The sequence below is a fragment of the Bradyrhizobium sp. WU425 genome, assembly GCF_021052305.1.
Taxonomy (GTDB): domain Bacteria; phylum Pseudomonadota; class Alphaproteobacteria; order Rhizobiales; family Xanthobacteraceae; genus Bradyrhizobium; species Bradyrhizobium canariense_D.
The window spans coordinates 2,471,317-2,528,987 of record NZ_CP088089.1 but is presented as its reverse complement, the minus strand read 5'-3'; the positions used below and the strand labels follow the sequence as shown (position 1 = coordinate 2,528,987).

Here is a 57,671-nt window from a genome sequence, read left to right as displayed (position 1 = left end):
GCGTGGAGGAGCGTGGGACGCCGATAACGTACTTCCCCATATCGGCGTTACTGTTGATCGGCGTTGCCTGGGCAGCGACAAGTGTAATCTCATTGGCAACATAGGGTTTGGAATATTGTACCACCTTCGCACGCTCGGGCAGCATGGCCATGGTCGCGAACAGAATGTCTACGCGGCCTGTGGTCAGCGCCGGAATACGATTGGCCACCGCCAGCGGGACGAACTCGGCCTTCACGCCGAGATATTCAGCGAAGGCACGCCCCATGTCGGCATCGATCCCATCCTGCTTTCCTGAGCTATCGACATAGCCCCAGGGCGGATTATCGCCCTGAATGCCGATGACGACGACGCCCTTCTTCTTCACGTCCTCCAGAGTGCCCGCCTGCGAGCCGCCTGCGACAACGATGGCCGACAGCGTCAGCAGCGTAACGCCGAGTTGGCGGCGATTGAGCGAAAACAACATGAGTATCTCCTCCTGGTGATGGCTGTGTTTGATTGAGTAGGTGCGCCGAACCTACCTTTGACCGGCCAGGGCGAGCCTGGCCTCCATCCGACTGCCCCACCACGAGAGTGGCCAGCAGAGGATGAAATACATCGCGCCGACCACACCGAAGACGAGCAACGGCTGGTAGGTCTGGTTCGACACGATTTGACCGGCGCGGGCGAGTTCGATGAAGCCGACGATGGCAGCGAGCGAGGTACCCTTGATGAGCTGCACGAGATAGCCAATGGTCGCCGGCAGCGCGATGCGAATGGCTTGCGGCAGCACGATGTCGCGCATGCGCGCGGAATAGTGTAGACCGAGCGCCATCGCGGCCTCGGTCTGACCGCGAGGCACGGCCTGGATTGCGCCGCGCCAGATCTCGCCCAGAAAAGCCGAGGCGTTGACGGTGAACCCAATCGCGACCGCAACGAATGCTGACAGCTTCAATCCGAGGAGCGCCAAGCCGTAATACACCACGAACAGTTGCAGCAGCAGCGGTGTCCCCTGGAAGATTCCGATATAGATCCGAACTATCCATTCCACGGTCGTGCGACCGCAGGTGCGCAACAATGCGACGACCAGGCCGGCGGTACAGCCACCGACGAATGCAACCAGCGTCAGGAGTACCGTCCATTGCAGACCACGCAGGAGGAAGCCGAACTCGGGAACGCCGAAATGCGGTGTCATGATCTGTGCTCCTCAGCGCGTCGGATATGAGAAGAAGCGGTGAGAGATGATTGCGAAGCCCGCCATCAGCAGCCAGGAGATCGCGAGGTAGAGGAAAGTGACGAAAAAATAGACCTCGAAGCTGCGGAATGTGTCGCTTTCGATTCGCTGCGCGACCGACGTCAATTCGTAAGCCGACACAGCCGAACAGATCGACGAGGTCAGCGTCAGCATGATGAACTGTCCCGTGAGCGAGGGATAGATCGCGCGAAGCGCGGGCTTGAGTACGATGGAACGGAATACCTGCCCTTTGTGCAGTCCGAGCGCGTAGCCAGCCTCGATTTGCCCTTTGTGAATCGATTGCACGCCGCCGCGGATGATCTCGATGGCGTACGCGCCTCCGTTGACGCCGAGTGCGATAATGGCCGTGGCGGTCGGATTGAGCTTTACCCCGACGAGCGGCAGTGCAAAGAACAGAAAGAAGATCTGCACCAGGAACGGCGTGTTGCGCACGATTTCGACGAAGCCGATCACGATGGCTCGCAACCAGGCCGCCTTCGCATCGCGGGCCGCGACGCCCGCGACGCCGATGATCATCGCGAGCGTCATGCCAGCAAGCGCCAAACCCAACGTCCCCACGCAACCCCACAGCAACGCGGGCATTGCGTGCCAAACCACCGAGAAATCGAGCGTGTAGCCCATCTTGCGTTTCCTCTCGGGCGTTGTGCGTACGGCTCGCCCATCGGCCGGATGTCATCCTCCCAGGGATGCGAAAGTTGCGACGAAGATGTCTGGATCAGGCGAGACGCCCGTGAACAGGCGGAATGCTTCGGTGCCCTGGAAGATCGCCATTCCGCCACCATCGACCGTGCGGCAGCCGAGGGTACGCGCCGCGCGCAGCAGCGCGGTCTCGAGGGGGAAGTAGATGATCTCAGCGACCCAGAGCCTGGAACACAGTATCGCCAGCGGCAGCGGCGTTCCCGGATACTTGTCCATGCCGATCGGCGTCGCGTTTACAATTCCGTCTGCGGCAGCCACGGCCGCTGCGACATCCCGGCCGACCCTCAAGCGCCCTTCTTCAAATCGAGAGGACAAGCCGTCGACCACGCTCTGCGCCTTGGCCGAGTCAACGTCTATGATGGTCAGTTCCTGCACGCCAAGCTTCATGAGCGCGAAAGCAACCGCCGCGCCCGCGCCACCTGCGCCCAATTGCACGACGCGACCGAGTGGTGCACCTTGCATGTTGCGGCGAAAATTCTCGGCAAAGCCGAACCAGTCGGTGTTGTGGCCGGTCATTCGGCCCTTCTTGACGACCACGGTGTTCACGGCGCCAAGCGCCTCGGCGTCGGGCGAAAGCTCGTCCAGCAGCGGAAGGATCGCCTGCTTGCAGGGATGGGTCACGTTCAATCCGTCAAAGCCCATCCGCCTTGCGGCCGTGAGCAGTTCCGGCAACGCTTCGACGCCGAGTTTCAACTCGGTCAAATCGATCTTCTTGTAGAGATAGCGGATGCCAGCGGCGTCGGCGGCCGCTTCGTGCATGGGCGGCGTGCGAGAGGCCGCGATGCCGCTGCCGATCAGGCCGACGAGAAAGCTGGGTTTTGGATGCATTATCGGCGTCGCCCGTCAGCTCAATGGGACAGTCAATTCGGCGATGACCTGGGCCGTGCTCGGTCGGACGCCACGCCACCAGACAAAGGCTTCCGCCGCCTGCTCCACCAGCATGCCGACGCCGTCAGCCAGCTTGGCCACGCCTTCGGCGCGGGCCGCTTGCAGAAAGGGAGTCAATCCTTTGCCATAGGCAAGTTCGTACGCCAGCTCCGCGCCATGCAAGACATTCCCCGGAAGCGGCGGCATTTCACCTCGCAGGCTGGCAGAAGTCGCGTTGACCACGACGTCATAGCCCTCGGCAAGGTCGGCCAGTTCAGCGTAGCCGCTGACGATCAGGGGACCACAGCCGGCAAACTCTTCGGCCAATGCCACAGCTTTCGACAGCGTTCGATTGACGAGAACCAGCTCGGACGGTTGCTGGTGCAGGAAAGGCAGCAACGCGCCGCGTGCCGCTCCCCCAGCGCCGAGCATCAGGACGCGCCGACCGACCATTTTGACGCCGAGGTTGGCAGTGATGTCACGCACCAGGCCGATTCCATCGAAATTCTCGGCGATGATCCGACCGCCGTCGAATTTCAGGCAGTTTGCGGCACCTGCCCGTCTGGCGCTCTCTGAAAGCTCATTTGCATAAGCGAGGGCATCGAGTTTGAACGGGGCGGTGATGTTCAGCCCCTTGGCGCCCTCTGTCCGGAATTGATCAACCCGTCCGCTGAAGCCATCGGTGGGCCCCTCGATGGCCTCATAGACGAGATCCTGTCCCGTCATTTTGGCGAAAGTGCCGTGGATGAGGGGTGATTTGCTGAAGCCGATCGGATTTCCGATCACCGCATAACGATCGCTCATCGCTCACTCCTGCACTGCAACTTCGTTGTAAAGCACGCCGTCGCGAACCATCGCGTCGACGGCTTCGGCCGACAGCCCCAGCGATGCGGCAATGCTGCGATTGTCCTGTCCAAGCAGCGGGGCCGGAGTGCGCACCGTGGTGTCGCAATCGGAGAACCGGAACGGCAGGTTCGGCAGCGTTACCTTGCCGAGCACGGGATGCTCCTGCTCCACCAGCATGCCGCGCGCATGGATCTGCGGATCCCTCACGACCTCTTCGATGGTCTGCACGGGAGCGGACGGCACACCTGCTTCCTCGAGTGCCGCAAGACACGCATCCCGAGACGGCTGTGATAGCGTCCAGTTGCGCACAATCTCCATGGCTTCAGCATAATGGGCGTTCCGCGCGGCGGGCTTGGCGAAACGCTCGTCCAATGCCAGCGTGTCTCCTCCAATCAGGCTCGCCAATCGTCGCCACGCATCATCGACTTGCGCAGCGATGACAAGATTGCCGTCCTTGGCCGGAAAGACCCCGTAAACGGTCGAGTCCGGCTGTCCGCTGCCGGTCTGCTTCGGCAGGTCAGCGCCGCCCGAGAGGAAGTAACGCTGAACCGCATAGTCGTGCATCGAGACCATGCAATCGTACAGCGCCAGATCGATATGTTGGCCGCGCCCGGACGACGCACGGCCAACCAGCGCCGCATTGATAGCAGCGACGCCATGAATGCCAGTGTACATATCGGCCAGCGGCATCCGCAGTAGCGGCGGCGGTTCGCCGGGATCGCCCAATTGCGCCAGCGCACCCGACATCGCCTCAGCGATCAAGCCGAAGCCCGGACGATCGGCATAGGGACCGGTATGGCCATAGGCGGAGACCGAGCAATAGATCAGCCTCGGATTCCGCGCCGATAGCGCTTTGTAGCCGAGCCCGAGACGTTCGAGTGCGCCGGGTCGGTAATTCTCGATGAAGACATCGGCCGTTTCGACCAGCTTCATCATCATATCGAGACCACGCTCGTCGCGCAGGTCGATGCAAAGTCCCTGCTTCCCCATATTCTGCTGCAGGAAATAGCCGGATTGTCCGTCCTTGAAATATCCATGGGCCCGGCCTGCGTCGCCGCCCTTTGGACGCTCCACCTTGATGACCTCCGCGCCCATCGCGGCGAGGCAACGGCCCATGAACGGACCCGCCAGGAAATGGCTATAGTCGATGACGCGAATGCCCTTGAGCGGCAGATCTCGCGCGGTCATCCCCGCTCTCCTCCGGCGCTGGTCTTCGGGCGCATCGGAATCATCAGTCGATGCTCACCTAGCTGAACGACCTCGCCGCGCTGATTGACGAGTTCCGAAGGCAGCACAACGATGCCCCACCCATCCCTCTTTGTGCCGCGCATTGAACCAACGCGGAACTTCACATGCACGGTGTCCCCGAGCTTGATCGGCAGCTTGAAATCCCACGTCCAGCCCAGCGACATTCCCGGAAGGAAGCGGTAGTCGGCACGGGTCTTCAAACCGTCAGCCAGCGACAGACCAAACAGCCCGTGCGCGACGCGCGTGCCGAACGGTGTGGTTTTGGCGTATTCCTCGTCGACATGGACCGGCGTGAAATCGCCCGTCAGTTCGGCGTAGGCATTTACCATTCCTTCTGTGACCGTCACCGGTGGCGTAACGCATTCATCGCCGACCTTGGCATCGTCCCAGTAGCGCTCATCTGTCATATCGCGTCTTCCTCTAGGCACGGGGATTGATCGCCAGGGCGGCTTCCACGGCGCCTGCGCTGGCTTGCAAGATTTCGACGTTGAGCCCGCCCGGCAGCTCGAGCCAGTTCGGCCCGGCGGGCAACGCCTTGGCGCCCCAGGCGGCGGCACGGGTGAGTACACCTTCGTAATCGTCGACCATGATGCCGAGATGGGCGAGACGCCCCTCTGGTCCGACGAAATTCGGATCTTCAATGAGTTGCACGCTTCCGAGCACCCAAACCTGACGCGGGCGCGTACCATCGGCGGGTTGCTCATCGCGATTGGCGAGACCAAGCACCTCACGAAAGAAGTCGACGTGACGATCAACGTCCGGCACACGAATCGCGACGTGTTCGACATAAGCGCGGGGCAATGACATTGTCTCAAGACCTTCCAGGATAGTCGCTGCGGGCGTATTCGATGCCTTTGACCAGCGCGACGAGGGTGGAATTGACGGGGGTCGGCACGTTGAGCCTGGCGCCCCAACGCACGACGGAGCCGTGGATGTAGTCAACCTCGGTCAGATTGCCGGACTGCAAGCTCTGCAGCATCGACGTCTTGAACTCGGGCGGAAGTCCGGCGGACGCCATCGTCCAGGCGCGTCGCGGATCGGTAATCGAGATCTTCACGCCGGCAGCTTGCGCGACCGAGATGCCCTCCGAGATTGCGGCCAGCGCGCAATCTTCCAGAACCGGTAGCGAATACAGGCCGCCATAAGTCAGCCCGGTAACTGCGGTAATTCCTCCTCCGGCGACGTTGATGAACAACTTGTCCCACATCGTGCCCAAGATATTGTCGCTGAGCAGCGTGAGAATGCCGGCACGATTAAAGGTCTCGGAGATTCGCTGCGCACGTTCTGTCAAGCGCCCATCAAGCTCGCCGATGATGGTCTCCTTGCCGACGACCCCGGAACGAACATGCCCAGGGCCGAGCAGCACACCGCCGACGTAGGTCTTGCCCGCCATGACCCGGTCACGACCAACCTCCTCCGACAGGATGTCCTCGTGACCAAGACCGTTCTGAAGCGACATCACGACCGTCCGGGGCCCGATGATCGGCGCCGCGGCACGGATGGCATCCCGCGTGTGGTAGGATTTGACGAGGATAATGACGAGGTCCGCTTCTACGCCGACCTGAGCCGCGGAGGTGCAAGCAGTGACCTTCACGACGGTCTCGGCGCCATCTTCGAGTATCCGCAGGCCACCTGCATTGATTGCGCCGACATGGGCCTGGAACGGATCGATCAGCCAGACCTCGGCCCCGCCGCACGCCAGCGTACCGCCGATGGTCGAGCCCAAGGCTCCCGCTCCGATAAAGCAGATCCTCATCCGAACGCTTCTCCCGCGCCATTCTCGGAGTCGGGAGCGTGCTAGCAGGCTGCCCTGTATTTGGATATGCTATGATCCTTATATCCATTATTGTAGCTCGCAATGAAGCATCAGGACCTTTCCGAGACGAGCCTGCTGGAGCCGCGCCTCCTCCGGCTCTTTGACGCACTGTTCGCCACGGGCAGCGTCACCAAAGCAGCCGAGAGGCTCGGTCAAAGCCAGCCGACCATTTCAATCTGGTTGGCGCGCCTGCGAAAGGAGTTGGACGATCCGCTCTTCATTCGGTCAGCGAAGGGCATGCTGCCGACGCCGCGCGCCGAGGCTCTCATCGGCACCGCGAGGCAGGCGCTGGAAATGTTGCGTCGCCTTGCCGAGCTTCGCACCGACTTCGATCCGACAACCGCAAAGCGCCGTTTTGCCATCTGCATGACGGACGGAAGCCACGTCACGCTGCTTCCGTCCATTCTCGCCCACGTCCGCCGTGTTGCCCCAGGCGTTCGTATCGAGGCGACACAGATCGGCGCCGACACCCCACGCATGCTGCAATCCGGTGAAGCCGATGTGGCGCTCGGCTACATCTCGGATCTCGATGCTGGACACTTCCAACAGGCGCTGTTTCCGCAGGATTGGGTATGCCTTGCGAACGCAAAACATGCCCGGATCCGCGACCGCATCACGGCAAAGGATTTCAGGCGTGAGGCACACGTCCTCATTCGCTCCGGCACCGGGCATCAGTTGCTCGCCGCTGCGCTGCAGGAGCAGAAATTAGTCCTAGACGTTGGGCTGGAGCTACCCGGCTTTTTGGGGTTGCCTGCAATCGTCGGGACGACTGACCTGATCGCCACCCTTCCAAGGCACATTGGTGAAACGCTGGCTCACTATTACGGACTGCGCGTGCTCGACTGCCCGCTGGCAATCGCCGGATTTACGGTGAAGCAATACTGGCACGCCCGCTTCCATCATGACCCGGCAAGCCAATGGCTGCGTGGCGTCTGCGCGGAGCTCTTTCAACAGCAGGAAGTGCGGGGTCTATATCGTTCCGGTCGGCCAAGGAAACGAAAGCCACGCGATTTGCAGTCGTAATGGTCCCCGGTAGCGGGGCAACGACCGCGCCCGAGGCCACCGGCCGGGCCGACTGCGGCACGGCTGCAATTCCGCACATGCGCATCTGGACCGGTTGTCCGCTTCGTTCGCCGTAGCCCCCTATTCTACGATGAGGGCAAAACAGGCCTGCCCGACCAGCTTCCGCGGTATATGTTCGGATGGAAGCCTCGGAGATAAGCCAGCATGGCCACGCCGTTTAGTTCGATTCTGGACCGAGCCTTAAAATCTGTGTTTCCAAACGCGCCCAAAGTGAAACTGCTTACCGAATGAACTCAACAGCTTGACATCTGGCTGGGGCGGGAGGGATCGAACCTCCGAAGCACTCCTACGTAACCCTATGAAAAATCGTGCTTTTCACGCTGCCTTGCTGAGGCTGTAATACACGTCCGTGAGACAATGCGCAAGACGCGCCGCCAATCGATTGTCTTGGTCCGTTGCACCCACCTTGTCGTCCCTAATGCCGTCGGCTGTTCAATCTGGCATGGCGAACTCCGATCCGAATTCGTGGCCGAGAACAGTAATCGGCACCGCGCGTACGAACTGTGTGTTGTGGCTGAGACAAACGAGGACCTAGAACGACAACCCGCGCAAATTCTAGATGCGAATTTATCGCACGCTAAGTTACACCTCACGCATCCTGCGCTCCTCGCCGTGCCTGCCGGCCGCCCGGGCGTTTCGCTCTTGCCCAACACAACGATACAAGTTGGGGGTAGTAACGGGGGGCGTCGGCGAGCACCCGCCTACGGCGACACCGATTCAAGAGTATGAGGAGTGACCTTTGGCTGGATCGCGGACCCATCATTTGCCGGTGCGCAGGGGGCGCCCGCCCCCGCGTGATCCTAGGTGGATTCGGGGCCAACTCGCAGACGGCTCCGCCGCACGGCGGCTGAAGGGGCCGCTCGCTGCGGACGCGCCCTCAGAGGTCCTGGATGGCAGCCCAATCATGTTGGGGACGACGGACCTGTGGGGATGCCTGACCCTCAACGCCTGCGGCAGTTGCTCATCCAAAAGGCACGGCGGCTGACGGCATAGCCAACCCGCTCCCGAGAAGTTTCTGCAGGCAAACTCCTCAGGCTTCGGAAATCTTGTGGAGTAATGAGGCTTGGTGTCCTTCTTGAAATTCCTTGGCTGCTCACTAGTTGCTTGTCGCCCTTCGCCGGCGTTTGGCTCAGACACCCAGCGGCGCAACGCCATTGGAGGTGTATTGGGACTGATACCATTTGACCCCTGCTCCCGCTGTATCGGGAGGATTCTATGCCGAACAAGATCCCAAATGTCAGACAATCCGGCAGTGGGTGTGGCGACCGGCAAGACGCGCTACGCGCTTCGGCGAGTGCCGTCGCCAGAAAGCCACCTCAACCTGCGGCCGCAAAAGGCCTAGCGGCCGAGGAGAGCGTGCAGGTCGAACTTGCGATCGCTATACGCGACCGAGCGAGGTTCTGCGCGACCCGACATTATGCGAGGAGCAGAAGCGAGATCTGCTCCGCCGGTGGGCGTTAGACGCATACCGCCTCGTAGCGTCCGCGAAGCAAGGCATGCAGTCGGATGCGGCCTCGGAGCTCAATGAGGCCATTGATGCGCTGATCGATCTCGACGGCGGCACGGCTCCCTTGTCCAAGCTTCCGACCGTATGCTCTGCAAGACCCGGAGAAAGTGCACGGGCTGCGTGATGCGGAAGCCCGTCCGCCGTCCGATCCGCGCAGTTCACTGAGCTCCGCGCGCCTGAACCGGTTCCAATTTCGAGCACCTTGTCCGTGGACTTCAGTGCGGCCGCTTCGGTCATCAGCGCGACAATGTAGGGCTGGGAGACAGTCTGGGCGTGCGCGATCGGCGGCGCGCCGTCCTCATCGCGCCGGCGAGGCCGATGCCGCTCGTGCCGCGAGCAAGAGATCGAGGAGTTCCAGCACAGGGGCGTCAAGCGCATTATCGATTACCTCGCAGATGAATTCAGGAAAGAAAGTGGCATCGAGCTGCGGAACGACCGCCTGGCGTTACAGCGTCTCAAGGACGCTGCGGAGAAGGCCAAAATCGAGCTGTCGAGTAGCACAGAGACAGATGTCAATCTCCCGTTCATCACCGCGGACCAGCACGGACCCAAGCACCTCAACATCAGGCTGACGCGAGCCAAGCTGGAGGCGATCGTCGACGACCTCATCCAGAAAACCATTCCACCATGCCGGGCTGCCCTGAAGGACGCCGGTCTGGAGCCTGGTCAGATCGATGAAGTCGTGCTGGTTGGCGGCCAGACCCGCATGCCCAAGGTGCAGGAGACCGTCCAGGCCTTGTTCGGGCGCGAGCCGCATAAGGGCGTCAACCCCGACGAGGTCGTGGCCATCGGGGCCGCCATTCAAGCCGGCGTGCTGCAGGGTGACGTGAAGGACGTGCTGCTGCTCGACGTCACTCCCCTGTCCCTGGGTATCGAGACGCTCGGCGGCGTGATGACGAAGCTGATCAACCGCAACACCACAATTCCCGCAAAACGCAGCCAGGTGTTCTCGACGGCAGAGGACAATCAGAATGCCGTCACGGTACGTGTGTTCCAGGGCGAACGCGAGCTGGCGGCCGACAACAAGCTGTTGGGGCAATTCGACCTCGTAGGAATTCCACCCGAGATGCTGTGGCCCTCGAAGACGTCCAGCAGGGTGGTAGGGCCATGTTGACGATGAGCGCATCATACCAATGCGCCGTCCATCGAGCAGGATGCCAGTCTCGAAATTCTTCCGCGGCGACCAGCGCATCTGCTACGCGAACAAGGAATTCGAAACGCTCTTCGGCCAGGACGCGAAAGACTGCGCCGGCAAGGGCTGGTCGATCCTGGCCGGGTTCACGGACGAAAGCGATCCGAACGTCTCGCTGGATCTGGCCGTGCCGAAGGACGGAGGAGAGTTTCTCGGCACCTTCCGGGCGGAGCGGCCTAGACCGCTCCTGGTCGAGGCCTTCTCCGGTCTCATTCAAAACGAGGACGGGACCGAGAACTATCGCATCGCGGCGCTGATCGACATCACCGACAGGGCGCGTGCCGAGCGTGAGGAGTATGCGCGCCGGATCCGCGACAAGGACATCCTGCTGCGCGAGCTGCAGCACCGCGTGAAGAACAATCTTCAGTTGATCGTCGCCCTCATACGGCTCGAAGCACGCAACGAAAGACGGGGCGAGAGGGTCGACTTGCACACGCTGGCCGGCCGCATCGAATCCCTGCATCTGCTCTATCAGGCCCTGTCGAACGAGGCCGCCGGCGACGAGGTCGATCTGGGCCATTACCTCAGCCAGATCGCCGCCGCGGTCATGAACACCTGCGCCGTCCAGGGAATTCGGCTCGAGCAGAAGACGGAGTATGCCCCGGTTTCGGTCAACACCGCGCGGTCGGTGGGGCTCGTTGTGAACGAGGTGCTGACCAACTCCTTCAAATATGCCTTCGAAGGCCGCGGCCACGGCGTGATCACGATCGAATGTCTGCGCCAGAGCGAAGACCGGTATCGCGTGGTCATCGCGGACGACGGAGTCGGGTTGCCTGAGGGCATTACATGGCCGATCCCGGGAAAGATCGGCGCGCTGATCGTGCAGACCTTGAGGGAAAACGCGAAACCGGACTTCAAGGTCGAGTCCGCGCCGAACAAGGGCGTTCAAGTGACGATGAACGTCGCTCGACGGGCGATTGCGTGATAACGAGCTGTCGGCCCGCTTGCGGGCAATTTCCCGGGTGATCAGGCGCTTCGGCGCGAGCGACTCCGCGACGGGTCTTCGCGGCCTGCCGAGCGACTCCCGGAAGCGAGCAGCATCAGAAAGAGCGCCCGATTGGCCTGGTACCGGGCAGCCGGCCGGTTGGCTTCCGAGCCTTGCATGATGGTTTGCCCATCAGTCGTGCAGAGACACCATCTGCATGCCCGGCGGCGCCGCCTGAGGTGGATTTCGAAGAGCGGCAATTCGTGCGGCATTCACGGCGTCCCCTACTGCATTGTCTTTGCAGCAGGCTCCTGGTTCAACTGTTCATGAAAAAGGATTTGAAAGCTCGAATTCTTGGATATAGCCTTGCTCCGTCGGAGCTCACGTTCTTGCCGCAACGCAGAATGCGAGTGAGCGGCGGGCCAAGGCCGCCCCGTGCCCAAACTCCATCTTTGAGCAAACCATCCGCCAAGCGGGAGCGGTGCTTCCGCCGGGATCATTCGGGCCTGCCAACATGTCGTCCTCGCCCAGCAAGATTGCCCTGTTCATCGATGGCGCCAATCTTCATGCCACCTCCCGAAGCCTTGGCTTCGACATCGACTACAAGCGCCTTCTGCAGGAATTCCAGAGCCGAGGTATTCTGCTCCGCGCCTTCTACTACTCGGCTGTCATCGAGGATCAGGAATTCTCCTCGATCCGGCCGTTGCTCGATTGGCTTGACTACAACGGCTACACCGTCGTGACCAAACCGACAAAGGAGTTCGTCGACTCGTTCGGACGGCGCAAGGTCAAAGGCAATATGGACGTCGAACTCGCGGTGCATGCCATGGAGATGGCCGGCGACGTCGACGAAATGGTTCTGTTTTCGGGCGACGGCACTTTCCGTTCGCTGGTGGAGGCGGTGCAGCGCCGAGGCGTACGGGTGAGCGTGGTGTCGACCATGGCGACCCAGCCGCCGATGATCGCGGACGAACTCCGGCGGCAGGCGGACGTGTTCACCGACCTGATGGAGCTGCGAGCCGCGATCGGCCGGGACCTGTCCACGCGCCCACCACCCCGCGAGCGCGGCGATGTTCGTGGCCCGCCGCTGCGCCGCGCCGACACGGCGGCGCCGCGTCCAGAGCCCGACGAACTCATCCCGTAACATCGAGCGCACCTGCTCGGGGCGCGGGTTCGGCCTGCCGGTACGATCATGAGCTCCGCCGAAGGCCCGGTGCTCCTGTCGGGAGACCGACGCGCAAGTGGAATATCCTGGTGCAGACGTAGCGCGACCACCCGGTTTCGTCGGATTTGGCCTCCTCGACCTGCCGCGCTGGCGAGGCCGTCAAGCGGCCTCCGCGGAACGGAACGAATCAGCGCGACGGCGTTGAATCGCCATGTGTGCCGTGGCGTTGCGTCAGTCTCGTTGGGGAGTATCGCGTGTCCATGGCGCCACCAAAGTTGCGATTCCTGGTTACATCGAGCCGTGTGATCCCACGCTGCGCGAGAATCCGCCGCGCGGCAAGGACTGGGTCTACGAGATCAAGGCCGACGGCTACCGCGCTCAACTGCACCGGGGAGATGAGGACGCCAAGGTCTATTCGAAGACCGGCCTGGACTGGACGGAACAGTTCTCCTCGATCGCGGTGGGCGCGGCCAAACTCAAAGCAAACAGCTTGGTCATCGACGGCGAGGCCGTGGTGTACGGCAGTGGCGGCCTGCCGGATTTCCAGCAGCTCAGGCGAGAGCTCGGCCCGAAGCAAAGCGAGCGCGTGCGCTATCACGCCTTCGATCTCTTGTACCTCGACGGCTATGACCTGCGTGGCGTCGTGTACGAAGAGCGCAAGCGGTTGCTGCAGCGGCTTCTGAAGGACGCGCCCGAGACGTTCATGTACGTCGAGGCGCTTGCGGGCGACGGCAACGTAATCTTCGAAAAAGGGTGCCAGCTGGGGCTGGAAGGCCTGATCGGCAAGCGGCTCGGCGAGCCCTATCGCTCGGGCCGACAGGAGAGCTGGATCAAGCTCAAGTGCAAGAAGAGCGACGCCTTTCCGATCGTCGCGTTCGTGGAGAAGTTAGCGGCGCGCCCCCGGAAAGTGGCCTCGCTTTACGTCGGCCGGCGCGAGAACGGCAAGCTGCTCTATGCCGGCAAGGTGCGGACCGGCTACACCGAGACGACCGCGCGCGAATTGCGCGAGCGGCTCGATCCGTTGATCCGCAAGACGTCTCCCCTGGACGTGCCAGTCAAAAAGCCGAAGGCGACGTGGGTCGATCCGATCCTCGAAATCGAGGTCCGGTATGGCGCGCTGACCGATGATGGCCTGCTTCGCGAGGCCGTGTTCAAAGGCTTTCGCGATGATCTTGCGGTGCGCAAGGTCAAGGCGCCGCGCCTCGTGCCCTGCGCGGCCGGCCGCCCGAAGCTCGGCGTCCCCAGAGAGAACATCCTGCAGCTTCTGCCCGAAGCCGTTGCACCGTCCAAAGAAGAACTCGCCGACTACTGGCGCAGGGTGTGGAAGAAGGCCCTCCCGCACCTCGGCCATCGCCCGCTCAAGCTGGTGCGCCACGTGCAAGGCACCACCTTCTACCACAAGGGGCCGCTGCCGAAGGACATTCCGGCGGCCGTGCACCAGCTTCGTATTCAGAAGCGGGAGGGCGGCCAGGGAACGCGCCTGTGGGTCGACAGCCTCGATGGCCTCTTTGGTCTCGTCGAGATCGGCGCTGTCGAGCTGCACCCGTGGAATGCGACCGTCGAGGACTTCGAACATGCCGACCGTATCGTGATCGATCTCGATCCCGGCGAGGGCGTCGGCTGGGAGGCCGTCGTGGAGACCGCGCTCGATCTGCGCACGCTGATGAAGTGCGAGGGTTTCGAGACCTGGCCCAAGCTCACGGGCGGCAAAGGAATTCATCTGATGGCGCCACTGGCTCAGCCGATGCTGCACGACAAGGCGCATCGGATCGCGCATCAGCTCGTCTCCGCGCTCGCAGCGCGTCATCCAGACCGCTACCTTCTGTCTGCGCAATCAAAACGTCGCGGCCGCATCTTCCTCGATTATCTGCGCAATGGCCGCGGGACGACGGCGATCGGCACCTATTCCCCGCGAGCGCGCGAGGGATTTCCGATCGCAGCGCCCGTGACCTGGAAGCGCATCGAGAGCGGGATCGCGCCGGACGCCTTCTCCATCGACAGTCCATTTCGCGTCAAGCCAAGGAGGTGAGCCGTATGTCGGATGCATTCGATCTATGGGTGGAATGGCGCCACAAAACTCCCAAGTTCACTCCCTTCAGGTAGGTGGCTGCCGTCCGCGTTGCATGAGTCGCTTGACCGCAGCAATGGTGCGAGCGAGCTGTCTAGGCCAGAGCGACCTACGTGGCGGAGTGACTATGAGAATGTAGAGCAGGTTCAGCAGCAGCCAGCAGCCGACCGCGATGAATATGTATTTCATACAAAAATCCCGGAACACCCGGCGACGACGGCAAAGTCCAAAGCATAAACTTGCGGAGCAGCTTTCTTATGATCGCCGGCAGTCGGTGATGTAAAAACCGGGAACGAAACCATATAGCGAACTGCGTTACGGCGTCGCTCGAAATAAACAGCCAACAGTGCTGACAGTTTTCTGCAGTAGACCCCAGCCAGGTTGGGAGAAACAGCCGGGGCCGGTGTCCCATTGCACGTGCCGCAATCGGCCGTAATCGGCACGCCCCAAGTTTCACATGCACAAGCTCAAACTATTTCGCCGGCGCCGTACTAGGGCACGTACTCATGAAGCGGCGGCCGCCTGATGTCCGGTTTGCCGCCAACATCGGCCAAAGAGCGGGTGGGCTCCGAGGTCGGAGATGGGCCAACACCGGAAGTCGAGGAACGACGCCCTGCCCGGCATAGCACCGGCTCACGTCGGAAAACGACGTCGCCACGCCGGACCAGCCGCTGATACACTTCACTTCTGCCGAGGCGGTGGTGAGCGCGGCGTCACGCGTGCCGCTGGCTACGAAGCCGCCGTCGGCCAACGCGTGGAAGAATGCTGTCCTCATACTCGGTCGGCTTGCAACGAATGTTGCTCTCACTCAGTGGTAAAGTTATTCGCGCTGTGGTTGGATTTTCGTTGGCGTTCGGCGCCCTGGAGTTGTTTGACGAAGTTTTCCTGAAACAATGAGCTGCTATAGTCTGTGTTAGCGTGACTTTGTTTTTTCGGGCAGACAATCAGGTCAACCAATCGGCTGTTGAGCTTGGAACTGGTGCAGTCTGCGAACGGGCTCACATCGAAGAGCCGTCTGAAGTGGCTACAATCACGCGAAGATCGCGGTGGAAAGATCTGACACTGACACTCAAACGGTGGGGGTGACGATGCCCGCCATATTCGACCTGCTCTATCGTGAATATTGCCGCGCCTGCCTCGCTGAAATGCGAAAGCAGCTTCTGATCCCAGCTGAACGCCCTGAAGCTCCAGACATGTGGGATTACAATCCTGCGGATCACAGCAGCGACGACAGGACCAACACACCGCACCGAACCGGTCACAGGCGTGCCGAACAGCGGCCCCGAGACAGGCGGCCTCTCCCGGCGCAGCAGTGACAGGCAACAGCTCGGGAGGCAACTATGAACACCCCAGAATGCTACACTGTAACGGTGGCTTGCGTCTCGTGTTTGACCATTATCGGTCTAATGCTTGTCGGGGCGTGGTGAACGTGAGCTACTTACCGCTAGACCGCGACCGTCGGCCGTTACTGAGCCGCAGGCAAGCACGAAGGTCCAGTCAAACAAGGAGCGGCGGCTCACTTTCGCGGATCAGGCGGCCACCAGCTCCTTGTCATACATGCGCTTGATTCTGTGTCGCATCACGGCGTAGCACTCGCAAGCGATCTTCTCGAGCCGCCTTCGGTCGATGTCTAGCATTCCGCGTCGGTCCGATAAGACGCCGCCCGCGGCCTGAAGTCTGCCCATCGTTAGCGTCACGGTCGTTCGGCGGACCCCGAGAAGTTGTGCGAGCGCCTCATGCGTTAGCTGGATTCCGCTCTCTGCGGTGTGGTCGTGAATCTCAAGCAACCATCGAGCCATGCGGCACTCCACCGGATGCACCGCGTTGCAAGCTGCCGCGTTGTTAAGCTGCAACAATTGTGTGCGGAGATGGAGCCGTAGAACACGCCTGATCGTGTCGCTTTGCTCAGAGCAAGCTGCAATTGCGAAACAGGGACCTGGAGCGCGGCTCCAAGGACGTAGGCAGTTGCTGTGACTGGGGAGCGTGAGGGACTTAGGACGGAGAGAGCGCCGACCGCCCCTTCCGAGCCCATGAGAGTTGACGCGACAATGCGTCCGTCCGACATTTCAACTAGGAACGCTATGGCCCCGCTGAGGGGGAAATAGACCAGCTTGAACTCATCTCCCGTTCGCACCAGTACAGTATCAAGGTCGAACGACGTTTTCTGGGTGTAGGGCGCGAGCAAGTTAAGGTCCGCTGGCGGCGTTGCCGCCAGCAGCCTATTCCCAAGGCCATTCTGGAGCGAAATCGCCGGTATTCCTCTCAAGCACGCAGAAACAACGCGGCTCAAACCCTCGCCCAGGAGGCAGGTTCCAATTTACTGACCATTTGTTTTCCGCGTGCCTCGGCTCGAACTTCCGCTAATGGAATGGTCCGGCCGTGCTGCGGCCCTGGCGGTACGAGAAGCTGGCAAGGGCGCCCAAGACAAGGAGCACGCCATGTCTCAGAAACTCGACGCTTCGCCCGCCGTCATCGGCATCGATATCGGCAAGAACTCGTTCCACATCATTGGCCAGAATCAGCGCGGCGGCATCGTGCTGCGGCAGAAGTGGTCGCGCGGCCAGGTGGAAACCCGGCTCGCCAACCTGCCGCCGTGCTTGATCGGCATGGAGGCCTGCGTCGGCGCGCATCACCTCAGTCGCAAGCTGCAAACGCTTGGCCACGACGCCCGCTTGATGCCGGCGAAATACGTGCGCCCCTATTCGAAGGGACAGAAGAACGACTTCCGAGATGCGGAAGCCATCGCCGAGGCGGTCCAACGCCCGACCATGAAGTTCGCCGCAACCAAGACCGCCGACCAGCTCGACCTGCATGCGCTGCACCGCGTGCGCGAGCGATTAGTCGGTCAGCGCACCGGCGTCATCAATCAGATCCGTGCGTTCCTGCTGGAGCGGGGCATCGCCGTGCGGCAAGGCCTGCGCTCCCTGCGGTCCGAGTTGCCGAGTATCCTCGCGACGCGCACCGATGTGCTCTCGCCTCGCATGTTGCGCATCATTGAGGATCTGGCGGGCGACTGGCGCCGGCTGGATGAGCGTATCGAGGACCTCTCCAGCGAGATCGAAGCATTGCCCCGTCAAGACAAAAGCTGCGAGCGACTGATGACGGTGCCCGGCATTGGCCCGATCATCTCGAGCGCGATGGTGGCTGCCATCGGCACTGGAGACGTGTTCTCGAAAGGCCGCGACTTCGGCGCCTGGCGCCTTAGCGCGAAGGGCTTTCCGGTACCTTCGCTTGGCGCTTTTCGAGCTGCTCCTCGACGTAGAGAAGGATCATTCGCCGGGTGTCCTGGTCAGTTATTTTCTGGAATGCCTTGATCAGGCGCAGCATCTCCAGATCATCTTCGATTATTCTGTTCGACATTGCAAAAGCCTCAAGGGAAAAGCAGCAGTCTCAAATCGGGAAAAGTATGCAATATCTCACGTACTACGGGAACATGGAAAATCAGCAGAAAGCTAATCCGTGCCGGCCCGCCGCCGAGCCGGCGGAGACGGCTCCGGCCATCCGCCTCAGAGCCAAGCTGAAGCCGGGGCACTCTCCGCCATCGCGCAGGAGCCCGGCAACTGAGGTGGCGTTACTCTCTGCGGCGTACCTTCGGCACTCTGCCATTCGTCCGCGCCCTCTCGGCAACATCCCAAATGTTGTCGCCCTTCGGCGGAGCGCGACGAATATAACCCGAAATATCCAGTTCGTTTCACCCCTCGGGTGGAGGTTGGAAACGCCCTTGTCAGCTCTAGGCAACCCAGCAGCGGTCGTCGCGTTGCTCCGCGGAGGCCGTTCTATTTGCGAGGCACCATGGACGAGAGCCTGCTCGTAACAATGATGCGCCGTCCCCTCTGCAAACCGGCGCTGCTGCTTGCGCGTCAAGATTGATTGTCCAGGCAAAGCCCATCGCCCGTTGAAAGAAGTTTGACGAATGTCGTTCGACTGACAACGAATGGTTGATTCTGGAAGCCTCTGTTCACCATCCGGCAAGCCGGTCCTCCTTCGTTACCTAAAATCCACCACTTCCCCGCTCTGGTGATCGCAGGCCTTGGGGGATGCTGATGTATCAAGTGCTCTACTGTCTGACCGATGAACACGATTGGCGACTGGTCGCGCTTGGGGGCGCGCTCTGCCTGCTCGCAAGTACGGCTGCGATCAGCCTGTTTCACCGGGCGCGCGCGACGCAAGGATCGGGCCGCCTGGTGTGGCTGGCGCTCGATGCAGTCGTTGCCGGCTGCGGCATCTGGGCGACGCATTTCATCGCGATGCTGGCCTACGGACCGGGCGCCAGCGGCGCCTATAATGTTCCGGTGACGCTGTTGTCGCTAATCTTCGCCATCGCCATCACCTTTGTTGGCTTGAGCGTTGCGGTCTCGACCATGCGACCGGGCCTCGTCGCTCTTGGCGGGGCGATCGTCGGCGGCGGTGTGGCGGCGATGCACTATACCGGCATGATGGCGCTCGAGATCCCTGCGCGCGTCAGCTGGGCGACGGGCACGGTGGCCGCTTCGATCCTGCTCGGGGTGGTTTTCGGCGCATTCGCGCTCCATGTCGCTGAACGGCGAGACAACTTGTCCGGCACGCTCGGTGCTGCGGTGCTGCTGACGGTCGCCATCGTCTCGCATCATTTTACGGCGATGGGCGCGGTGCAGCTGACGCCGGATCCGACGCTGCCGATCAGCGGCCTGTCGATCCCGCCGACGTCGCTGTCGGTTCTGACCGCGAGTGCTGCGGCTGCGATCATCGTGATCGCATTGGTCGCCGCGCTGCTCGATCGGCGGGCCAAGGGGGAATTGGGCCGCCAGCAGAGGGTGCTGGACACGGCGCTCGAGAACATGTCGCAGGGGCTCTGCATGTTCGACGCGGACGGCAAGATCATCCTGTTCAACGAGCGTTATGCCGCGATGCTCGGCCGCACCGACATCCTGCTCACCGGCCGGCTGCTGGTCGACGTGCTGCGGGAGGAGCAGGCCAAGGGCCAGTGGCAGGGCGATGCTGGCGAATTCTTCGCCCGCCTCGTCGCCGACGCGCGCGAGAGCCGCACCACGACCGACATCGTGACCAGGTTCGGCCGCTCCATCCGGGTCGTCAACCAGCCGATGCAGGGTGGCGGCTGGGTCGCGACCTTCGAGGATATCACCGAATGGCTGGAGGCCCAGGCCAAGATCTCGCACATGGCCCGCCATGACGCGCTGACCAGTTTGCCGAACCGCGTGCTGTTCCACGAGCAGCTCGTGCAGGGACTGCGCCGGACCGGATCGGGCGACCAGCTCGCCGTGCTTTGTCTCGATCTCGATCACTTCAAGGACATCAACGACTCGCTCGGCCACCCCATCGGCGATGCGTTGCTCAAGGAGGTCGGGCGCAGGCTGAAGGTCACCGTCGGCGAGAGCGACACCGTGGCGCGGCTCGGTGGCGACGAATTCGCCGTGGTCCAGATCGGACGTTCCGAGGAAGCCGCGGCAAGGTCCCTTGCCGGCCGCCTGGTCGAGGTGATCTCGGCGCCTTACGAGATCGACGACCATCAGATCATCATCGGTGTCTCCATCGGCATCTCGCTGTCCCCGCAGGACGGCGACAATCCCGATGAACTGCTGAAGAACGCCGACCTCGCGCTGTACCGCGCCAAGGCGGACGGTCGCGGCACCTATCGCTTCTTCGAGACCGGCATGGATGCGCGCGCGCAGGCGCGGCGGCTGCTGGAAATGGATCTGCGCGCGGCGCTGCAACGGAACGAATTCGAGGTGCACTACCAGCCGATCCGCGACGTCGCCACCAACCGCGTCGTCGCCTTCGAGGCGTTGCTGCGCTGGTCACATCCGCAGCGTGGCCTGATCGCGCCGATCAACTTCATTCCATTGGCGGAGGAGACAGGTCTCATCATCCAGCTCGGCGAGTTCGTGCTGCGCAGCGCCTGCGCCGACGCGGCGACCTGGCCCGACGATATTGACGTCGCCGTCAATTTGTCGCCGGTGCAGTTCAAGAGTCCGAACCTGATCGCATCCGTGACCGCGGCGCTGGAGGAGGCGGGACTGGAAGCCCGTCGTCTCGAGCTGGAGATCACTGAATCCGTGCTGCTGCAAAACGGTGAGGCGACGCTGACCACGTTGCATGAGCTGCGCGCCATGGGCGTGGGTATCTCGCTCGACGATTTCGGCACCGGCTATTCGTCGCTAAGCTATTTGCGCAGCTTCCCCTTCGACAAGATCAAGATCGACCGCTCTTTCGTCTCCGAGCTGGCAACCCGCGCCGATTCCATGGCGATCATCCGCGCCGTGACCGGCCTCGGCCGCAGCCTCGGCATCGTCACGACCGCGGAAGGGGTCGAGAACGACGCGCAGCTCGAGTTGCTCCGGCGCGAGGGCTGCACCCAGGCACAGGGCTATCTGTTCAGCAAGCCGCGGCCTGCCTGCGACGTGGCACTGATGCTGGAAGGGCCGCGGCTCCGAGCGTTGGCTTAACGAAATTATCAGAATGCCATCGCGGCACCGAGGCACAGCGCGGTAAGTCCGGCGGGCACGCCTGAGACGGTCGGGATCGTCGCTGCACGTCGCGTTGTCTGAGGTGCACTGGTCTCTCCCGAGATCCATCGCCGCGTGAGGGTAGCGCTCGACCTTCCGGTCCTTACTGTCTTCGGTCAGACCGAGCTCAGCCCGATTGTCGCGCAGACGAGCGTCGACATCCGCAGACTGAGTTCGTCCGGACCGCGGGAAAGCGCTCTGGAACGTCGGAAGTGCGCGTTGCGGATCCGATGGATCTTCGTATTTTGCCGACCGGCACTTAGGGCGTAATTCAAGTCCGTGGATATCAGACCCACAATCGGCTATCTCGACGCGCCGGAGAATGCGCGTCCGGCCATCACAGCTGACGGATGGCTGCGCACGGGCGACCTCGGGACGCTGGATAAGCGCGGCTACTTGCGTGTCACGGGCCGCCTCGAGGACATCCCGCGGCGGAGAGAATATTTACCCGGCCGAGGTCGAAACCTGCCTGCTGCAGCATCCCAACATTGCCGATGTTGCGGTGATAGCTCTGGTGGGGTGCCAGAGACTATCACAGCCGTAGCGCGTTCGACCTCTGAAGCCAACGCGCTCAGATGATCGGCAAGCCTCGCGAACAATTCTCGTTTTCGCAGATCAGTGGCTAGATCGCTGATCGATTTGCAGTCGGCGGCATCGTTGCGGAGTCTGTCCAACTGCTCACGGATGTCTCTCATTTTAGAGTGCCCCCGGCAGCATCCTCTTCATTCAGTTGAATTGATCGAGGTGTACTTGAGCTCACGCCGATCTATTTCCGAACGGAGCAACTCAGCATAGTTGCGAAGATTGTCACCAACAATGCGGGAGCGGCCGCCATTCGCGCGATCAGCCAACACTTGCCGCCGCACACTTTCCCAAAGAGACAATAACGTCTGATCTTCCGAGCTTGAAAAGTTCATCCGCAGGCCCTCAGTAATTGGTCGCGCGGATGCTACCGCGTACTCGTGAGCCGGATTGTTCGGTTGCCGACATAGCTGTGGTGAAGCTACGCGCTCGTTGCACATCGGTCACACCGCTTGCATTGGTGAAGGGAGATATCGCGACCGCGGGACCTACCGTCGCATTAGCTAATCGATCGCTCGCGTCGCCGCTATTGCTGTAACGGGTCAGAGCGGTCGTGCGGCCGATTCCGCGCGACGGGACAAGATGTGGCTGCGTGGTCACCGACACCTGCTTCGAAGTATTGAAGGACGAACGTACGCGCTGCAGTACAATCCGTCCCGTGTCAGGCATAAGGGAGCATCTCCTGCAGCAAGCGATCCGCGGCGGATAGCTGATCAAGCCGAAGCACGAGCAGCTCGTTCAGCCGCGCTACCCGAGACTGAAATTCCTCACGTATCGATCCGTTATCCACATCTTCAAGCAGGCCATTGAGAACTCTAAGACATTCGATAACGACATTGACCTTCCGTCGCAGCAACTTAGTCCGTTCTGGTCTGGACGATCAGGTATCGCTCTCGACTAAATGGCAGCGGGATGATGTTGGCAGCCACCGGCTCGGACGCTCCATCACGGATCCTCGCTGGGACACTTCCAGCGTGACTCGCTGATGTTGAGGTACTTGTCATGGAAGCACCTCAAGCTGCGCGCACAGTGATCAGGAACTTCTCGACCTCTGTCTTTAGCCGCGCGCTGTCGTTCGACAGCGTTTGCGCCGAGGCAAGCACCTGACTAGAGGCAGAGCCGGTTTCCGTGGCCCCTTGCTGCACCTCCGTGATGTTGGAGGCGACCTCGTGGGTACCTTGCGCGGCCTGTTGGACGTTGCGCGATATCTCCTGCGTAGCCATTCCCTGTTCTTCCACCGCGGCTGCAATGGCGGAAGAGATTTCTGAGATCCGACCGATCGTGCCGCTGATTTCCTTGATCGCGACGACGGAATCCTGGGTGGCGGCCTGTATATCGGCGATCTGGTGGCTGATCTCCCCAGTCGCCTTGGCAGTCTGTTCGGCGAGCGCCTTGACTTCGGAGGCAACGACAGCGAAGCCGCGTCCGGCCTCGCCGGCCCGCGCCGCTTCGATCGTTGCGTTCAGCGCCAAAAGGTTGGTCTGCCCCGCGATCGTATTGATCAGTTCGACCACGTCGCCGATACGAGTTGCCGCCTGTGACAGCTTGTTGACGCGATCGTTGGTTTTCTGTGCCTGATCCACCGCTGCGCCGGCAATCCTGGCTGCGTCCTGCACTTGGCGGCTGATTTCGATGACTGATGAGCTCATCTCTTCGGTGGCGCAGGCAACCGATTGAACGTTGCTCGAGGCTTCCTCGGAAGCCGCAACGACCATGCTAGAGCGCTGCTGGGTGCTCTCGGCTGTCCTGCTCAGGGTCTTGGCCGCCGCTTCGAGCTCGGTCGAGGATGATGAGAGCGTCTGGATGATTTCTCCGACCGCATCCTCAAAGCGTCCAGCGAGCTGGTGCATGTCCGTCTTGCGCTGGGCGGCCGCACGGGCCTCTGATTGCGCCTGTTCGGCCCGCAGCCGGTCGGTTTCGAACATATTGTCTTTGAAGACCTGAACCGCCTCGGCCATCTCGCCGACCTCGTCAGCGCGGCCGACACCTGGGATCGAGATCGACGTATCGCCGCTCGCGAGCCTGCCCATGGCGGCGGTCATCCCCTGGATCGGGAGGGCGATCGCGCGAGCGGTCAGCAGCGCAATGGCGGCCCCGAGGCCCAGTCCTGCCGCAAGCAAGCCCCACAGGACCAGCCTCAGGAAGGATATGCTCGTCTGCACCTGATGGCTTTCCTCGGCAAGCATGCTGTTCTGGTTCGTCTTGATGCCTCCAGAGCGGGTGCCGTCGGCGCCCTTCGGCCCGTCGAGCAGATCGAGAATCTTCACCGCGCGCGGCGCCGCTTCCGTTATGAGAATATGCACGGGTGCATTCCAGTCCGCTGACTCCCGGAACGCGAACATCTTCTCGTAAAGGAGAACAAATTCGCCCCGCGCCTTCGTGATCTTCTCGAAAGAGAGCAGCTGAGACGGCGTAAGCAGGTCCTTCTTCGCACTCACGGCGGTATAGCCTTTTTCAAAGAGCTCCCACGGCTTGAAGAATTTCTCCTTGTCGTTCTTTTCGCCCGACAGGAGGTACATGCGAAGTTGAGCGGTGGCAGCGGCAAAATTGCCGCGCGTGTCCGCCATTGCTTTCAGCAATCTCTTACGCTCCGCCGTCGCCTCCTGGCCCTCCTCCTCGTTGATCATCTTGGTGATCTCGGAAAACATTGTTTCGGTGCGCGGACCGGCTTCGGTCACAAGTAGCTTTGTCGCTGGATATGCATCGGAAGTGAACGCGACGGCTTCGGCTTTGTCTTGGGCAGCTCGGAACTCTGCGAGCAGCGCCTTGGCCTCGGCCCATTTTCGGCTGTTCTCCGGGTTGGTAAAATGTACCGCCTTCTCATCGAAGCCGGCAACTGTGGCATCCATTTCCTTCCACATCGCGGCCCGATCTAGCTTGCCTTGCGGATTTCCGGTCAAGAGATAGCCACGCAATGTCGCCAGTGTGGAATAGAGATTGCCGACCAGCTCTGTGCTCGCGAGCGCGACGGGTGTCCGCAGGTTCACCATGCGATCGACGGTCGTGGAAATCCCGCCGACCGCAAACACGGTGTATCCGACTGAAAGCGCGATGATCGCGCATACGGAAAGAAATCCCGAAATCAGCCGGCCACGAATCCGAAGTTTGAGTTTGAAGGGCATGGCAACACTCCGCGGGTCATTGGACCCTTAAAAAGATTGGCAAGAATGGATTTGGATGTGACGCGCTTAGTCGCCGCAACCGACGGCGGCTTTTAGGTCAGATGGCAAAAAGATCCCTCGTGGGGTCACTCGATAATAAAACAGTAGCTCAGGTTTCCCGTCCCTACTTGAGCGTGCAGACCATGGTGAAGACAATTGGCTGCGAGTTGGTTAAGAAGAAATCGACCCTGATTTTCCTCACGCGCGCAAAAATTGCTGCTTCAGCGCGTATGACGAAATTAGCTCGGCGCATTTCGCAAATTTTTGGTTCGCCCGGCCGCGAAATGCGCGAGCAACCCAAAAACTGAGCCCCAAGACGGTCCTTCCAAAGCTACCTATGGAAAGTGAGATAGCCAGCTTGCGACAACTTGTCTCAAATCATCGTCGCGGCCGAACTGCAGGCTCGCCGACAGACGGGAACAAGAACTCGATTCCAGCATCCGAAAAGACGCGACGAAGAATCTCCGTCGTCTCGTCCGACATTGGGGGAGCATCATCGTACTCTTCAAGCCGACGAATGATGGCGGACGAAATCCCCGTTCGCGCGGCCAATTGTTTCACAGACCAATTTAGGATGCCGCGGGCTGCGCGCAGTTGCGCGCCCGTAAGCTGCGATGTTGCCGCGTGTTGAACGGAGAGCTTTTCCTGATGCACGTCAATGGAGAGACCCATCCATTCCTGGATGCTGCCGTCCGCATTGGTGACAGGCACGGCCGTACAATGATACCACCGATATGTATTGTCGGGCTCTCGCAGGCGATGCTCGACGCTGTACCGCCGTCCGGTCTCGACCGAGGCCGTCCAGCTTCTCAAGGCCGCCTCACGCTCGTCTTCGTGAAGAAGATCAGCCCAGCCTTTGCCAAGCAACCGATGCGCCTCTGGTGTCTTCTCGCCATTCGGCAGTGCCGTGATTCGACCGTCGGAACTACCGATCCACAGCAGACCGCCTACCACCTGGGTCAAAGCGCTGTAGCGCTCGGCGTCACTTCGCAGCGTCTGGACCAACCGACGTTGCGCTGTAATGTCGAGAGCGATCCCCAAAATACATTCCGGCTCACCTGCGCTATTCAGTAGCACTTCGGTATGGCAGTTAATCCAGCGCAAAGCGCCATTGGGCCGAATGATGCGAAATTCACCGTCGAGCAACGTCCGATCTATCATCAACTCGCTGGGACCGCGAGTCGGACCGCGATCGTCCGGATGAATCCTTCGTTGGATTTCGGTGTATGACGGCGACACCGCATGCGGATCCAATCCGAGCAGCCTAAAAAAGCCACGCGACCATTGCATCTGGCCGGCTGCATCACAGCGCCAGACACCTGCTCCCAGCTTTTCTTCAATCAAACGAAGCACATCGGATATACCGAGATGTGCCTCTAGCTGCAGCAAATTAACCCCCGTTCTCAAATACAAACATTCAACTCTCAATTGCAGAACAATTCAACACTGATGTTTGAGTGAACCCGGCCATACGGTCGCAGGCCGGTGGACGTCTCTCCACGGGCAACGCCAACGAGAGAGGGCAACGTCGTGCGGTCCTAGAGACCGCCTACACCTCAACCCGGCCAATCGGCTGCGCGCCATTCGACGAGGCCAATGACCCGAAAATCCCTTCCGGCACTGCTGATTTTCTCGAGCATGGTGGCACTGGTTGTCGCATTCGGATTTCTAGCACAGTAAGACCCGCGGATTGTGTGCGACGTCCTCTTTTCCCCCGATAGCGACTCAAATAGCGGACGTCGTGCACTTCGCATTTGGGCCAAGCGGTAGAGTAGCGCTCTAGATATTTGGAGGGGCCTCTTACTAGGCAGGCCCTGTTGCCGCGAGATGGTCTATGGACGCGAAATCAGCCACACGATTTAAACAGCACGTAGATCGGGTCATGGAGAGTTATCCCTGGCGCTCACGCTCGCCCAAGAATCTCCAGTAGATGAGTTTCTGAGATTGAGGGCATCGGTCGGCGATATCATCTCTCGGAATAGACTCCGTGCTTCAGGAAAACATTTACAAAGATTATCCCGGTCTGGATGGCATGAAAGGCTGACTGATAACTTCGGCTTCGGGTCAAAGAACGAACCCGCTCTCGCGGGAGGGCTGGCGGCGCGGTCCGCCGATCACGTCTACCGCTGTAACCGTTTGAACGAGCACAGGTGACGGGCGGGCGCTCCGTCTGCAGGATCGAGGGGTCAAGCACTCCAACCTCAAGACAGGAGCCCTTAATGCGCGAGAAGCCCATCAGCCCGCTGCGCCAACGCAGGCTCGACGACATGAACATGCGCAGGTTCGTACCCGATACGCAACGCGAGTATATCCGCGCCGTCAAGAGGCTTTCCTCAGCCCTCCCCCCGACAGTGCGACGGCGGAAGAGCTGCGCGCGTTCCAGCTGCATCTGACCGAGACCCTGAGGCGGTGGACGCCGGGTGCGTCGCCCATTTGCGCAAGCCGTTCGCACGGCAAACCTTGCGGGATGCCATTGCGAGAGTACTGGCGTAACAGGCGCGGCGCTCCATCGGGGTAGGTCAATTGGGCGCCCATAACCTCAGCAGACTGAACCGCAGGTTGTTCGGCTAGGTGTGAGGCTAGTGAGAACGGGGCTGTCCGTTTTGATCCTGCGCAAGCCGGAGAGTTGCGGTGCTTGAGCAACGGCCAATGGCGAACTAGACCATGTACTCCGCGAAGTGGACAAGTCCGTTCTGGCTTCAAACCGGAGATGGCCGGCTCGCTAGGGCGCTACGGAACTGCTCAATGTATTCCGCTGGCAGGTCCCTTTGAGATCGCGCGCGTTGCAGCTTCAAGACGGGCCGCGATCTCGCTCATCCGGCGCGCCAGATCTTGGAGCGTTGTTGGCTGTACTGGGCCGGCGCCCCTTGGGGAATTCAGCTCCGTTTGCAGGTGCTCGAACTCTGCCTTGCACCGCTCCAGCTCGGCGAGAAGCATTGCGAGATCATCCATTTGGCCGAATGCGCCTCATTCCGGTGAGCTGGGGCCGTCGTACCAGATCAGGGGCAGGCGCGGCACTTGGGAAATTTACGGGTGGGCCGACCCGCTCTCCGCCGCAGGTCGATGATCCCGAGACACACATCTGGGTAGGAGATCAGCCGGCTTTCCTGCTGGGTTGGCGGTTGGCACGTGGGTACTGCGGCTAGTCTGTGGGTGGGCCCGCTGTCCAGGTTAGATCGGAATGGCATCGTGAGGGTTTTCATCGCCGATTTTGACCCCGAAGCTCACGCCGACCTTGATCTCACGTGACCGTAGTTGAACAATTAAATTTTGTGGTGGAGGACATAATGAACAAAGCCATTGTTGCTATCGGGCTTGGGCTTGCCCTGTCGGGCGCAGCATTCGCGCAAGAGAAGTCGGCTAAGGAACAGCTTGTTGGTGCGTGGACGCTAGTCGCTGTTACCAGTGAAATGGACGACGGCCAAATAGGCGAACCCTTCGGTCCTTCCCCAAAGGGCGTGATGATTTTCTCAGATGATGGCCATTTCTCGCTTTTCCACTCGCGCGCGGAAATTCCAAAGATTGCGGCTAATGACCGAGCCAAGGCGACGCCCGAGGAGGCGCAAAGTATCGTGGCGTCAAGCATTTGCCTATTACGGCACATACTCGGTTGACGAAAATACAAAAGGTATGATGGTCAACCTTGCAGCCAGCACCTCCGCGAACGTCGCCGCCATTCCCAATCAGAAAAGAACGATTACTTTGCTAAACTCAGACGAACTAAAATTCGACAATCCCTGAACTCCAAACGGTATGACGCTGCGAACCACTTGGAAGCGCGTAGCGGCGCCCCAGTCGAATTTGAACGGTGGCAATCGCACGCGACATAACGCCACTCTGTAAAAAACCGGAAAACCAACCGGCTGGTTCTCGTCAGATGGTGTCAGAGCGTTGGGCACCAGACGAAAATCGGCCCCGACCAACACGGGGGGCTGGCGGTCGGGGGCCGTCCCTTCCAGTGCGCCACAGGCGGCGGTCGTGGGCACACGCGCTGACGTTCGGGTAGCGACAAACCGGTACACCAACTGGCGCGCGCTCTTTCAGGCCGCAACGTGTGGATTGACAACTGTATAGCCGCGCAACGATCGCGCGTGCATCCTTGTCGCGTGTCCGCCTGAGTTGGCGTCATACGCCATCCAAATGTCGCCTCTGAGATGCTGTTCTAGTACGAAGACGTGCCCACGGCGTGCCGCGACCATTCCGGGCGACGGCGACGTACGCGGAAAGCGTAGCCAGTTGGCTGCGAGGTTTAGTTCAGGCACCACACGACCAAACACGCGCAGCGCTGCGCCACAACCACAGAATGCCGCCGGGCAGCCGGGCGGCCGACCCCCGGCGATCCGGCTCTCAGCAGGGACACTCATCGCCAAGCTGTTGGCTGCGGTTACGAGTTGTTTGGGACGATACGCCTGCAGTGAATATTGCGAAATTCGTTCGCCGCGCGTCTGCGCGGACGAGAAGTCACATGGCATGATCACGTTGCATTCGGGCGCGTGGCCGATGCGGTCGGGTCTTGCTTCCGAACAGATCGAGCTGAGGACAACGAAGAGACACGCAGAAAATACTTGCTTGAACATTGCAGGGCTCCAAAATGAGGTCCTGCCCCGAGTACCAAGCAACAAACAACAATTTGGCCGAAAAGCGGCCAAGGTTAACAGCGATCGCGGTCCAATATCGTCAACCCTCACGGCCAGACGTTGCGACGCTATCTGATTAACTCGCAGAGAGAGAGAGAGAGAGAGAGAGAGAGCCTTGCACTCGTCCGACTTGTCAAGTCTGCTCCGGGGTGACCACCGGCAACGCTCGGATCGAGCGATATAATTTCCGCTTCGCGCCCCTGAGCGGCTGCCGGTGTAGATGGAGCCCTAACAAAAGGCCCCGACGCATTCCACGTCGGGCCCTTAAGATCGTCGAGCCGGTTACATCCGCCGTGCCCTCTGATGCTTGATGTGTCGATTACCGCCCACGATCTAGTGCAGAGCGTGGCACTGCGGCCGCAATGAGCAAGGCCGTTTGAACAGTCGTCATAACACGCGCGTCGATGTTAATGCCACGAGGATCCCGCACCTGGACGGTTGCTTGGGCAATAATTAAAAGTCGAACCGCTCGTTCCTGCGCGCCATGAAGATTTTGGAAGCCACGAGCCGCGGCGAAATGTCAATTCATGATCGTAAGCAGATCCGAACCAACCCGGCGTAGCTCTCGCGTTTCTCGACCGGTCAGCCCGAGCTCTCACGCACCAGCCGGGCAATTCTGCGAGGACCATCCCACACCTCTACGGCGGGGTACGTATCGAGAAATTTCTCTGCTCGCGTTCTGGCGTCTTCATCCGTCGGACTGTCAATTTGATAAACCGCCCGAGCAACGCCGGATAAATCGACCACATACGCAACGTACCGCATGGCATTCCCAAGTGCCGGAAGCTACAATACGACTCCGCCAACTGTGGCGGCCTTCGTTTCATCTTACTTTCGAACCTTTGACGAGCGCCGGCTGGTGATCGAGACTTGCTCTTGGACAACCTGCCGCGCCTCCACCTCGCCTGTTGGTTTAGGAGGGCAGGAACTCTTTCGGAGGTTTTCTTGCCAGCCATCGCAGTATTCTAGAACAATTTACGAGGCTCCCAAGATCGACCTATGGCTTAGGAACCAACCGGCGCCTACGAACCCGAATACCCGAATATCCGTTTCGGTTGGAGTTCGTTCCGCAATGGGGACCGGGGCGCCCCTTCCCCGGTTGCAGAGAGCCATGCTTGCGCAGGGGTCGAGGCCGTTCCGCGCGACGCGCGCTGCATTCACAAGGTCCTCCGGCATCCGTTCTTCATGAGCTTGCGCGAGGATCTGTAATGGCGCGCCTCACCCCCGCCGAAAGTGGTTCGCTACAGAGGAGGTGGCGCAGGCTTGAATTGATGAGAACGATCGGGAGGGCGTCGGCTTCGAGTACGAGGTGATCGGCGCGCCAGCGTGACCTTCATTGGCAAGCCATGTCGCAGAGCCAGCGCGCGGCCGCCCGGCGGATAGGATCGAGAGAACAACCCCTCGCGCGTGGCCCAATTGTGCCGAAACATACAGCCAGCCAGGGCGCGCGCGAAAGCTGCGGCGTGGTCATCCGAGGTTCAGGAAGGAACGTCTAAGGTTGGTCAGCGGGGATGGGCTCCGCCGGAGTAGCGTGGATGAAATACAAACTTACACTTGCCGCAATAACCGTTCTCGGTGGGGCGGCATTCTCAATTGCAACGGCATCGGCAATGCCCGTTGCTCCGTTGGGACAATCAAACATCGCGAACGTTGAGACGGTAGCTCTGGTTTGCAGCCGGCACGGATGCGTCCGAACTCGCCCGGTCTATCGTCCTGCCTATCGCCGCGGCGTAGTCGTTGTTCGTCGGCCTTATGCCCATCGGTACTATCGGCGCTACTGATCAGAGGTTTCGTTCACGTAAACTGGCGTATCCTACTTGTAAAAAGGCCGCCAACTGAGGCGGCCTTTGGTTCTTTGCTCAACCGTTTTAGTGAGGAGAGAGGACAGCGGCCACGTTAAACGCCAGTAGAACCAGAGCGCATGCGCCAGCTGACAGCAGTCCCTATGTCACCGGCCTCCTTCGCGCATGCATTCCTGTGGGAGAAGTGGTAGCCAACTGCTGAGGTCCGACATTTTCTGGCGTTATTTGGATGTCATCCAAGCTTCGCGAGTTCGTTTCGGAGATTTATGTTCATAGCAATTGCTCCGAGGCAGTTTTCGCTGAAGAAGCACGAAAGACGCAAACTGCCGGCGATTAACACCGAGGAGCCGTGTACGGTTGCGATCCACTGCGAGCGAGGCTGGATAACGCGCGGAGCTTCTTAGGCGGCTCGCGGCATCTCGCCCCACGAGCTGCCCGTGGCCCGTTCAATGTCCTGCTCGTCTCTATAATCAGGCGAAGAGATTCACGCCACTGAACCGCCTGCACGCCAGGCCAGGTTGACGCTGCTTCGCAAAGCGTCGAGCTCTAGAACGGCTCGCCGGTTCTCGTGAATGCGCTGCAGCGGACCATCTGCTTGTTGCACTGCTTCCACTCTTCGCCATGCAACACATTCAAATCGGTATCAGATCACCTCTCTACACATGAATCCCGATGTGCCGGAACGCGCCTTACGAGTTTGCATTGTTTGTCAGTCTGGTGATTTGTAGTGAGGTCGATCATGCGTCCGCTTTCTGGAATGATCGTGATTGCAGCGGTCTCAATTTGGACGGGGCTTCACGCGACCCCAGCCGTTGGGCAAACATTCAATGATAGATGGTCCATCGTGCCAGACGCTCACGCCGAGCCCGCTCCTGAAGGACTCGATAAGACAAAGAAGGAGGAGCCGCAAGCGCAACGCCCGAGCGGACAAGAGCCCCTGAAAGATCGTTCAGGCGCTCAATCTTTCAATCGAGTTATTTCCGGAAAAGCCTCCTACTATTCGTATTCCAAAGGCAAGACAGCGAGCGGTTCATCGTTTGATCGGAATCTACTAACCGCGGCGCATCGCCGTCTGCCGTTCGGCACGAGAGTCCGCGTCATTGATCTTGAGACGAACAACTCGGTGGTGGTTCGTATCACCGACCGCGGACCATGGGTCCGTGGCCGCGTCCTCGACCTCTCGCTGGCGGCTGCGCGCAGCTTGGGGATTACGAATCGTGGCGTGGCTCAGGTTCGTGCTGAGGTGTTGTAGCGGACGACCATGCCCTGCGAAAACACGCGACCGCCGCCCACGCGCCCTTACGTCAATACGGCCTTTTGGCCTGAAACGAATCTGCCGTGTCTCTAAAGAACCCTGACGCTATCGCGGCCCTCGTATCCGTCCTCAGGCTCGTCCACGGAGACGAAGTCGCGCGAACCATGCTCCTGGAGGGTATGAGCCTCGCCACGCTGACGGACACGATGTTCTCCGCGCCGATAGCACATCGCGATGCCGTTCGATACGTCGCGAGTGCCTTAGATGACTTCGCCATTACACCGGAACTTGGCCCCGTCTGGCATCTTCGTTACCTGTATGATGATCAACCCGGCTCCTTTTGCGTCGTCGATATGGAGATAGCCACGCCGGCCGGTACGCTGTCCAGCAACGACCTTTGGCTTCGGCTGCCCGTCTAACTTGCAATGCGGACCGTGCTTCGACGATTAGCCGGAGCCCCCTGCCCTACGTGCCGGCCCCGTAGGTCTTGATCGTGCCGGCCGTTATGTCACAGCATGAGAGGGCGCGGCTGCAGCTCATCGATGCCTTTCCCCGCAGGGCTGCGTCTTTACATGCCATGGCCTGAGCCCGGTTGGCCGCGATGATCCAACTGCTCCCGCGCCCGTTCACGTCGGCGAAATTGCGAGATCGGTGACGCCCAGCGAGCTCTGAAATCTTGATCTAACTTGCATCCTGCGTGCAGGCTGGCAGCTCTCTTAAATCCGCGGGGGATCGACCTTCCGAGCACGAACACGACGAAGAGCGACTGCCAGGAAGATTTTAGAAGCTACCAACCGGCGTGTGCAGAAAGTATTCGCAGTTGAGCGGCACGAGGCGTGCCAAAGGACACTATGCCCGTCGAAGTCGGAAGAGCCCAGCAGGACAAAGAAGTTCAAATCCTTGCAGGCGGATGTCCACAGTGGCATCAGGTATCGCCATTTAGCCGAGTTACCGTAGTTCCTTACTGTAGCTTATTTCTAGAGCCGTCCACGGTTTGCGAAAAATGAACGTCTTCGCGAAAGCTTAGCGCCCAGAGTTTGGAGGAGTGGATATCCTCGGCGCGGCGAGAACCAGGGACCAGTAGCTCGCCCCCTTCCGCGAAAGCGCTCTGCGTTTTTTCCGCGCGGAGCTTGTCACTTCTACGGTTCGAGCCACGTTGACACATTAGATCGCGGGAGCCGCTAGGCTCAGTCGCGCTTGACCCGAAGTGAGGTGTGGGGCTCCCGGCTGACGGTTAGCCTCACAAGCCACCTGCGGAATCCTCCGCGAAAAGTGTGGAGAGGTAGTCTGGAGCGGCCGGATTATGGGCGCGATGATGATGCGCAAGGAGCCCGCGAGCGCGCCCAGGAGGCCGTTCGAGAAGCCGACGGGCGGAGGCGGAAGCCTGGTCCGTCCGCATGGAATGCTACGGGGGCCCTGCGCAGCCCTGCCCGACGATCGATCAATGCTTAGTGGCGGACTCGCCTGGCTGGAGGTTGAGTGCGCCCGCTGCAAGACACGCGAGCCTGCCATTCGACGTCATACATCGGCATAAGCACACGCCGCTCTGGAGTTTAGGCGCTTTTTCCTGCCTCGATCAGCCTCGAACTTTCGGCGATCGGACTCATTTGCCGACGGCGCCTTCGCGCGCAGCGCTGGGCCCGAGCGCACAGGCTAAAACTGTGCTAAACAACGAAAGTCAGCACCATCGTCAAGGGTTCACATGGAGCACCAAATGGCTTCCACGCGGGACGACAGCGTCGCGGAACGGCAGATCGCGGAGGAGCTTTCGCACCTGACGCGCAAGGCGGAAGACGGTGCCTCGGTCCAGCCGACCATGGAGACGTCTCGCGCACCGGCAACGAACCATCAACCGACGAAACAGCCCCACGTGGCCTTCGTCTGCTCTCTGTTGGCTGTGTCCTTTGCTGCTTGGTGGTGGTGGTCGTCCTCCGCACAACCGGCGATGAGGGCCCCTTCGGACCCTGCACCCCTGACGCGGGGCCCCCGAGATGCTGCGGCGCCGAAAGACGCGGCGCCGTCTGCAATCGCCCTGGTTTCCGACTTGACGCAGCAGCTGCAGTCGATGACGCGCGATCTCGCTGCCTTGAGGCAAGCAGTCGAACAGCTTAACGTGACGCAAGAGAAATTGGTCCACGACAATGAAAATGTGGCGCGCCAACTCAAGACAGGCCAGGAAGAACTCGCACGTAACAGCCGTGTCATCGACGATGTCAAAGGGATCCAGATCCAGATGGCCCGCGAAAGTCAAACGCTCACCGATCGCCTCAACGCAAACCAGGAGCAACTCGCCCGCGCCACGGCGAACGCCTCAGCACCAAAGGAGATGATGCCTGAAGGTACGAACGCAATCCCAGAAAAGCCACAGGTCATGCAGGAAGTACCATTGCCGCGTCCACGGCAGTCGGCCAATGTTGCCCAGGCGCCAAAGCCGGCGCCAATTGCCAGACCGCAAGCTATAAAACCGCAACCGTCGTTATCGTGGCCATGGTCGCGCTAAGCCGCGACCGACCTGCTCCTGCGGCCGAAACTAAAGCTATGGAGACGGGCGCCGTTGACTGCGGCTCCTATTCAGACTTTCGGATCTGGCCCGCTGTCGCCCCGCGGTCCCTTTCGCTACGTAATCGCCCTCCCGTAGACCTTGTAAACCCGCGAAATCATCAGGATGATCGGCGAGTCGTAGCATCGCTCGCGAGGCCTTCATGCGAAAATGCGAAGTCGCCGTGCTGGGTCTAGGACTCATGGGCGGAGCAGCGCTCAACTCATTGTTGGATGCCGGCGTCGATGCGCTCGGCTTCGACCCTGTCGGACCCGGTTCGGATCGAGGCTCGTCACATGGTTCATGTCGAATTTTCCGTCGCTTCAATTTCGAAAACCCCAACTACACCAGCCTGAGCGACGAGGCTCATGCCGGTTGGATCCGGCTGCAGGCCGAAAGCCGTCAAACGGTTCTGACGGAAACCCCTGTTTTGGAGGCAGGCCTCCCCGGCTCTGCGATGGTGGCGTCGTCACGCGCGGCCGCGATCGCGAAAGGGCGCCCTGATCCGATGTTGACCGCGACCGTAGCGAACAAGGAATTTCCGGCTTTCGCCCTGCCCGACGACTGGGACGTCGTAGTACAAGACGGTGGCGCGATACTGCGGACCGGTGTCGTCATGAGACTGATGCGCTCACGCGCCGGCAACCGTGTGATTCCGGAACGCGCGAGCTTCACGCCGCACCACGACGGCGTATCGATCCGCACGGTGACCGAAGAGTTCTTCGCCGAGCGCGCGATTCTGGCGCTGGGTCCATGGCTCGGTCGCGCACTCCCGACACTGGGCGCGCTGCTCAACGTGACCCGACAGGCGGTCGGCTGGTTCAAGCCGACCCGCCCTGACACTGTGGCGCTCGGTCGTTTCCCGATCTTCATTCTGGACCGAGGTCCGAACGACGTGGTCTACGGCTTTCCGGACTTCGAACAGCGCGGCGTCAAAGCGGCGCCTCACAACCACGGGCCCGTGGTCGGCCCCGACGACTGGGGTCCGCAGGCCACCGAGGCCGAACTCCGCCCGGTCGGCGATGCGTTGGCGGCCCTTGTCCCGGGCGCGGCCGGGCCAATCATCGATCGAGACGTCTGCCTCTACACCAACACCGTGCCCGCCGACCGCCTGCCCGATGCGGGCGAGGAATTCATCATCGATCGCTGGCCGGATTCCCGCCTAATCGTCTGCTCCGCGTGTTCAGGCCACGGTGCGAAGTTCGCGCCTGCCATCGGGCAAAGGCTTGCCCGACTGGCCACCGATCCGTCCTACGAAGCGGAGTCCTTCTTTCAGCTTTCCCGATATTCTCAATTCGCCTGAGCGGATATCGCGGCCTGGCCGGATCGGCTACGTGACCCTGGCGGTGTCGCTGGCCGATATGTTCTGCGCCGGCGAGCTTCGGCGCGGGACCTCCGAATTCGCGCGCGAAGACTATTGAAGCGCGAATTGAGCCTTGAGCCGTGGTGTGAATCGGCGTGGCCCCGCTGATCGGCACGATAAGTCTCTGATTCACATCACATTGGAGGGGGCATGCTTCGATGCCGATTCACATCCCGGCCTTCCGCCGACCTGCACGCTCGTCGGCCGGACGTGCCGCGGTGGTCTCGCAGCGGCGAGCAAATCTGTAGCTTGTAACCGTAGTTAGTCACGTCAACCGCGCCTCACCCCACCGAAAATTTTAGAATCCTCAACGCCTTGGTCATTCCCGTTTGGAGGAGCGGTGATCCTCGGGTAGGCGGGATACGTACTCGTCCACATTCCGGACCAGCGGAGCACTGATAAGATTTTGCGTATTACCTTATCAGTTGGCCAACTGACTCCGCTTCGTATGAAAGCTTATCAGTCGATCAACTGACCCTGTTTTGGCTCGAAAGCTGATGAGTTCGCCATCTGGCTCTGTTTCGTACGTCTGCTTATCGGTTTTGTAGGAAGCAGAACCGTTTAGCATTTTTCGGGTGTCGCTCGCTGGAGGGAAAAATCAATACAAAAACTGCTCGACTGCTGCAGCTCAGGTTCTCTCGGTAGGGGAGAGATGGCATTCTCCGACGGGCACGCGTTGAGGACGGACTACGGTACGCCGTAGCGCGCGAATTCCTCGGCGATGTCGCCCCGGACAGCTTTCGCGGCCGCGACATCGGCTTCTCCCGAAGCCGTCTCGCCGCGGCGGATCTTTGCCCGGCCGCGACCGTACAGCGCGGTGGCGAGCGTGGGGTCGATGCGCAGCGCGGCGTCGTAGTCGGCGATGGCCGCATCGGTCCGTCCAGCCTTGAGGTGGGCGAGCGCGCGGGAATCGTAGGTCGCAGCCGTATGCGCGCCCGACCCGATCGCCTTGTCGCAGGCTTCCACCGCGCCTTGCGGGTCGCCCGTGCTCGCCCGGATCCAGCAAAGGCCGCTCCAAGCCACTTCCATGTCGGCGTTCAGACGAGTCGCGGCGGTGTAGTCGCTTTCGGCGCGTACGAGATCGCCCTTCTTCAGCCAGCCCTCGGCGCGGTTGACGAAGGCGCCGGGGTATGCCGGCTGGAGGGCGATGGCTCGGTCGAAATCCTCCATCGCGGCGTCGTAGTCGCCCGTCCTCAGTCTCGCCGCGCCGCGGTTGTTGACGGGTTTGGCGAAGGTCGGATCGATGCCTATGGCCGCCTCGAAGTCGGCGACAGCGCGGTCGTAGTCGACCTTCGCCGCGTAGGCGATGCCGCGGTTGTTGTGGGCCATGGCCAGGGCCTGTGGCCCGCCACGGCCGGCTGCGATGAAGGCAGAGCAGGCCTCGATCCTCCGGTCGGGGGACGAGGCGGCGTTGCAGAGCTCGACGTTCCGGAATTGACCTTCCGGCTTCTGCGCCGACGCGGGGGCGGCCAGCAGCAGGATCATAACTAGCGCCGTCCCGAAGACCTTCAGCATCCCCGGCAGATGCCGAGAGCGCGGTCGGCCCTCCGCTGCCGGGGAGGCGCAACGGTCGGACCGGCCTTCCGCTTCATGACGGCATCCTTGCCCTCCTCGATCAGGGTGGCGAACTTGACCGTGCCGTCGTCCGAAATCTCGATGTGGGGCGTGGTGCCCCGGATCCCCAACGTCGCCACCGGCGTGTCCACCTTCATGCTCCCGGTCTTGGCGACGCTGCCGGCGACGAAGGTGAAGGTGCCTCTGGTCAGGCTGATCAGGGTTGAATTGTCCTTGCCGTCCGGATCGTAGACGAACTCGCTCATTTCCATGCTGGCGTTACTCGACAGGCTGAAGGAGCTGCCATCGGCGAAATTGATACCCAGGCGCCCGTCGGCGCCCGTCCTGACGACGTCGCCCCGATAGACTGGATCGCCGACCTTCGCGCTGGCCCCGTTCTCGGACAGTCTCGCCTGCACAACCGCGGCATCGATATGCTCGATCACTGCCTTGCCAGCGACGGTCACGACCTTGCCGATTGGCTTGACGTCCTGCGCCCGAAGCGGCGCAGGCGGATACGCCACTGCAACGAGCAAAAGGCAGAGAAGTCCTGCGACCGTCCTTAGTCCGTGCATGCGTCCGCTCCCATCCGTGAAGAGCCCGCTTCGGCGGAATGATGGCAGAGCGCGCCCGGCGCACCATACCGCATGTTGCGAGCGCCACTCTTTAGTCGCAACGGACGATGGTCCCGACCGCTCAGCGCCAACAAAAGAGCGCATTTGCGCGCACCCAGTCAACATTTCGTGAAGGGGTCTCGGGACGACAAAGCGTAGTCTGGTGCGCAGAACCGGACCTCGGCGGGTGGACACACACGCGATCGGTCGGTCCGGCCGCTTCGGCGGAAGCGGGCAGCATGCGAGGCATTCAAGATGTCGCTCGCACGTGTCTTCACCGGTCTTTGGCCGGCGCAGAACCAACGCAGGGGGCGCGCTGTAGAGTCGGCGGTTGTCGCGAGACTCGGATGGGCCGGAGGGCTGTCCTTCGTCGCGTTGATCCTTTCGGCTCTGAAAGAAGCGTGGGCCGCCGATCCCGATCTCGCGTTGTTCGACGACGCCTCCATCACCTACAAGGGGTTCGAGCATGGCACCTTCGAACTCATCACGAAGGAGGCGGTGCCGCGCCACATCATCGTGGACGATCCCGGGCAGACGGTCATCCTCAGCAAGACCGGATCGTCCGTCAGCTTCGCGCAGGTCGCCAACAACGCTTCGCGGATGGAGGACCTGCAGAGCCGGCAGCAGGACGTGCTCGACAACTACTCGAAGGACCATGGGCCGTCCGGATCCGGCACGCCTCCGGGCGAAGCGGTCGATCAGACGCTGCAGCCGATCGATTTCCAGGCGCCCGACGGGCCCGGTCCACAACATGCCCTTCCCGGGCTGGTGGTGCCGGCCAGCTTCGTGTCGGATGGGCCGCTGATCCATTCGCCACCGACACTGACGCTCGGGTCGGGCCCCGTCGAGATCGACACAGTCGCGTTCGATGAGTTCTCGGCGAGCAGCGGCAGCTTCTCGGCCACGAGCTTCGGCTCCGGCACGACCCCAACCTTTGGCATCGCGGGCGGCGCGATCGGCGCTTTCACCGTCGCGGGCGCAAGCTACGACGTCGAGAAGGCCGGCTCCTTCGGAATCCTGTACTTGAACAGCGGGACCGGCGCCTACGCCTACGTACCGAACAACGACGCCATCAACGCGCTGAAGGCGCCGAACGCCGACAGCTTCACGATCACGGCGTCCGACGGCTTTGCCTCGGCAAGCCAAACCTTCACGATCGACATCGCCGGCACCGACGACGCGGCAGCGATAAGCGGCGAGACCGGCGGATCCGTCGCCACGATCGCCATGACTGCCGCCGCAATTGCGGCGGCGGCCATGGCGCACGACGTCCCAACCGCGACCGGCAAACTCGCCGACACCGATGTCGACGATCCGGCCAACACGTTTACGGCGGTGAGTTCTCCGCATGCCAGCGACAAAGGCTATGGCAGCTTTACGATGACGTCCGACGGGCACTGGACCTACGCGCTGGATTCCGCCAGCGCCGCGGTGCTGGCGCTTACGCCGTGCCAGACCCTGACAGACACCTTCACCGTGACCACCATCGGCGGCACGCCGCAGGTCGTCACGATGACCATCCAAGGCGCCGACGATCCGGCCGTCATCTCCGGGGACACGCATGGTCGCGTGGTCGAAGCTGGCGGAGTCGACAATTCCGCGCAGGGCCTCCCAACCGCGTGCGGCCTTTTGACCGCCACCGACGTCGACGGCCCGTCGAACGCGTTCGATCCCGTCAAATGTCCGGAGCCGAGCGACCACGGTTACGGCAGCTTCACCATGACCGCGGATGGGCACTGGACCTTCGCGCTCGACAACGGCAACTGCGCGGTGCAGGCGCTGAACGCAGGTCAATCGCTGACTGACGATTTCACGGTGAGGGCCGCGGACGGTACGGCACAGACGGTGACCGTCACCATCGAGGGCAGCAACGACGCCGCGGTCGTCTGCGGCGATATTTGCGGACGCGTGACCGAGCCAAGAAACTCCTGCGAGCCCCCGCCACGCGCCAGCGGCACCTTGTCCGACAGGGACGTCGATAATCCCGACGACACCTTCACGGCCACGACATGCCCGCAGGCGAGCGACCACGGCTACGGCAGTTTCACGATGACGACCTGCGGCACGTGGACATATGTGCTCAACCCCGAGAACCCCGAGGTCCAGGCCTTGAGGCCTTGCGACGCGCTGACCGATACCTTCACCGTGACCACGATCGACGGCACGCCGCAGGTCGTGACCGTGGTCATTCAGGGCGCCGACGACGAAGGCTTTCACAACCGGGCCGAGCCCGCGTTCCATTTCGAGGCGGGTGCGGAGCAGCAGCATGCCAGCTCGACGGCCCCGGCAGTCGCTTCCTCGATCCCCGTCGCCGCCCTCAATCCGGAGCACGATTCCGCCGCGGCCGCATGGCCCCATCCGGCCGATGCGGCGCCGGAGGGTTGGCGTTTCGACCAGGAGGCTGCTGGCCAGGGCGGACACCTACCCTTCCAACACGATCTGATCCTCTGAGAGCCGCCGACGCCTTCGCGCGTCCGGGCGGATTGGCGTTTTCCGGAGGCGCTCCCATGGTTGCGCCGATCACATTCATGGACCCGCACCGCCATCAGCTGCACGGCCATCAAGAAGCTGCACGGCCATCAAGAGCCATGAAGGGGCGCTACTTCATTTCCGCTCCGAGGCACGATAATAATGAGTCATTGTAACCTCCAAGATCATACTCGGAAAGGCGACAGGAGCAGCACTTGCAGGATTCGCGATGTCCGCTTCGGGTCAATCGCGTCGGTCGGCCGTTCGGTTGACCACTTCTCGTCGGCCCGACAGCAGACATTCGCATCAGGCCGCCGCTCCGAAAAAAGGTCCAGCCGACCACGGCTCGATCGCGGATAGCTGTCCGCTTTGGGTCGCCAGAAGGAAAGCGTCCCGACTAAAGCGTTACGACACCCCGAACCAACTTCGGCTTTAAACCTTTGATTACCGACGGTGAGAATTGGCAGATTGCAGAGTAAAAGCCCCAAAAGGTTTACGTCACTTTGCCGCCTCGAGGCCCCTTGATATTTTCGAGCTACTTGGAACTTATCCTTTCGGAGGTTGTTTACTGCTGTTGTCTAAGTGGGGGAAACAATGAAAGCGTCGGTAGTCTCGACGGATTCGAGCGATAGCTCGACTGCAGGCGAATTTCTGGCCACCGAAATACGAAGATCCCTAAGCACACCGCCTGCTGCCTTGGTGTTATTTGCAGCTCCTCAGCATGACCACGGAGCGATACTTTCTGCCATAAAAAAGGAGCTGCCCGATACCATCGTTGTTGGAGCTTCATCTGCCGGCGAGTTTACGAATGTGAGCAGTGGTCAAGGCTTGGCGTGTGCACTGGGGTTGGTGGGCGACGATGTGGTCTTCTCATATAGTGTTGGACGTAACCTCGCGATGGATGCCACTGCGGCAGCCCAGGAGATAGTTTCGAGGTTTACACCAACACCGCCCGGACGATTTCCGTTTCGGGCTGCTCTCGTTCTAGCTGATGCTCTAGCTGGGCATGCTGATATTTTAGTAGATCAGTTGACGTTAGCTACAGCCGGTCAGTATCAGTTTTTTGGTGGAGGAGCGGGGGACAACGCTCAATTTCAAAAGACCACTGTATTTTGTGGAGAAGAAGTTTTGTCCGACGCCGCGGTGGCATTGGAGATTCTCTCCTCGAAGCCGATCGGCGTGGGTGTTAGTCACGGCTGGAAACCTGCGTCCCGAGCCTATCGCGTCACGGCGAGCGACGGCATGAAAGTGATAAGCCTTGATGGGTTTCCAGCGATCGAAGCATTCGTAGAACACGCGGAAGAGACTCATCAGAACTTGGATCGGAAAGAACCGTTACCATTCTTCCTGCACAATATTATTGGGGTTGATAGCGGAGCTGAACATCGCTTGCGTGTTCCTCTGGCTGTGGATGAGGAAGGCGCAGTTGTGTGCGCCGCTGAGGTCCCCGTTGGTTCAGTTGTAAGAATTATGAAGACTAGCACGGCATCCGCAGTTTCTGCCGCGAAGCAGGCTGCAAATGCTGCTTTGGATGCATTAGGCGGCCCCCCAGCGGCGGCCCTTTTCTTTGATTGCGTCGCTACTCGCCTCCGTATGGGAGACGAGTTCGGGTTGGAACTCTCAAGCCTGCAAGAACGATTTTCGGAAGTGCCGTTGACGGGGTGTAACACCCACGGTCAAATCGCCCGAGCGGAGGGGCAGTTCAGTGGCTTTCACAACTGCACTGCAGTCGTTTGCGTATTTCCCGAGTAGGTCACTTGAAGGATGACGGGGCTCATCTTTTAAGTGGTTTTGCCAACGCCAACGGGAGGCGAGAAGCTGCCGCGCGATTAGCCAAGTTTATGGGAGGCGATGCTTTCCTCATTTTCTTGAAGGATGAAGAAACGGGGAGTTTTACGCCAGCTCAGGGATTTGACCAGCGCCTGCCTGGCGGCCCGTCTTGGCGAGCGTTTTTGAAGCAAGCATCAAGCTGCTGTGAGTTCTTCGGAGAGGTAGCATTTCCCGACGCTAACACGCTCGTTCCCGCGGTCGCTCGTTCGACCCCTGCGGCAATCCTGGTATTTGTCGGCAGGAACTTGTCTATCCCTTGGAATGATATCGAATCGAGCCTTCCGCTTTTAATTGAACTACTAAAGACTGAAGCGCGGGTTCATATGGCCCTAGCGCGCGCAAGTTCTGCCACGGAGGCGGCTACTCACGCAACGCATCTTGCGAGAGCACTCGATGGTGCGCGTAAAGATGTGTCCGCTACGTCCTTAAAGCTACAGCAACTCAATGCGACGCTGGAACAGCGTGTAGCGGAAGAAATCGCGCGTCGAACGGAGGCCGAAGCAGCGCTGCGCCAAGCTCAAAAGCTTGAGGCCATCGGTCAGCTTACCGGCGGTGTTGCACACGACTTTAACAACCTGCTTACGGTGATCATGGGTGGTCTTGATACGATCGGACGGCAGATCGCAAGCATGTCCGATGCGCCACAGTTTGGGCGCATCATGCGAGCGCAGGCGATGGCGCATCATGCATCCCAGCGCGCGGCCACACTCACCGCCCGCTTGCTAGCTTTTTCACGTCGCCAACCGCTGGATCCAAAGTCCATTGATGTAGATCGCTTGCTCGGGGGAATGAGCGAACTGCTCAAGAGCACTTTAGGAGAGCAAATCAGGATCGAGATAGTTGGCAATGCCGGTTTGTGGAGCGCCTTTGCTGACGCATCGGAACTAGAACATGGCATCCTCAATCTGGCGGTTAACGCGCGGGATGCAATGCCCGGCGGCGGACGACTTACAATCGAGACCGGCAACACCTGGCTGGATGATGAGTATGTTGCCGCACTCCCAGAACCCGTGCCTCCCGGCCAATACGTTTTGGTTGCTGTCACCGACACTGGAACCGGAATGGATAAGGCAACCCTGGATCGCGTGTTCGAGCCGTTCTTCACGACTAAGGAGGTCGGCAAAGGAACTGGGCTGGGGCTAAGTCAAGTTTACGGGTTCGTGCGACAGACGGGTGGCCACATTAGGATTTATAGCGAACCGGGGCATGGCACGACGGTCAAACTCTATCTTCCTCGGTCCAAGACTGAACCCGACAAGCAGGAAGATCGCAGTATTCCGACAGCAACAATGTTACGGGGGAATGAGGCCATCCTCGTTGTGGAAGATCATGACGATTTGCGCGCGTATTCATCCGGTGTGCTCCGCGATCTCGGATATCAAGTTTTCGAAGCAGCCGACGCGGCATCAGCGATTGCTTTCCTTGAATCATCTCGCACCATCGATCTTCTCTTCACCGACGTCGTGCTCCCGGATGGCCTTCACGGACGTAACATCGCAGATCGGGCTAGAAGGTTGCATCCAATGATCAAGGTGCTGTTCACGACGGGCTACACACGGAATGCGATAGTCCACAACGGTCGACTTGATGCGGGGGTCAACTTGTTGAGCAAGCCATTTACCTTTCGCGGTCTGGCGGAGAAAGTACGAAGAATTCTTGACGAACAAACATGACTGAAATCGGATCGAGGCTATTCATTTGACCTTCGGATGGGTGCCGTCCTTCTCCTCCCGAAGTTGATCATTTTCCAGATGCCGGAATGCTCAAATCCTCTGCGGAATCGCGAGACATAAATATTCGCCATCATTCGTCCAATAATTTCGGGGTTGCATGCGCAACGACTTACGCGAGACGTATCTGTTTGAAGCCAGGCCAGTTCTGAAATGGCGCTTGCATTTTCAGTGCGAGTCTAATCCGCTGAACCGCAGCCTCCCCTTCACGGTTTCATCGGAAGCAGCCGTTATCGGCCGGCCGGGCAAGCCTTCCGGAATGGATAGGACACTGCCATCTGATTCCGCGCGCTGCCCATCAACGTCCTTCGCCACTGCGATCTCAAGTCGGTCGCAGAAAGTTGCGCGGGTGCGTCGGCTCTTCTTGACTTCGCAACCGTAGCCTACTCAACTGAGAGCAGTGATGTTGCGAGGTGCGTCATGGAGCAGGAATTCTACCAGGGTCTCGCGCAGCGGGTCCGCGCCATCGCCCCGAAGGCCGATCCGTTCACCCGCCGTCGGTTGCTGGATCTCGCCAAGCGATACGATGCGAAGGGCAAGCCGGCGTCCCGGTCCGGAGCAAGCGAGCGGCCGCTCCCGGGGCCGCGCACAACGCCACCGCCATCGATCTTCTCCGGACCGGGCGAGGCCTGAGGCACCGGCGCCAGCAGCCACCTCAAAGACCGTTTGTGATGAGATCACTCTCACCCGCTCCACGAACTCGGCCGGGAATCAAGAGTGCCAGCAGTGCCCCTCGAAGAAATCGAAAATGAGAATTGAGAATATGCTGAAAGCAGCACTCTCCAGGAACGCCGGGGGAGAGGGTGCGATGCCGGAGGCACAGAGCGGAATCAGCCGGCGGATTCGCATTTGAAGCAGCGCCACGTCGAGGGCGCGTTGCAATTGCAACTTTCGGCTTCTTGCAACCCGGACAGGCGGGAATGGAGCGCGGCATCGGGTTCGAGACGCAGGAGCCGTGCAGAGAATTTAGCTGAAGGGATTCGACGCGCTGGCTAACTCAGGAGAACTTCGAATATGATCCTGCGGAGGCTTCCGTGGCAAGCCTTTCGGCCTGTTCGGCGAGTACGGGCCCGCTGATTGCGTATCCGGGATCAGTCTAAGCCCCACTGCGAGGACAAGGGCGCACCGGGCCGGACGGACACGCTGAAGATAAAGTTCAAGGACTTCGGGATCATCACCCGCAGCGGTCTGTCTCCGTGGTGGTCTCGAGCAGAGACGACCTCGAGCGCTGTCCATCGCACTGCTTCAAAACGCGATGCCGCTTCCCAGGCTGGTCCGGCTGTTGGACGTCTCACTCTCCTCGCTGCAAGGGGAGGGCTTGGCAGAGCCGCAGTTTGGCCTGCCGATCTGATAGTCGATGGAAGCCACTAACTTCCCTAGGCAGCCGCGCGGGTTCGATGCAGCGGGAGGGCCATCAGGTGTCCTGAAATCGACCTTCGCGCCGAGACTGCTCATGTCACATTCGACGTGAATAAAGGTGATGCAATCGCGGCTGCTCTAAGCTAATTTCAGTGCTACGGCGCCACGCAAGAGTGCCACACAAAAACAGATCGCCGGACCGAAAACATCAATAAAATCAATGAAAAGCAGGATTGTGATCATAGTTCAATCCTGTCTGGCAGCACCAGCTAATTCAAACACTTACCTCCATCGTGCTCTCCGCAAAATTCGCGCCGGAAGCACCCCGGAAGCACGGTGAGCGGATCTTCGCCGCTCACCGATGCCTCGTGCAGCAATGTGGAGCTGCAGGAGCTTCTACGACTGTTGCTCGGCACAGAAAGGCAGTCGCCCTTCCTGCGCCAACGTCGGTCCGGCAAATAGGCCGACGGCAGGAAAAGTTCTGGTCATCGCAATATTCCGTCGGACCTGGTTGAGCTGATTCCCGCTTCGATTGTATCGCATTCTCCTGAGAGATGGCGCCACAACCTTGGCCGGCTATCCCCTGAAAGAGCAAAATAGGATCGACGGGCGGAGTCGATACTTGGCATCTCGCGGCCCCGAGTCCGGAGTTCGAAATACCCCTACCCCTGACCCATCCGGCGATTTCGCTGAGGGGCGCCTGAAGCTCTATTCACGATGTTCGGCGCCGAGGACCGTATTGGTTGCAGGGTCGAATGGACAGCCTTGCGCGAACGTGCCGCCGCCGACCGCGCCGATCCGAATGATATTGCCGGCACGGTCAAAAGGCATCGGTAGACCATCGAGCAGATCGCAAGCGATCAGTACGACGACGGGCAACGAAATCCCGGTCGTTCGGACCGAGCAGCTCGTGCCGGCCGGCGGACGGCCCAACGACCGGACCGCGGCTCAAGCGCGACACCCTGACGCAGTGAGCCTGACGTATCAGTCAGCTATTTTACCTGTGGTAGTCTTTTACTTTTACTACTCGCGATCTTTTGCTCTGACGCCGTCCGATAGTGCCTTTTTTGTGCTGGGGAGGACATTTATGCGAGGCTCTCGCGCAATCCTTTACGTCGAACAACTTAGCGAACTCACTTCTCAGCTCTCAGAATTGGAAGATCTTCGAGGTCTGGTCGACGAAGCAGAGCGTCACGCCCGCGGTGTGCCCCCATTTCGCTTCACACGCCCTACTTCGCGCCGCCTTCGAAGTCGCAAACCGAGCGCCCTCTCTGTCCCATTCCGCCGCCTCACGCCACCAAGCTGGAACGCAGGAGCTCTCAGCCCTCCTGACAACGACAACCAAATCGATCGGACCTTGCTTGAGCCATTCCCCGATGGATGATGGGCTTCCCCCTGAGCCGCTCCAAGCGCGACCTTGACGAACAGATCGATCCATGGTGACAGCCGCGCAAGAGGCGTCAAAGGTCCTTGCCGATCGCATCTTGGAACAATGCCCTTTCCACCCTGATTTGCCGGTCCATAAGATGGCTCGTGAGCATTGTGGCGGCGTTCTTGATCTGCCTCTTTATCTATGCCGGGTCCGTCTTCGTTGCGGCCTTGAGCCTAGTTTCGGCCGTGCGAAGCGGAGATGCCGCTGAGGTGATGGCCGTACGAATTTGCCGCGCATCCGGCATTCGATCGTCGACCAGCCACAATTTTTGGTCCGCGCTGCGCACGGGGAACGACCCCGGTCGTCCCGGGGCTGGCGCCGGACGCGCCGGGGCCGCCCGACGTGCCACCGAAGCAGCGCGCCGTTGCCATCTTGCTTCCGGCAATAACTAGCTGGTGTATCATTTGATAGAACGGGCGCTAAATCCCGCTTCCCTCTTTCGAATGAATCCTCGGAGATGCCAGAACGGCACCAATCCCTCCCGACGCAAAAATGAGATATCCTGCCCGACTCAGGGAGCCTCCCATGGCTAAAAAATCAATAGTCGAACGAATTTCAGACACTGTAAAAGAGATCGTGGACACCGCCTCGACTGCAGCCGCGGATGCTATGAAGCCCGATCCAGAAGCGGTTGCCGGAGTGACCAACGAGCAAGTCTACATTCCTGAAGCGACCGATGCTGCCGCTGTTCCGCCGCCGATCATCACTCGGAAGAAGAAGCGCGTTCCTGCCCCTATGAGAGCTAACAGACGGGTCGCAGCTGCTCGTACAAAGAAGACAGTATCCGCGGCGAAGAAGTCTGCCAAGAAGCCGGCTAAAACGCCACCCAAGGAGGCTGCTAAGAAAGCCGCACCACAGAAGGCGACCAAGAATTCTGCGTCTAAGAAGACCGCGAAGAAGAGCAAGAGTAAATCGAAGCGCTAGCGCTCCTTCGCGGAGCAGTTCGTTGCGACCACCAGAAACGACTCATGCTTTACTTCTGCGGCGCTCGGGTCTTCCTCCCCGTGTTCGTCCTTCACAGCCCGGCCGTCCTGACAGTCGGGGTAGAACCTTGTGATCCCCCAATGCGATGCCTTCACAACGGCTGAAGCTTTCTAGCCGGTTACTTTCACGTCTCGAACTGGGACGGGCGAAACCACATTTCTTTCAGACTCCTCTCCTAAGCATTACGCAGGAGGCCGATGATGAAGCCATCAGAGATTTACAAAGAGAACGCAGACAACTGCGCAACGCTCGCTGAAGGGGAACCATCTAAGAATAGTCCGGCTTACAAGCGGTACCGGCGCATGGAAGAGGCGTGGCGAGCTTTAGCCGAGGAGCAGGAATGGCTAGATGGGGAAGTGCCCCCCGTCGGGTCAAACCGAGCCGACACAACGAAAAAGCGGCCCGGTTAGGGCGGCTACGTCGGAGCATTCAATAGGTTGCGAGGTACTTCCGCTTTGATGGTGGCATGTCCCCTCCTGCTAGACGCCACACGCCAACGCACGCCGACGGCCGAGCGCTCAAGATCACCTTCGGCGAGATGCGCGAGATGGGCCTACGCGGTGTCCTGGTCTGCTGCCACTCCGGCCACAACGTTGCACTCAGCGCCGCTCGCTGGTCGGACGATGTTCGCCTGTCTGATATCGAGGCGCGTTGTGTATGCGCCGGATGCGGCAACCGAGGGGCTCAGGTCAGACCGGATTTTAGCACCGGCAAGCCGCCGCAGTTTGCGAGATCGAGCGCTCGTTGGAGGAACGAACGCGCAGAGGAAAAATTGCAGGTTTTGTTAGCTCTCTTCTTCGAGCTGGCGGAGCGGCCCCGGCATCAACCCTCAAGCCCCCAAGCCGGGGTCGTCTCTCAGTGCGCCAGCTTCCGCTGAATTGCCAACATATCCCGGATAGCTTCCGACCGCCACCCTTTCATCTGCCAAATTGACATAGGCGACCGCTAAATCAAACTGGGCGCCAAGACGGTCCTGGAAAAAGCCGGCCCCAGGCAGATGATTCCTGAGGCCGGAAGTTCTACGCGTCCGCTCCGAGACATCGCCCGGAGCTGGAGGCGAACGCACCCAGATTGCCGAATGTTCCCGATCCCCATGGACCTGAGAGCCGGGGCACTGATGCACGTTAAGCCTTCTGCCGATTGTGAAACTGATCATATTGCGAGCCAGAGATGCTGCGGTACGATCATCGCACCGGGGCTGGCTGCATATTTCACCTAGTCGTTTTTGACCCGGAATTTTTGACCGCGCGGGCCGCAGCAGCAGTCCCCCTGCTGCGGCCTTCGTGATCACGGCTCTTAGTACCAATGACTTCGCGTCCTGTGCCATTGGAGAAGGTATTATGCCCAAAGAGAAAAATTGCCTGATTGTTCGTGCTGCGGGAAGACAACTGGACCTGTTACGCGGCGAAGCCTCCCGCATCGCAAAAGGCAGTAACGTCGATTGGTGGATCGATCAGGCAGAGGTCGGCACTCGCTTTTGCTTCGAGGATACAAAAGCAAAAGAGTCATTCGCTCTCGCTTGTGACAACTTCGGTATTCCCTGCCAAGACGGCTAGTCCGCAGTTGAGCTGTAAGCCAGCGGCAGGGCCGCACAACCATCATAGCAGTCCAGCCCTATCCGGCTCCCGTGCCTGGAGGTCCGCACCTGATCCGAAGCACGTGAACCGAGCCCGTCAGCGCCGGCGCCGACAGCGGGCCATGAAGCAACGCACTGGCCGAGATAAGGGCCAAGCTGTTCCCGTCTGAACTCGTTGTCACCCGCTCTGAGGCCATCGCACTGAGATCAGATTGCGCTGTGTAGAGCGCGCCTGAATGGGGCGCGAGATCAGAACCAGGTGCGGTTATTTTGGAAGCATGCCTGTTTGGTGCGGTCCCAGATGAAATCCCCGCCGCCGCAGGGTGGACGGGGGCGAGCGGTCGCCGGGCATTCGTTCCGAACCTTGGCTCCCGTGCCCCAGCCGTCGACGACACATGCGCCACCGGTTGTCCTATGACAGCCCTCGCCACAGCCACCCGCTGCGTGCGCCCCACTAGCAGCAGCCAGAACCGTGGTCGCGAGGAGCATTCCTTGTAAGATTTTTATCACGCCAGACTCCTTCGAAGCGAATGACCCGAGCGAGAAGGAACAGATCATAACTCCTGCCGTGCCTCTTAGCTACGATCAGCGCGGCGCGAAGTCCGCGGCTCCACACGAACCGCTCGATGGCTGCGCTCCCCGTTCGAAGCTGTTGATCCAGCATCTTTACAAACTACAACCAGGTCAGCACAGCTGCATTTTTCGAATCATCCACCTGTCTCCGGACTGGAGGGACGTTCTGTTCCCGAGGCGCGTGTGAGCCACTTTGCCTCGGTCCTGCTCTTGCTGGCCAACTTGATGCTAACGCTATGTTTCGGCTTGGCAGCGTGGCGCGTTTCCGACGAGGGGACGCTGGTAAACCCGTAGCATTGGCCTAGGCTGGATGCAAACCTCGGCCAACTGACATATCCGCGTACCCCTCGCATTTTGATCTCGCGGGCTGCTGAGCGCAGGCGACCACCTGCCCCGCTATGCGCCGCGACGCTGCTACGCTCTCAACGGCAAGGCGGTCCTGAAGCATATGACGTCTAGAGTGGGTCACGAGCGGCCTTTGGTGTCCCAGGCTGCTTACTTCCGCTTGAGCTCCGGGGACCATCATCAGCGCCGGTCAGAATGTCCGAGATGGGCCCAACAGCAGACTCGTGCAGCGCAGAAGATCGTTATTCAATCACCTCGGCCGAGCAGCGTCGCAGGGAGATCGATGCCGAGCGCCTTGACCTTCGAGAACATCGGAATGCTCCCGGTCCTCAACCCGGAGGTCTGCAATCGGTGGTCATTAGCGGACAATCAACTCGTCAGCCCTCGCGACCAAATGCTGAGGAACAGATAGGCCCATATCTTTGGCAGCTTTGAGGTTGATCGCAAGATGGAATTCGCTCGGCCCTTCGACGGGCAAATCACTTGGCTTTGCCCCGTTGAGGATCTTCTCGACGAAATATGCGCCCCGACGCCATATTCCATCAATTGTAGGACCAAAGGCAAGCAGTCCGCCGCTCTGCACCCATTCTCGATATTCATGGGCGTTCGGAATTTTGTTTTCTATTCCGAAGTCGACAATCCTCTTCCGATCAAAGACGAACATCGGATCGGTGACGGTAGTCATCGCATCAATCATCGGATCCTGCCTTTTGCGCAGGATTGAAGCAAACGCGACCTCAAATTCCGGCGGTGAACGAACTTCAAACGTTCCACGATCACGTCGACACTCTGCCGGACCAGATCGGCAGCCATCCCAGGCAGAAGTTCCGAATGTCCTTTTGCCTCCCGCCATTCGATGGTGAGATTGTTGCCCTCCGAATAGCCGCGATCACTTAATTCGCGAACGAAGCCGTTTACCCAAGGATAGCTGCTCAAATTAGCCGTCAGATATCCAATGCGGTAAATCTTTTTAGATTGCGCGCTTGAGCCGCCAGCGGCCACACCGCAGCGCCGCCGAGTGCCGTTATGAACTCGCGCCGCTTCATGTCTGATGCCTCGGCAAAGGTAGAGACAACCTATCACTCGCCCCAAACTAACACATTGGGACTGGCCGGCCATGACTTCTGCCACAGAATCTCGAGTACGCCTGCCAGCCGCGCGATGTGCGGTGCGGGTTCAAAAGCGAAAACCTCAACGCGAGCATATTCAGTCCGCTAAGCCCCATGGAACGGACCTCAATGAGACGTGGATGGGCCACTTGCAGACATCGCGCGAGCGGTGTGCATTTCGAGGCAACCGTATTTCGCTTTCGGACGCGTGCAGCAAGATCAAACGCCCACCCTCAAAGAGGATGGGCGCGTGGTGACTTACGACATGATGACGTCCTACTTCTTCTCGGCGCTGGCTTCCTTAGCTGGAGGCGGCTTCATGCCGACGGTCAACTGGCGGATTTTTAAAGCGCCGCCTTCACGTATGTCGATGGCGCCCCAGAACACTGTAACCTTGGTGGCGTCGCCGCTCTTAGGGTCCTTACCGAAGATGTCGGTCTCGCCGTTGGCAACGACCAGATCGTTGTTGATGACCGACATGTTGCCGACTCTGATCTCTATATGATCGGTGCCGTTCTTGAAGTTGTTTTCGTATACGGTCTTGAGATCGGAAAACACACCGCCCGGGTTGATCTGGACCCCGTCCTTTGTATAGAGCGCAGCGACACAGGCCGCGTCTTTCTTGGCGACGCAGTCGGTGTAGGCGACGGCTAATTTTTCGGCCTCCTGCTTGACCTCATCGGCCAGTGCCGGTGCAGAGATGAAGGCGGAAGAACACAATGCCAAGAGCAATGAACGTCGCTTCATAGCAACTTCCCCTCTGGTTGTGATGCACAATTGCATCGCGACGTCCTCCTGACGTAGGACGTCGCGTTGCATTTGTTCCGAAGGGCATTCTTTCGTTAGGCTTTAATACTACTGGCTTGTGAGTATATGCCATTTTGCACGGCTTGGCGCGCGCCTACCTTGATCATCTACGACGGGGGCGGGCATTCCTCGATAATGCGGCGAATGCGGTCGGGAAAGACAGGCAAGTTGACGCATGTGACAGATGAAAGTGTCTTGCTCGACGCGCGCGATGGCCTTGTTATCCAGATTGTTTACCAAAGCGGCCGGCAAACGGCCCAAGCAATTGCTGGATCGCTATCAAGCGGCCAGAGGCACGCACATCCCGATCCAGCTACTTGTGCGCGACCGCACCGCTCGATAGGCCCACTAGTGAGAGGGAGTCTCGGAACTCGGCCTGCGGGACGCATAATGCGTTGCACTATCACTGATCTTGTCGGGGACCCATTCCTCCGCGGTTGAGTCCCAATGATGAGTGTCGTCGAACTGTTTCCAGAGTGGCCGCTTTGGCTTGCTTTCACCCTTCTGTCGGTTTGCATTCAGTGTGCGGAGTTGGACGACGAGCACCCCAGCCATCATCACCCATTCGCGAGCGCTATATCGGGAGTTCCATTTGATTGCGGCGAGCATTGGATGCCTCCTTTAAAGTAAGAAGCCTCTGCCACATTAGGGTGGGCCAAGAATGCAGGGATATAAACTACCTCACAGTTTGCCAACATCTTCGACATAGCCGCGGGCGATCTCACTGCGCGGCGACTGTAACCTACGTTCGTTCGGTACTCGGGCGTCATTTGCCGGGCCATCAAAACGCCCGCGACGATGTGTAGGATTGTTTTTTGGTCGCAAAGGCACGTCTCTCTTAGAGAGTGGATTTTATCGATCGTAGGTGCGCTCTCCATGGAGGTCAGCGCATGCTCCGTCCAAGGACGACTTCGGGTCAAAATGCGAAGAACTCAACCGGAGCAAATCTGGTCCGCCTTGCCGTACAGAGCGGACCTCAACGAAGCGCTCAGCGAGTTCGCTGACGCGCCATTACCGGAAGTCACGAAATGGACTACAGCTACTCCTACTACCGTCAGCGATTAATATCTAACGCGAACTGGTTCACACCTGTACGAGAGGGTCAAACGTAATCGCACGATACCAAGTCCTCGCGCTCCTAGCGTATGTGCGCTAGTTCGATGCGAAGGTCCAAGAAAGCGTCGAATATCCACCTCAACCGCGCTTTCCAATGATCCCAAAAACGATTAATCTCTTCCTCTTCACGCAATTCGGAAACTCGATCGGAGAATAAGCCACACGATAAAATAGATGGGAGGAACCAATGGTGAAGAGAGCGATTACGCTCGGCGGCGGCGGACCGGCAGCAGGGCTACACATCGGGGTTCTGAAAGCACTTGCTGAGGACGGCAAGACGTTCGACGATAAGTCTGATGTGTGGGCGTTGTCCTGCATCGGCGCCTGGGTTGGCATCGTCTACAATCAATTCGATGAAGAAAAAATCAAAAAAGAAAACAAAAGCAGAGCCGAGCTGACCTATGAATTCTTCAGGGACGGCGTGTTTCGGGACGATGAAGGCTATGAGCGTTTCCCCATAAACACCGTATTCGGGACGGATTGGAACGCCAACATCAAGGCCTTCCAGGACTTCGTCACCGATCCCAAAAGTTACAGTGATTTCCGATGGCAACCGTACAAAATGATGGAACAGATCCAGGGCAACATGTCCGCTTGGTTCAATCGTCTGCCTCGTGGTGAACAACCCTTCAAGGAATGGCGCGAAGGAGACATCAACAACTGGATACTCAATAAGGTGCTCGCACCTAATCCACTTGTCCGATACCTCACCTCCCTGATGTACTTGTCCAAGGTCAACGGCCTATCCAGGATCAACTATCCGGATAGCGAGTTTATGAAGAGCATAAACTTCGACGAGCTGAAAAAGGACGGTATGCCACACATCTATCACAACGCCTGGAATCTCGACGAACAGAAGCTGGCGTTGTTTTCCAATCGTCGGATGAAGGAGGACGAGAAAAAGCAGTACAGGGGAGCTATCGACTCACGCAGCCTGTGTGCGTGTTCGTCTCTTCCCTTCGTCGAAGGGACGGTTGAGATCGACCAAGTTACATATTGCGAAGGGGCGTTAGTCGATACTGTGAACTTCGATAGCTTGCTCGAGGAGCACCCTGATTTGGATGAAATCTGGGTGAGCCGGATCGTCGATGCGAAGCAAATCCGCGTTCCGGAAAATCTTCACGATGCACTAGCAAATCTCTGCCAACTGTTTGCGGCAACGGTCGGTGAGGATGACGTCAAGCTTTTCAAATATCACGTCAAAGAGGCGCACACACTCGACAGAGCAGCCGAAGCCGGAATACTTGAGAAAGCGGTCGAGTGCGGGATGCTCGACAAACCAGCCGTGGACAGGAGGAACGGGAAAACGCCTTGGAGAGGCGTAGTCGTCGAGATTCACGTGCCGGGGCACATCAATTTCAAGTGGAACCACAGCAATCTCGAAAATTCGATAACGCTAGGATACGCCGCCGCTAAACAAGCAATCGATGCATTTAACAAAGCGGAAAACGAGATTAAGGCGAATGGTAAAGACGACAAGCTGCTCAAGCCCATTTTCATAAACGAGAATCCACAGGACGACCCGAATTGGTTAGAGCTGCGAGATCGTACTTATGCGGCTCTAAAGAGGGCGGCTAGTGGTGCCAAGCCCAAGTAAGCAGATCGCGTTGCGATTTAAATCTGCGCAAGCGTTGTCCCGGCTTGATCACCGTAGCCCATCGAGAAGCACCTTTGCCACCTTTAGATCATGCGTCTCGAACCCTTCGGTGAAGCTGGCATAAATCGGCGCGAGAAAATTGAGCGCTTCCTCGCGTCTGCCCTGATGGATCCACAGAGCAGCTTGGTCCGTTGCGGCGCGGAGCTCAAGCGTCCTGGCGTGTTGACTTCTTCCCGTGCTCAATGCCCGGTCGAGCAGCGCCTGCGCCTCGGCTTCCACGGCCGGTCCACCGCGGGCGACCAGCACCCGTGCCTTTAGACGATACAGTTCGGCTTCTAGGATTCGTTCGCTGTTACGGTTAGCTGTAGCTAGGCCGTGCTCGATCAACTCCAGCGCGGCCTCGTAGTCGTGACTATTTAACAATGGCGGACACAACAACACGTCGAGCGCGGTGATGGCCAGCTGATAACCGGCGCTGCGATATCCGTCCAAGACGGCACCGATCTCCCCCAGTGCGCTGGGTGAAGGATCGAGCGAAGCCACGCATATGCCCCGAAGGGCGCGCGCCAGGCGCCATTGCCGGAATCCATGTTCCTCGGAAAGGGCGATGCAACGTTCGGCATGACCTTGCGCGACCAGGAACTCGCCGCGAAGCGCGTGAAGAATGCATGCGTAGTAACAGGCATACGCCTGGGAATGCGGATGACTTATAGCGTCTGCGCGCCGAATGGCAGCGTCCATTCGCACAATTGCCGTATCGGGCTGGCCGAGCAGCCAGAGCGCCCACGACATCAGCGCCAGGTCCGCCACGCCGGCATCCTGGCCGGCCGAACGCGCCGCCAGCCTGTCGTCCTCGCTGCTCGCCTCGAACGCTTCATAGGCGCGTCCAATCGCTTCATGGGCACCGGTAAGCTGTCCCATGAAGAGGCGGATCATTGCCTGCCCGCGCATCGCGTTGAGCAACGCCGGTAGATCGTCGCGCGCTTCGGCGAGCTGGAGCAGGGCCGCGATCGTTTCCTCGGCGACCGGCAACTCACCGCGCATTACGCTCGCAGTGGTCAACCAGAACATCACCTGGAGTTGCTCGGGAGGGTCTCCCAGGCGCTCGCACAGCTCGCGCGCGCGGGCAAAGGTTGCCATCGCCTTGTTCGAGGCTGGCCCTTGCGTAGCGATCAGGCAGGGCCCAAGGGCGAAGTGGAAGGCAAGTTCCAGCTTATCCTTTCCGGCGCCTTCTGGCAGATGGCCCGAGGCCTCGATACCCCGCTGCAAGTGTGCGATGGCTTCAAGGTTGGCCGAGCGCATGGCGGCCTTCTTGCCTGCCTGCAGCCAATATGCCTCCGCCTTTTGAAACAGGCCGGCCTCTGTCAGATGATGCGCAAGAGTTTCGGGTTGAGTCTCCACAAGGTCCGGGAACCGTTGCTCGAAGGCACCCGCGATCGCAGCATGCAGCGCTGCGCGTCGGCTCTTCAGGAGTCCCGAGTAGGCAGCGTCCCGCACAAGCGCGTGCTTGAAGGTATAGATTGCCTGCGGTATCTCGCCCCGGCAGAATATCAACTCCGAGCGAACCAACTGAGCAAGCGCCTCCTCAAGTCTCTCTTTTGACAACCCGGCTACGGTGCTCAGCAGTTCGTAGGAGAACTCGCGACCCACCACAGCGCCGATCTGAGCCACCTCCCTCACTGGAGCCAATCGATCGAGCCTTGCCATCAGCGATGCGTGCAAACTCGTTGGAATCGCCATCGGGGGGAGAGGACGGTTGAGGACGTAGTGATCGTCCTGTTCATTTAATAGCCCGGTTTCGAGCACCGTCTTGGTCAGTTCCTCCACGAATAGGGGCACGCCATCGGTGCGGGCGAGGATCTGGTCCATTACCTCTTCCGGGAGCGTCTTGCCAGCGGTGACGCGCTCGATTAACGCCGCCCCGTTGCGTCGGTTCAGCCGCGTGAGCGAGATCGTCGTCACATGCGCATGACCTGGCCACGGCGGAGTGAACTCTGGCCTCGCCGTGATGAGCAGCAGCCCCCGAAGCCGGGGTAGGTGTTCCAAGGTCATCGTGAGCAGCTCCAGCGACGTCGGATCTGCCCAAT

41 protein-coding genes and 2 pseudogenes (2 of these 43 only partly in view) are annotated in these 57,671 nt (G+C 60.0%); 20 read left to right on the top strand and 23 right to left on the bottom strand.

Going from position 1 to position 57,671, the window contains the following annotated elements:
* The 9 genes in view from BcanWU425_RS11990 to BcanWU425_RS11950 are tightly spaced (at most 51 nt apart) and all read right to left on the bottom strand, a layout consistent with a single transcriptional unit that may run on beyond the window.
* Window positions 1-463, bottom strand: partial view of a transporter substrate-binding domain-containing protein gene (locus BcanWU425_RS11990; RefSeq protein WP_204511988.1) — the 5' portion only. Its footprint begins 365 nt before the window's first position; only the first 463 of its 828 coding nucleotides appear in the window; its start codon is at window positions 461-463; its stop codon lies beyond the left edge, outside the window.
* A gap of 51 nt (window positions 464-514) precedes the next feature.
* Complete coding sequence (locus BcanWU425_RS11985) at window positions 515-1,171, bottom strand: amino acid ABC transporter permease (RefSeq protein WP_018460423.1); 657 nt, start codon at window positions 1,169-1,171, stop codon at window positions 515-517.
* A 12-nt stretch (window positions 1,172-1,183) separates the two neighbouring features.
* Window positions 1,184-1,852: an amino acid ABC transporter permease gene (locus BcanWU425_RS11980; RefSeq protein WP_007601261.1), complete on the bottom strand. Its 669-nt coding sequence runs from the start codon at window positions 1,850-1,852 to the stop codon at window positions 1,184-1,186.
* A gap of 51 nt (window positions 1,853-1,903) precedes the next feature.
* Window positions 1,904-2,758: a shikimate dehydrogenase gene (locus BcanWU425_RS11975; RefSeq protein ID WP_204511989.1), complete on the bottom strand. Its 855-nt coding sequence runs from the start codon at window positions 2,756-2,758 to the stop codon at window positions 1,904-1,906.
* 15 nt (window positions 2,759-2,773) lie between these two features.
* The gene (aroE, locus tag BcanWU425_RS11970; RefSeq protein WP_204511990.1) at window positions 2,774-3,601 is read right to left on the bottom strand and encodes a shikimate dehydrogenase; all 828 of its coding nucleotides are present in this window, start codon (window positions 3,599-3,601) and stop codon (window positions 2,774-2,776) included.
* 3 nt (window positions 3,602-3,604) lie between these two features.
* Window positions 3,605-4,831: a CaiB/BaiF CoA transferase family protein gene (locus tag BcanWU425_RS11965; RefSeq protein WP_204511991.1), complete on the bottom strand. Its 1,227-nt coding sequence runs from the start codon at window positions 4,829-4,831 to the stop codon at window positions 3,605-3,607.
* On the bottom strand, window positions 4,828-5,298 hold the full coding sequence (locus BcanWU425_RS11960) for a MaoC family dehydratase (RefSeq protein WP_085350536.1): 471 nt from the start codon (window positions 5,296-5,298) through the stop codon (window positions 4,828-4,830). The genes BcanWU425_RS11965 and BcanWU425_RS11960 overlap by 4 nt, the downstream gene beginning before the upstream one ends.
* 13 nt (window positions 5,299-5,311) lie before the next feature.
* On the bottom strand, window positions 5,312-5,698 hold the full coding sequence (locus tag BcanWU425_RS11955; RefSeq protein WP_026234029.1) for a VOC family protein: 387 nt from the start codon (window positions 5,696-5,698) through the stop codon (window positions 5,312-5,314).
* Window positions 5,699-5,702: 4 nt separating this feature from the next.
* A complete protein-coding gene (locus tag BcanWU425_RS11950; protein ID WP_204511992.1) occupies window positions 5,703-6,647 on the bottom strand; it encodes a ketopantoate reductase family protein in 945 nt (314 codons plus the stop codon).
* A 102-nt stretch (window positions 6,648-6,749) separates the two neighbouring features.
* Between BcanWU425_RS11950 and BcanWU425_RS11945 the strand changes: the two genes are divergently transcribed.
* Window positions 6,750-7,730: a LysR family transcriptional regulator gene (locus tag BcanWU425_RS11945; RefSeq protein WP_204511993.1), complete on the top strand. Its 981-nt coding sequence runs from the start codon at window positions 6,750-6,752 to the stop codon at window positions 7,728-7,730.
* Between the two features lie 1,438 nt (window positions 7,731-9,168).
* Here BcanWU425_RS11945 and BcanWU425_RS37690 read toward each other — a convergent pair.
* Window positions 9,169-9,534, bottom strand: coding sequence for a hypothetical protein (locus tag BcanWU425_RS37690; RefSeq protein WP_247777214.1), 366 nt, complete (start codon window positions 9,532-9,534; stop codon window positions 9,169-9,171).
* 136 nt (window positions 9,535-9,670) lie between these two features.
* Between BcanWU425_RS37690 and BcanWU425_RS11935 the strand changes: the two are divergent.
* The 4 genes and pseudogenes from BcanWU425_RS11935 to ligD all read left to right on the top strand — a co-directional run.
* A pseudogene (locus tag BcanWU425_RS11935) lies at window positions 9,671-10,360 on the top strand (Hsp70 family protein); the annotation flags it as partial.
* 91 nt (window positions 10,361-10,451) lie between these two features.
* Window positions 10,452-11,414, top strand: coding sequence for a sensor histidine kinase (locus BcanWU425_RS11930; RefSeq protein WP_204511994.1), 963 nt, complete (start codon window positions 10,452-10,454; stop codon window positions 11,412-11,414).
* A gap of 514 nt (window positions 11,415-11,928) precedes the next feature.
* Window positions 11,929-12,558 (top strand): LabA-like NYN domain-containing protein, encoded by a 630-nt coding sequence (locus BcanWU425_RS11925; protein WP_204511995.1) that lies wholly within the window; start codon window positions 11,929-11,931, stop codon window positions 12,556-12,558.
* Window positions 12,559-12,790: 232 nt separating this feature from the next.
* Window positions 12,791-14,608: a DNA ligase D gene (gene ligD / locus BcanWU425_RS11920; RefSeq protein WP_204511996.1), complete on the top strand. Its 1,818-nt coding sequence runs from the start codon at window positions 12,791-12,793 to the stop codon at window positions 14,606-14,608.
* A 1,568-nt stretch (window positions 14,609-16,176) separates the two neighbouring features.
* Here the strand turns inward: ligD and BcanWU425_RS11915 are convergent.
* Together BcanWU425_RS11915 and BcanWU425_RS37540 are read right to left on the bottom strand one after the other, a co-directional pair.
* The gene (locus BcanWU425_RS11915; protein WP_231190469.1) at window positions 16,177-16,446 is read right to left on the bottom strand and encodes a helix-turn-helix domain-containing protein; all 270 of its coding nucleotides are present in this window, start codon (window positions 16,444-16,446) and stop codon (window positions 16,177-16,179) included.
* Window positions 16,389-16,781, bottom strand: coding sequence for a hypothetical protein (locus BcanWU425_RS37540; protein ID WP_326955937.1), 393 nt, complete (start codon window positions 16,779-16,781; stop codon window positions 16,389-16,391). The genes BcanWU425_RS11915 and BcanWU425_RS37540 overlap by 58 nt, the downstream gene beginning before the upstream one ends.
* Before the next feature lie 304 nt (window positions 16,782-17,085).
* On the opposite strand from BcanWU425_RS37540, the pseudogene BcanWU425_RS11910 reads away from it, so the two are divergent.
* Window positions 17,086-17,844 (top strand): annotated as a pseudogene (locus tag BcanWU425_RS11910) (IS110 family transposase); the annotation flags it as partial.
* Window positions 17,845-18,690: 846 nt separating this feature from the next.
* Window positions 18,691-21,090 carry an EAL domain-containing protein gene (locus tag BcanWU425_RS11905; protein WP_204513985.1) on the top strand — a complete coding sequence of 800 codons (2,400 nt, stop codon included), beginning with the start codon at window positions 18,691-18,693 and terminating at the stop codon, window positions 21,088-21,090.
* Window positions 21,091-22,745: 1,655 nt separating this feature from the next.
* Here BcanWU425_RS11905 and BcanWU425_RS11895 read toward each other — a convergent pair.
* Window positions 22,746-24,854, bottom strand: coding sequence for a HAMP domain-containing methyl-accepting chemotaxis protein (locus BcanWU425_RS11895; protein ID WP_204511997.1), 2,109 nt, complete (start codon window positions 24,852-24,854; stop codon window positions 22,746-22,748).
* Window positions 24,855-24,973: 119 nt separating this feature from the next.
* On the opposite strand from BcanWU425_RS11895, the gene BcanWU425_RS11890 reads away from it, so the two are divergent.
* Window positions 24,974-25,201, top strand: coding sequence for a hypothetical protein (locus tag BcanWU425_RS11890; RefSeq protein WP_143273025.1), 228 nt, complete (start codon window positions 24,974-24,976; stop codon window positions 25,199-25,201).
* A gap of 70 nt (window positions 25,202-25,271) precedes the next feature.
* Here the strand turns inward: BcanWU425_RS11890 and BcanWU425_RS11885 are convergent, their stop codons facing one another.
* Complete coding sequence (locus BcanWU425_RS11885) at window positions 25,272-26,282, bottom strand: PAS domain-containing protein (protein ID WP_039801407.1); 1,011 nt, start codon at window positions 26,280-26,282, stop codon at window positions 25,272-25,274.
* A 1,898-nt stretch (window positions 26,283-28,180) separates the two neighbouring features.
* On the opposite strand from BcanWU425_RS11885, the gene BcanWU425_RS11880 reads away from it, so the two are divergent.
* Entirely contained in the window at window positions 28,181-28,507 is a 327-nt protein-coding gene (locus BcanWU425_RS11880; protein ID WP_204511998.1) for a lipocalin-like domain-containing protein, read from the top strand.
* 426 nt (window positions 28,508-28,933) lie between these two features.
* On the opposite strand, the gene BcanWU425_RS11875 is transcribed toward BcanWU425_RS11880, so the two are convergent.
* Window positions 28,934-29,470, bottom strand: coding sequence for a hypothetical protein (locus BcanWU425_RS11875; protein WP_204511999.1), 537 nt, complete (start codon window positions 29,468-29,470; stop codon window positions 28,934-28,936).
* 2,601 nt (window positions 29,471-32,071) lie between these two features.
* Between BcanWU425_RS11875 and BcanWU425_RS11870 the strand changes: the two genes are divergently transcribed.
* From BcanWU425_RS11870 to BcanWU425_RS11850, 4 genes are all read left to right on the top strand, one after another.
* A complete protein-coding gene (locus BcanWU425_RS11870) occupies window positions 32,072-32,584 on the top strand; it encodes a septal ring lytic transglycosylase RlpA family protein (RefSeq protein ID WP_085383586.1) in 513 nt (170 codons plus the stop codon).
* A gap of 182 nt (window positions 32,585-32,766) precedes the next feature.
* Complete coding sequence (locus BcanWU425_RS11865) at window positions 32,767-33,006, top strand: hypothetical protein (RefSeq protein WP_210350904.1); 240 nt, start codon at window positions 32,767-32,769, stop codon at window positions 33,004-33,006.
* Between the two features lie 1,295 nt (window positions 33,007-34,301).
* A complete protein-coding gene (locus tag BcanWU425_RS11855) occupies window positions 34,302-35,087 on the top strand; it encodes a hypothetical protein (RefSeq protein WP_026234034.1) in 786 nt (261 codons plus the stop codon).
* 202 nt (window positions 35,088-35,289) lie between these two features.
* Entirely contained in the window at window positions 35,290-36,429 is a 1,140-nt protein-coding gene (locus BcanWU425_RS11850) for an FAD-dependent oxidoreductase (RefSeq protein WP_083926610.1), read from the top strand.
* Between the two features lie 747 nt (window positions 36,430-37,176).
* Here the strand turns inward: BcanWU425_RS11850 and BcanWU425_RS11845 are convergent.
* Both BcanWU425_RS11845 and BcanWU425_RS11840 read right to left on the bottom strand, forming a co-directional pair.
* Window positions 37,177-38,004: a tetratricopeptide repeat protein gene (locus tag BcanWU425_RS11845; protein WP_204512000.1), complete on the bottom strand. Its 828-nt coding sequence runs from the start codon at window positions 38,002-38,004 to the stop codon at window positions 37,177-37,179.
* Complete coding sequence (locus BcanWU425_RS11840; protein ID WP_026234035.1) at window positions 37,998-38,618, bottom strand: FecR family protein; 621 nt, start codon at window positions 38,616-38,618, stop codon at window positions 37,998-38,000. The genes BcanWU425_RS11845 and BcanWU425_RS11840 overlap by 7 nt, the downstream gene beginning before the upstream one ends.
* Window positions 38,619-38,912: 294 nt before the next feature.
* On the opposite strand from BcanWU425_RS11840, the gene BcanWU425_RS11835 reads away from it, so the two are divergent.
* The 4 genes from BcanWU425_RS11835 to BcanWU425_RS11820 all read left to right on the top strand — a co-directional run bounded on the left by BcanWU425_RS11835 (window position 38,913) and on the right by BcanWU425_RS11820 (window position 45,319).
* Entirely contained in the window at window positions 38,913-41,108 is a 2,196-nt protein-coding gene (locus BcanWU425_RS11835; protein ID WP_204512001.1) for a VCBS domain-containing protein, read from the top strand.
* A 612-nt stretch (window positions 41,109-41,720) separates the two neighbouring features.
* Window positions 41,721-42,878, top strand: coding sequence for an FIST signal transduction protein (locus BcanWU425_RS11830; RefSeq protein WP_026234039.1), 1,158 nt, complete (start codon window positions 41,721-41,723; stop codon window positions 42,876-42,878).
* Window positions 42,879-42,883: 5 nt separating this feature from the next.
* Complete coding sequence (locus tag BcanWU425_RS11825) at window positions 42,884-44,629, top strand: ATP-binding protein (RefSeq protein WP_231190465.1); 1,746 nt, start codon at window positions 42,884-42,886, stop codon at window positions 44,627-44,629.
* A gap of 477 nt (window positions 44,630-45,106) precedes the next feature.
* Window positions 45,107-45,319, top strand: coding sequence for a hypothetical protein (locus tag BcanWU425_RS11820; RefSeq protein WP_204512002.1), 213 nt, complete (start codon window positions 45,107-45,109; stop codon window positions 45,317-45,319).
* Window positions 45,320-46,753: 1,434 nt separating this feature from the next.
* Here the strand turns inward: BcanWU425_RS11820 and BcanWU425_RS11810 are convergent.
* Window positions 46,754-46,924 carry a hypothetical protein gene (locus BcanWU425_RS11810; RefSeq protein WP_018460462.1) on the bottom strand — a complete coding sequence of 57 codons (171 nt, stop codon included), beginning with the start codon at window positions 46,922-46,924 and terminating at the stop codon, window positions 46,754-46,756.
* A 1,078-nt stretch (window positions 46,925-48,002) separates the two neighbouring features.
* Here BcanWU425_RS11810 and BcanWU425_RS11805 point away from each other — a divergent pair.
* Both BcanWU425_RS11805 and BcanWU425_RS11790 read left to right on the top strand, forming a co-directional pair.
* Window positions 48,003-48,401: a hypothetical protein gene (locus BcanWU425_RS11805; RefSeq protein WP_094183477.1), complete on the top strand. Its 399-nt coding sequence runs from the start codon at window positions 48,003-48,005 to the stop codon at window positions 48,399-48,401.
* Window positions 48,402-49,801: 1,400 nt separating this feature from the next.
* Window positions 49,802-50,017 carry a hypothetical protein gene (locus BcanWU425_RS11790; RefSeq protein ID WP_083926613.1) on the top strand — a complete coding sequence of 72 codons (216 nt, stop codon included), beginning with the start codon at window positions 49,802-49,804 and terminating at the stop codon, window positions 50,015-50,017.
* A gap of 269 nt (window positions 50,018-50,286) precedes the next feature.
* Here BcanWU425_RS11790 and BcanWU425_RS37685 read toward each other — a convergent pair whose 3' ends face one another.
* The 4 genes from BcanWU425_RS37685 to BcanWU425_RS11775 form a co-directional block, all read right to left on the bottom strand.
* Window positions 50,287-50,526, bottom strand: a complete 240-nt coding sequence (locus tag BcanWU425_RS37685; protein WP_083926619.1) for a hypothetical protein — start codon at window positions 50,524-50,526, stop codon at window positions 50,287-50,289.
* Between the two features lie 787 nt (window positions 50,527-51,313).
* On the bottom strand, window positions 51,314-51,652 hold the full coding sequence (locus BcanWU425_RS11785; RefSeq protein WP_018460464.1) for an ABC transporter substrate binding protein: 339 nt from the start codon (window positions 51,650-51,652) through the stop codon (window positions 51,314-51,316).
* A complete protein-coding gene (locus BcanWU425_RS11780; RefSeq protein WP_204512003.1) occupies window positions 51,649-51,957 on the bottom strand; it encodes a hypothetical protein in 309 nt (102 codons plus the stop codon). Before BcanWU425_RS11780 ends, BcanWU425_RS11785 begins: the two co-directional genes overlap by 4 nt.
* Window positions 51,958-52,340: 383 nt before the next feature.
* Window positions 52,341-52,811: a nuclear transport factor 2 family protein gene (locus BcanWU425_RS11775; protein ID WP_018460466.1), complete on the bottom strand. Its 471-nt coding sequence runs from the start codon at window positions 52,809-52,811 to the stop codon at window positions 52,341-52,343.
* Between the two features lie 1,363 nt (window positions 52,812-54,174).
* Here BcanWU425_RS11775 and BcanWU425_RS11770 point away from each other — a divergent pair.
* Window positions 54,175-55,584 carry a patatin-like phospholipase family protein gene (locus BcanWU425_RS11770; RefSeq protein ID WP_204512004.1) on the top strand — a complete coding sequence of 470 codons (1,410 nt, stop codon included), beginning with the start codon at window positions 54,175-54,177 and terminating at the stop codon, window positions 55,582-55,584.
* Between the two features lie 48 nt (window positions 55,585-55,632).
* Here the strand turns inward: BcanWU425_RS11770 and BcanWU425_RS11765 are convergent, their stop codons facing one another.
* Window positions 55,633-57,671, bottom strand: the 3' portion of a protein-coding gene (locus tag BcanWU425_RS11765) for an adenylate/guanylate cyclase domain-containing protein (RefSeq protein ID WP_085350202.1). The gene runs 1,312 nt beyond the window's last position; 2,039 of the gene's 3,351 nt are visible here — the last part of the coding sequence; the start codon falls outside the window, past its right edge — the gene reads right to left on this strand; its stop codon occupies window positions 55,633-55,635.

Coding starts and splice junctions, on each gene's coding strand:
- BcanWU425_RS11985 (WP_018460423.1), bottom strand. CDS start 1,171: ATGACACCGCATTTCGGCGTTCCCGAGTTCGGCTTCCTCCTGCGTGGT.
- BcanWU425_RS11980 (WP_007601261.1), bottom strand. CDS start 1,852: ATGGGCTACACGCTCGATTTCTCGGTGGTTTGGCACGCAATGCCCGCG.
- BcanWU425_RS11975 (WP_204511989.1), bottom strand. CDS start 2,758: ATGCATCCAAAACCCAGCTTTCTCGTCGGCCTGATCGGCAGCGGCATC.
- aroE (WP_204511990.1), bottom strand. CDS start 3,601: ATGAGCGATCGTTATGCGGTGATCGGAAATCCGATCGGCTTCAGCAAA.
- BcanWU425_RS11965 (WP_204511991.1), bottom strand. CDS start 4,831: ATGACCGCGCGAGATCTGCCGCTCAAGGGCATTCGCGTCATCGACTAT.
- BcanWU425_RS11960 (WP_085350536.1), bottom strand. CDS start 5,298: ATGACAGATGAGCGCTACTGGGACGATGCCAAGGTCGGCGATGAATGC.
- BcanWU425_RS11955 (WP_026234029.1), bottom strand. CDS start 5,698: ATGTCATTGCCCCGCGCTTATGTCGAACACGTCGCGATTCGTGTGCCG.
- BcanWU425_RS11950 (WP_204511992.1), bottom strand. CDS start 6,647: ATGAGGATCTGCTTTATCGGAGCGGGAGCCTTGGGCTCGACCATCGGC.
- BcanWU425_RS11945 (WP_204511993.1), top strand. CDS start 6,750: ATGAAGCATCAGGACCTTTCCGAGACGAGCCTGCTGGAGCCGCGCCTC.
- BcanWU425_RS37690 (WP_247777214.1), bottom strand. CDS start 9,534: ATGACCGAAGCGGCCGCACTGAAGTCCACGGACAAGGTGCTCGAAATT.
- BcanWU425_RS11930 (WP_204511994.1), top strand. CDS start 10,452: ATGCCAGTCTCGAAATTCTTCCGCGGCGACCAGCGCATCTGCTACGCG.
- BcanWU425_RS11925 (WP_204511995.1), top strand. CDS start 11,929: ATGTCGTCCTCGCCCAGCAAGATTGCCCTGTTCATCGATGGCGCCAAT.
- ligD (WP_204511996.1), top strand. CDS start 12,791: ATGTGTGCCGTGGCGTTGCGTCAGTCTCGTTGGGGAGTATCGCGTGTC.
- BcanWU425_RS11915 (WP_231190469.1), bottom strand. CDS start 16,446: ATGGCTCGATGGTTGCTTGAGATTCACGACCACACCGCAGAGAGCGGA.
- BcanWU425_RS11905 (WP_204513985.1), top strand. CDS start 18,691: ATGTATCAAGTGCTCTACTGTCTGACCGATGAACACGATTGGCGACTG.
- BcanWU425_RS11895 (WP_204511997.1), bottom strand. CDS start 24,854: ATGCCCTTCAAACTCAAACTTCGGATTCGTGGCCGGCTGATTTCGGGA.
- BcanWU425_RS11880 (WP_204511998.1), top strand. CDS start 28,181: ATGAACAAAGCCATTGTTGCTATCGGGCTTGGGCTTGCCCTGTCGGGC.
- BcanWU425_RS11875 (WP_204511999.1), bottom strand. CDS start 29,470: ATGTTCAAGCAAGTATTTTCTGCGTGTCTCTTCGTTGTCCTCAGCTCG.
- BcanWU425_RS11870 (WP_085383586.1), top strand. CDS start 32,072: ATGCGTCCGCTTTCTGGAATGATCGTGATTGCAGCGGTCTCAATTTGG.
- BcanWU425_RS11865 (WP_210350904.1), top strand. CDS start 32,767: ATGAGCCTCGCCACGCTGACGGACACGATGTTCTCCGCGCCGATAGCA.
- BcanWU425_RS11855 (WP_026234034.1), top strand. CDS start 34,302: ATGGCTTCCACGCGGGACGACAGCGTCGCGGAACGGCAGATCGCGGAG.
- BcanWU425_RS11850 (WP_083926610.1), top strand. CDS start 35,290: ATGCGAAAATGCGAAGTCGCCGTGCTGGGTCTAGGACTCATGGGCGGA.
- BcanWU425_RS11845 (WP_204512000.1), bottom strand. CDS start 38,004: ATGCTGAAGGTCTTCGGGACGGCGCTAGTTATGATCCTGCTGCTGGCC.
- BcanWU425_RS11840 (WP_026234035.1), bottom strand. CDS start 38,618: ATGCACGGACTAAGGACGGTCGCAGGACTTCTCTGCCTTTTGCTCGTT.
- BcanWU425_RS11835 (WP_204512001.1), top strand. CDS start 38,913: ATGTCGCTCGCACGTGTCTTCACCGGTCTTTGGCCGGCGCAGAACCAA.
- BcanWU425_RS11830 (WP_026234039.1), top strand. CDS start 41,721: ATGAAAGCGTCGGTAGTCTCGACGGATTCGAGCGATAGCTCGACTGCA.
- BcanWU425_RS11820 (WP_204512002.1), top strand. CDS start 45,107: ATGGAGCAGGAATTCTACCAGGGTCTCGCGCAGCGGGTCCGCGCCATC.
- BcanWU425_RS11805 (WP_094183477.1), top strand. CDS start 48,003: ATGGCTAAAAAATCAATAGTCGAACGAATTTCAGACACTGTAAAAGAG.
- BcanWU425_RS11790 (WP_083926613.1), top strand. CDS start 49,802: ATGCCCAAAGAGAAAAATTGCCTGATTGTTCGTGCTGCGGGAAGACAA.
- BcanWU425_RS37685 (WP_083926619.1), bottom strand. CDS start 50,526: ATGCTCCTCGCGACCACGGTTCTGGCTGCTGCTAGTGGGGCGCACGCA.
- BcanWU425_RS11785 (WP_018460464.1), bottom strand. CDS start 51,652: ATGATTGATGCGATGACTACCGTCACCGATCCGATGTTCGTCTTTGAT.
- BcanWU425_RS11775 (WP_018460466.1), bottom strand. CDS start 52,811: ATGAAGCGACGTTCATTGCTCTTGGCATTGTGTTCTTCCGCCTTCATC.
- BcanWU425_RS11770 (WP_204512004.1), top strand. CDS start 54,175: ATGGTGAAGAGAGCGATTACGCTCGGCGGCGGCGGACCGGCAGCAGGG.